Here is a 57,671-nt window from a genome sequence, read left to right as displayed (position 1 = left end):
GCCTTCACGCGACGTCGTTTCGTGAAGCCGGAAACAGCAAAACGGCTTGGCACTATCGGGTTTTATGCCTGCGTTTTCCTGGTGTTCATCTGGTCCTTCCTCCCTGTCGCCATGTTGATCTTGATGAGCCTGTCGCCAACCACAGATCTGATCCGCACACCGCCGTCCATGATACCTTCGTCGCTGACCCTTGATAACTACAAAGCGGTCCTGATGCCAAGCGGCGGAACAACAAGTGTTCAGGCCGCGCGCGTACCCTTATCACTGCTCAACAGTTTTGGCATTGGTGTGATCGTCTCGGCTATCAATGTCGCACTCGGGACGCTGGCGGGCTATGGCTTTGCGCGATACGCGTCGCACCGCTTCTTCTCCGTCAGTCTATGGGCACTCCTGATAACACGTATGGTTCCTGCACTGACGTTGGTGCTGCCATTCTTCGTTCTCTTCCGTGTGCTGGGTCTCATCGACACACATCTCGGACTGGTGATCGCCTATTCGACTATTCTGATGCCGCTTGCGGCGTGGATGATGAAAACCAGTTTCGAAAATGTACCCGTCAGCTTGGAGCGGGCGGCACAAATCGACGGATGCACGCCCTTTGCGATGTTTTACAAAGTGCTGATGCCAGTCGTGAAGCCCGGCATTATTGCGGCATTGATCTTCTGCTTTCTGGTGTCCTGGAATGAGTTTCTCTTCGCGATGATCCTGACATCCACGCCAAAAACGCAGACCATACCTGTGGTTATTGCCGGTTTTCTCAGCCAGGCGCGCTTCAATGAATATGGACCGCTCTTCGCGGCAAGCGTGCTGGCGATCATTCCTCCGGTGGCAATCGCCTTCTTCTTCCAGAAATACCTCGTTCAGGGTGCGCTTTCAGGCGCGGTCAAAGGCTGAAAGGAAACTCTCATGGCATCAATTCAGATCGCAGGCCTGAACAAGCAATATGGCGCATTGCACATTTTGAAGAACCTCGATCTTTCGATCAACGACAGCGAGTTCATCTCGTTTCTGGGGCCGTCGGGTTGTGGAAAGTCGACACTGCTATTCTGCATCGCCGGTTTGGAGGAAATAAGCGACGGATCGATCCGCTTCGACGATCAGGAAATGTCGGATCGCTTACCAAGAGACCGCAATATCGCACTCGTTTTCCAGGATTATGCGCTCTATCCGCATATGACTGTTCGCGACAATATTGCATTTCCGTTGCGCCGGCAGAAAGTCGATGAAGCGACCATCACGCGCCAGATTAGCTGGGCCAGCGAGGTTCTTGGCATCGAAGCTTTGCTCGAACGTCTTCCAGCCGCTCTTTCCGGCGGTCAAAGGCAGCGTGTCGCAGTGGGCCGTGCCATCGTGCGCAATCCCTCTGTTCTCCTGATGGATGAGCCTTTGTCCAATCTGGACGCGTCCTTGCGTGTGAGGATGCGGACAGAAATCCGGCGTCTGCAAAAGGAGCTTGGGATCACCGTCATCTTTGTGACACACGATCAGGAAGAAGCCATGGTGCTGTCTGACCGCATCGCGGTCATGAAGGACGGCGTGTTGCAACAGTTTGCGCCACCAATGGAGGTTTATTCCAGCCCGGCAAACCAGTTTGTAGCCGGTTTCATTGGCAGCCCGCAGATGAATTTTCTCCCTGCGGAGATGTGTGGCGGATCGCCGGGACAAATTGTCGGCGTGCGCCCTCATGACCTCAAGCCCGTTCAAAGGGCATCCGGCGGCCTCAATCTGGCTGGCGATCTGGTTCTCGTGGAACCAGCAGGCCCCTACCAATTTCTCGATGTAGCGATAGGGGATCAGGTGGTCCGCGCCACCTGTGCCGACGCAAGCGGCTTGTTCCCCGGATCGAGACTTATCCTCAACGCGAACGCGGAGGCAGTGCGTTACTTCTCAAGTGACAGCGGCGCTCGCATCAATCAGCAATTCAAGGAACCGGAAAGCAGAATTCATGTCATATGATCTGGTATTGAAGAACGGTCGGGTAATCGATCCCTCACAGACTATAGACCGTGTTACGGACGTTGCCTTCAAGGATGGTAAAGTGGCTGCGATCGGGGAGGGGCTGACCGGAACGCAAGTGCGTGACGTCAAGGGACTTATTGTTACGCCCGGACTGATCGATCTCCATACACACGTCTATTGGGGCGGAACATCGCTCGGTGTCGATCCTGATCTGTTCGCCCGTATGAGCGCGGTGTCAACCTGCGTCGATACCGGCAGTGCCGGGCCGGGTAATTTCCCGGGTTTCCGCAAACATGTCATCGAGCGCAGCACGGCGCGCATCCTGGTTTATCTCCATATTTCCTTTGCGGGCATTTATGGCTTCTCCAAGAACATCATGCTGGGGGAAAGCCATGACATCCGTCTTCTGGCCGCGCGCGAGGCTGTCGAGGTTATCAACGCAAACCGCGACGTCATCATCGGCGTGAAGGTCCGTATCGGACGTCACGCTTCCGGGCCCGCCGGTATTCAGCCGCTCGATGTGGCGCTTCAGGTCGCCGATGAAACAGGCCTTCCGCTGATGGCGCATATTGACGAGCCGCCGCCCTCTTATGAGGCTGTCGTTTCGCGCTTGCGCAAGGGCGATGTGCTCACGCATTGCTTCCGTCCTTTCCCGAACGCGCCCATTGACGGCAAGGGCAACATCAAGCCGGAAGTGTTGGCTGCGCGGGAAAGGGGCGTCATCTTCGATATCGGCCACGGCATGGGTTCCTTCTCATGGAAAACCGCGCGCGCCATGATGGGGCGTGGCTTCATGCCGGATACGATTTCGTCAGACGTGCACGCTTTGTGCATTACCGGACCGGCTTACGATCAGGTAACGACTCTGTCCAAGTTCCTGGCTCTCGGCATGCCGATCAACGATGTCATCGCCGCATCCACGATCAATCCGGCCTTTGCCGTTCAGCGACCGGAACTGGGCACGCTGAAACCCGGTGCCGTGGGCGATGCAAGTATTCTGGACCTGCGCGACGGATCATTCCCGCTTGAGGACGTGCGTGGAGAAGTGGTGACGGCGTCACAACGTCTGTTCGCTGCCGGTCTCGTTATCGGTGGTCGGGAAGTCGATCTGGACGACCAGTCTTTCGCGAATGCAGCAGAGTGAATGGGAGAAACGATTATGGATGGTGGTTATACATCTGCCAAAATTGGTAATTTCATCGCGGGTGGTTGGGAAACCGAACCCGATACAATGCCCGCGATCAATCCGGCTACGGGCAAGATCATTGCCCAATTGCCAAAATCGACGGCTTCAACTGTCGACAGGGCAGTAGCCGCAGCCAAGAACGCAGCTTCCTCATGGGCTGCAACGCCCACCTTCGAACGCGCTGCTCTTTGCGTGAAAATAGGATCGGCTATTGATGCGTCCCGCGAAAAGCTCGCCCGTATCTTGTCTGGAGAACAGGGCAAGCCGCTTGCCGAGGCTATGGGTGAAGTTGGCAAGGCCGCCGATGGCTTCCGTCTCGCTTCCGAGCTGGTCAAGCAGATGGGTGGAGAGACACTGCCGACCGAAGACCCGACAAAACTGGCTATGACAATCCGTCAGCCACGCGGCGTTTATGGTGTGATCACGCCGTGGAATTTTCCGGTCAATATTCCGGTTGAGTATCTAGCGCCGGGTATTGCCACAGGCAATTGCATTGTCTGGGTTCCAGCACCTTCGACGTCGCTGATTGCCTGCGCGCTCATGGACGTTGTCGAACAGGCGGGACTTCCCGATGGCGTCATCAATCTGGTGATCGGCGAAGGCGCTACGGTGGGCGATGCTGTCGTCGTGCACCCGGATGTTGCGGCAATCGGCTTTACCGGAAGTGCTGCAACAGGAAAACGCATTGCCGAGCGTGGCGCAGGCAAGCCCCTGCTGCTCGAACTTGGCGGCAACGGTCCGGTCATAGTCTTCGAGGATGCCGATATCGAGGCTGCCGCCGCTTCAGCCGCTGGCGGCGCATTCTTCAATGCAGGGCAGGTTTGTGCCGCAACCGGGCGCGTGCTGGTTCATGAAACAATAGCCGATGCGCTTTGCCAAAAGCTTGTCCAACATGCCGAACGTCATGTGCTGGGCGATCCTTTCCAGCAAGGAACCACGATGGGGCCGCTGAACAATGCCAAGGTCGCGGTCAAGGTGAAGGAGCATGTCGAGGACGCCATCGCGAACGGCGCGACGCTGCTTTGCGGCGGCAAGGATAGGCCCGATTTGGGCAGTGATCTCTTTTTCGAACCAACCGTACTTTCGGGTGTAACGCGTGAGATGCGGATCAACCGGGAGGAAACATTCGGACCTGTCGTGCCCGTGCTGACATTCCGGGATGACAGCGAGGCTTTGTCCCTTGCTCTCGACAGCGAATACGGCCTGTCAATCGGTGTTTTCACCAGGGATATGCAGCGGGGTCTGTCCGTCGCCAAGGCTATTCCGGCCGGCATTGTGAATATCAACTCCGGCAGTACCTATTGGGAAATCCATCTGCCTTTTGGCGGTGGTACGAACACCAAGAGCGGTATCGGGCGCCTTGGTGGGCTGCATACGATGGAGGCCATGACGGAACTCAAGATGATTACGATCACTCTGGATCGCAGGTAGGAGCGATAGGATGGAATCTGTATCGAGAAAGGACGAACGGCTGGTCAATTTCGCGCTGTCTTCGGACGAAGAGGCAAGAATGATTGCGGCGCTTGTTGATGAACTCATACCGGGCGATGCAATCTGGCCGTCGGCTTCTGCGGCAGGCGTCCACGGGATTATTGCTCTGCGGTTGTTTTCATCATGGGACACTACAGCTCTTGAAAAATTTGCCGATTTGATTGGCTGGCTCAATGGCAGCCTATCGAGCGACGAACCAATGCAGCGGACTGAAGCGGTTGCTGCGTTCGAAGTTCGTGATCCCGATCTTTTTGACAAAATTTACATCGCAACCGTGCTTGCCTATTACGAGACGCCGTTCGTCGTATCGGTTATCCAGCAAAGCGGTAGACCTTATTCCATCCGGCCTCATCTATCTGGCTATCCGATGGAGCCGTTTGACTTCAGCAAGGATATCCCCACTCACAATCGCGGTCATTATCTCGCGACGGACGCTGTCGTGCCCGTCGATATTTCCGAACTGGCGCTTGAAACGCAGAAAACTGAAAACTGGGGAGTTGCACGATGACCGCGGATCGGACTTGCGACGTTTTGATTATAGGTGCCGGTGCAACCGGTTCTCTCGCGGCACTGGTACTGGCACAGGCCGGACTTGATGTGGTTTGCCTTGAACAAGGCTCCTGGGTTGAGGCTAAAGATCACCCGCATCTTCATTCGGATTGGTCCTGGCAGCGGCGCACTAATTGGAGCCCGGATGTCAATAAGAGGTCCCATCCGGACGATTTTCCGGTCAACTCGGATTCCTCGCAAATACTGATGTGGAACGGAGTTGGTGGATCGACGAATGTGTATGGCGCCATCTGGCCACGATACCGTCCATCCGATTTTCGAAAAGGGACGGAACATGGGTTACAACCCGATTGGCCGATTTCCTATGAAGACCTGGCGCCCTTCTACGAAGCGGCCGATAAATTGGTTGGTGTCTCCGGGTTGGCGGGTGATCCGGCCATGCCTGAGCGGGAGCCCTGTCCAACCCGTCCCATGCCGGTGTCGAAAGTGGCCAAACGACTCTCTTCCGGTTTCGACAACCTCGATTGGCATTGGTGGCCCGTAGAAGCAGGAGCCATCACCGAGGATTATGACGGGCGTCCAGCCTGTAACAATTGTGGTGTCTGCAACGGGTGTCCGCGCGGCTCAATGAGCAAATATTCCATGTCGATCTGGCCCAAGGCACTTGATGCCGGCTGCGAGTTGCGTATCCACGCGCGCGTGCTGCGGATTGAAAAAGATAGCGATGGACGCGCGACCGGCGCGCTTTATGTCGACCGCAATTCCGGTTTGAAGCGATTCCAAAAGGCTCGCTTGGTTATCGTTGCCGCCAATGGAATCGGAACGCCGCGTCTTCTGCTTGCTTCCGACAATCTGGCGAACAGCAACGATCAGGTTGGCCGTTATCTCTTACACCATACGCTTGTCGCTTGTGAAATGTGGGTGAATGAGCCGGTTGATGGCCAGACTGGCTATGTCGCGTCGCTGATTTCACGCCAGTTTGCGGAAACCGATCCGTCACGTGGTTTCGTTAATGGCTTCAATTTCAACTGTATCACGTCTTCGCCATCCGCGGGAGAACTGGCTGCAGGCTGGTTTACTTCTGCGCGAGCTCCTTGGGGTAAAAACCATCACAGTTGGTTCCAGAAGCATTTTGGTCATTCGATCGGGGTTTTTGCCATCGGTGACGATCTGCCAAATCCCGAGAACCGGGTGACACTCGATCCTGAATTGACCGATTCCGATGGAGTGCCAGCCGCCCGCACCCATTATGCACCGGGCGAAAATGACAAGCGCATGATGAACTATATGCTTGATCGCCTGGAAGATCTGGCAAAGGCATGTGGTGCGTTTGAGTATCGCTTGCATGATTATCGTGACAAGAATGGCGTCTATCGGACACCTGCCTGGCATATGATCGGCACATGTCGCATGGGAAGCGATCCCGAAACGTCGGTTGTTAATAAATGGAACCAGACCTGGGAAGTCCCAAATCTGTTCATCGTTGACGGAAGCGTGCTGGCAACCGGTGGTGTCGTCAATCCCACGCCGACGATATCGGCCTTGGCGCTGCGGGCCGCTGAATATATCAGGGATAATTTCGCGACCCTTACCACGACGGAAAAAACATCCATCGCGGCATGAAACCCTTACCCTGCCGACAACGATCTGTCGGCAGGGTAGCAAACAGCCGATTTCTGCCAGAGGATTTGAGAATGCTACAGGTTCCGCCGGCTCAGCCGGGAATGAGAGAGGCGGATATCGATACGCCCGCGCTGATCATCGATCTCGACAAGATGGAAGACAATCTGGATCGTATGGCAACCTATTGCGCGTCGTCAGGTATTCGATTGAGGGCGCATGCAAAAACACACAAGTCACCGGTCATTGCGCACTGGCAAATGGCGCGCAGCGCTGTCGGTCAATGCGTTCAGAAAACCGGTGAAGCGGAAGTGCTCGCATGGGGCGGTGTTTCCGACATTCTGGTGTCGAACGAGGTCGTAAGCGAACGTAAGCTTGCGCGCCTGCTGGCTTTATCTGGCATGAGCGATGTTGCGGTTTGCGCCGACAATGGATCAGTCGTCAATTTGGTCGAGAAAGTTGCGGCTGACAGCGGCAAACGTTTCAGGGTTCTGGTTGAGATCAATGTCGGCGGAATGCGCTGCGGAATTGCTCCGGGCGAACCGGCGGCGGAGCTTGCCGCGGCAATCGCGAACAGCAAACATCTCATATTCGGTGGACTGCAGTCCTATCATGGCGCAGCTCAGCATTTGCGCAGCGAAGAAGAGCGCTTTGAGGCCATAAGACAGGCGGTTGAGAAGACCGAAGCGACGATCACGGCAATACGAAAGCGCGGACTTTCATGCGACATCGTCGGGGGTGGCGGTACCGGCACCTTCCGATATGAGGCGGCAAGCCAAGTCTATACAGAATTACAGGCTGGCTCCTATCTGTTCATGGATGCCGACTACAGCCGCAACGATCCCATGCCGCCTTTCAGCCAGTCGCTTTTTGTCTTGAGTACCGTCATGAGCGCTCCGCGTCCAGATCTGGCTGTGCTGGATTGCGGCCATAAGGGCATTGCGGTCGATAGCGGCCTGCCGCTGGTTTACGGTCACCGCAACGTCACCTATGCCGGTGCATCCGATGAACACGGTGCACTCATAGTTCATGCGGATGGAGAGCGACTGCAGATCGGCGAAAAGCTTCGTTTGGTGCCGGGACATTGCGATCCGACAGTGGATCGTTACGATTGGTATGTCGGTGTACGAAAAGGGCGCGTCGAATGCGTGTTCCCAGTCGCCGCGCGGGGAATGATGCAATGAATATTGAACGTAGCAGTCTGGCTAACCAAAACCGGCTCGCATCGATCGCGTTGCAGTGCACGCAATGTGCAGCAAGAGTGGCGGCCTCGCTCGTTTATCGCTGCGATAAGTGCGAAGGCATTCTAGAAGTTCAGCACCTCGACGAAAAAAGCGGTTATTGGGCAACAAGTGATTTCGTGGATGAGGAGGTAACGCTGGGTGAGGGAAACACGCCTCTGCGTCGTGTTCCGGAGACATTGCTGCACGAAGCCTTTTGTGGAAGGCTCTATATCAAGGATGAAACCGGCAATCCATCCGGCTCATTCAAAGATAGACTAGTCGCCGCAGCGATTAGCAAGGCGATGTCATTTGGTGCCCGCGGCATCGTTTGCGCCTCCAGCGGCAATGCGGGTGCAGCGGCGGCCCGTTATGCCGCGCACCTGGGATTGCCCGCAGTCATTGTCCGTCCTGAACTGACACCGGAGGGAAAACTCACGCAGATAATGGCCTATGGTGCTCGTCTGGAAAAAATTTCCGGACATTATGGCAATTCTTTCACCCACGCTTTGGATATCTGTCGCAAGACGGGCTTTGTCAATGTCACGACCACTTATCTCAATCCCTATGGTGTTGATGCACTGCGTCTGGTGGGGCAGGAGATATGTAACGCACTGGGTGACAATATACCGGATTGGGTCAGCGTACCAACCAGTTCCGGGCCGTTGGTGAAAGGAGTTTTTACCGGGTTTAAGGATGCAGCCGGACGCCTGCCCAGGCTTGTTGCTGCGCAGGCATTGGGCTGTGCGCCAATTGCGCGTGCCTTTGCAGCGGGTGAAATGAATGTCGAGCCTTGGGAACAACCGAAAACTGTCGCGTCGGGGATATCCGATCCATTGCAATTCTACCCTCAGGAAGGAAGTCATACGCTTTCGCTTGTTCGCGCGACTGGTGGGATGGCAATAGGTGTTGAGGACGAATTTATCCTTGAAGCGATGAAAGATCTCGCGCGAACAACCGGAATATTCTGCGAGCCAACTGGGGCAACTTCGCTTGCTGCGGTGCGCAGACTATTTGCCCAAGGGCATATCGCGCGCGATGCGGTTGTCGTTTGCATCGTAACCGGTCATGGCTTCAAGGACTTTGCAGCATGGAAATTTTGATAGAGTTTTCAAGGTAACATCAAGTCCAACGTGACATCACCCTGCCATGTAATCGCGTGAGAATTACGCGCAGCGCCGGCCCAGCTTCAACAGAGATGGACCGGCACCCGATGCTGCTTAGTAATCGGTGATCTTTTTCATGTAGCGGCGACCATCCAGCATGACCTGCTCACGCTTCGCCGCCAGTTTGTAGGCAAACTTCCAAAGCGCATCGAAGAAAATCAACGGCACGAAATATTCCTTGAAAGTGTCATCTATGTCAGCGAGATCGAGTTTCGCTGCATCCAGCACCAACATATTGTCCGGCTCGCCGAAACGGTACAGGAAATCCCGGCCACGCTCCGCCAGCGCACGCGTTTCATCGAGCCCAATCATGACGACGAAGCAGGCATTTTTATCGACGACTTCGAATGGGCCATGGAAGAACTCATTGGCATGGATAGCTTGCGAGTTGATCCACAGCATTTCCATGAGCACGCAGATGGAGAATGAATAGGCTGCGCCATAAACCGGACCGCTAGCCATGGTGTACACGACTTTTTCGCGGCCATAGCGCTCTGCATATCTGGTAAAGGTTTCATCAAAATGCTGCTGACCGCGTTCAATGGCCGGTTGCAGTGCCGGCAGGCTTTCCAGCAGCTTGGGCAGCAGGCTGGTCTTGTCCCGTAAATCGACAATGCCCGCCAGCAACATGTAAAGCACGCTGTAATTGCTGTCGGCGCCATCGATCGGAATGCCGGTGGTGTAGGATGCCTGGTATTGCAGCACGTGGTCGGCGGCGGCGGCGAGCGGCGATTGCGGATCCAGCGTCAGGGAGATCACGCTGGCGCCCCGGCGACGGGCATGTTCTGCCGCACGCACCGTTTCCTTGGTGGTGCCCGTCTGGGAGCACAGAATGACAATGGCGTCGCTGTTGAGGCGACGCGGGTCGCGTGTGACGAACTCGTCGCCATTATAGACATCAGAGGTCAGCAGTTCCGAATGGCGATCCAGAAAATACTTGCCCGGATGCATGATTGACAGCGATCCGCCGCAGGCAACCAGAAACACATGCGAAAAATCCCGCTGCGCAAGCGCATTCAAGGTTTCAGCAATATCGGTAGGAAGTTGTTTGGGCATTCTATTCCTCTTTTCAGCGTCTTGAAGAGCCTGGCTGCGCCGATCGGCGGCCGTTCCGGTCCAGTGCAACATTTCCCGGTACCAATCCCGCGATACGTTGACAGTTCTACTTTAGTGTGCGAACGTTCTCACATCTTGTCAATTGGGAAAATAAGAATGATCAAAATCGCGGCGATGGGCGATAATGTCGTCGATTGTTACATTTCGCGTCGGGAAATGTTTCCGGGCGGTAACTGTGTCAATGTCGCTATCCATATGAGCCGTTTTGGGGCCGAGGCGGCCTATATCGGCGTAGTTGCCGCAGATGCGGCCGGAAGGGTCATTCAGGCCGCACTGCGCGACGAGGACGTCGATACTTCGCATCTGCGCATGGAGGCCACAGGCAAGACGGCCTATTGCATCATTGGTCATCGCGGTAACAATGATCGCTATTTCATCCGCTTTGATCTCGGAGTGTCGATGTTTGAGCCGAGCGCCGCCGATATTCAGTTTGCGCGCCGGTTCGATGCCGTCCATATCGGTCAGTCGAGCGGCCTTGACGGCTGGCTGGATGCCATTGCGCCGCAACGTCTATCCTATGATTTCTCCACCCGTCGCGACGTGGAACACTATCGACGCATCGGCCCGAAATGCTTTCTGGCCGCTGTTTCGGGCGGTGAGCTTTCGCCGGACGAGGTTACGGCGACCATTGCCTGCCTGCGCGAGAGCGGCGCGGATTGGGTGCTGATCACCCGCGGCACCAAGGGCGCAGTTCTTGCCGGTGCGCAAGGGGTTTTCCATGCCGAAGCAACGCCGATTGTGGCGGTTGACACTTTAGGCGCTGGTGACAGTTTCATCGCCCGCACCCTTTATGGCCTGGTGAAAGGCGAGGCGCCCGCAACATTGCTACAGGCGGCGTCACGCGTTGCTGCGGCGACATGTGGCCAATATGGTGGTACAGGTCATGCCGCGCCGATTGATCTCGGCGAGCCTATAGCCGAGTTGCAGGATTGAGCTCGCTGCGCGTGTCTTTTAGAGGTTAAGACCGGCTAGATCAACCGGGATGGCGGGCGAGCGAACAGCGGGGCTGCCATTCGGCATGCAGCACGATATCCTGCTGCGCCCGATCGGCGCTATCGAGCCGCTCCAGGACCAGACGAGCCGCGGCTTCGCCAACCTCGAGCAGTGGCTGCCGGATTGCCGTCAGTTTAGGGGTAAAGAACGACATCCAGTCCAGATCGTCGAAGCAGACCACGGACAGTTGCTGCGGAATGGAAATATCGAGTTCGCTGATTGCCAGCATGGCGCCGGCTGACATCAATCCATCGGTGGTAAACAGCGCTGAAGGCGGGGTTTCCCGGGTCAGCAACGCGATGGCGTGCTGGCGGGCAATATCGATCGAATAGCTGCCCACCTGGGCAACGAGGCTCGGATCAAAGGCGATCCCGGCTTCCTCATGCGCTTCAATATAGCCGAGCAGACGCTGCCAGCTCGGATAAAGCGATGAAATATCGATTTTCTTGTGCTGGCGGTCGTGAAGAAATGCGTTGAGATTCTTGTAGCGGCCATGCTCGAGTTCCGCCAGTACGCCAATCCGACTATGGCCGTCGAGAATCATTTGGGTCACTGCGGCGTGGGCGGCCTGGCGGCCATTGACGGTCACCGAATCCGCCTTCAATCCCTTCACGCGGCGATCGATCTGAACCACCGGACAGCCGCTGGCAACGACATCGTGCAAGTGCTGCGCCTTGAGAATATCACAGGGCGCAATGATGATGCCGTCGGCCTGCTTTTCGCGCAGAAGATCCACTGCCTCCAGCTCACGATCAATCGATTCATCGCTGTTGGTGACGATCAGGCCAAAGCCGCGCGCACGAACCACATCGGAAATACCGCGCAGAATACTGGCGTAAAACGGGCTTTGCATGTCGCCCGCGACAACGCCTATGGTCTTGCTGCGCCCGGTGATAAGACTGCGTGCCAGCAGATTGGGGCGATAGCTCAGCATATCAGCGGATTTCTTCACCTTGTCGCGGATTTCTTCGCTGGTATAGCCATAGCCGCCCAATACACGTCCGGCGGTCGCGGTGCTGACGCCGGCCAGGCGCGCCACATCGGCAATGGTCGTCTTGTCGGCGCGTCGTTCACTCATGTCTGCGCGTTCCTTCCAAGCAGTTTCACGCTGCTCAATACCTGTACCGTTTCATAGGCGAAGATGGGCCTGATCTCAACTTTCAACTTGACGGATGCGATCAATCAATGGCTATATTGTGAGAACGTTCGCATATCATTATCAGCAACGCAAGTAGAAGACGAGCCTCGCACGGGGATAAAATTCCAATCAAAGGGGAGATAAATGACCAATCGTCGCAAAACCGCATCCCGGCGCATGATGGTAGCGCTGGCCGCGCTGGCCACGGCCGCCAGCGTCACCTCGCTGCATGCCGCACCGATCAAGGCACTACAGGACGCTGTGCCGGAGAATTACAGGAAGGGCGTCAAGATTGCTGCCTTCAATGACTGGCCACCGGACGAGTTTGTCGAAGACGGCGTCCTGAAAGGCTGGAGCATCGACATGGCCAAAGCCATGTCGGAACGCATTGGCGTGCCATTCGAATTTACCGCAACCAGTTTCGACGCCATCATTCCGGGCCTGGCCAGCAAGCGTTTTGACGCCGGATTTTCTTCCTTCGGTGTGACGCCGGAACGGCTTGATTCGCTTGATTTCATTCCTCAGCGCAAGGAAGGCACCGCCTATGCCTTCTTGAAAGGCAAGGACTTTTCCATCAAGTCGGAAAAAGATCTGTGCGGCCATAGCGTTGCAGTGATGACAGGTGCCTGGGACTACCAATATCTGAAGGAAAAGAGCGCGGAATTGTGCGAATCCGCCGGTGAGAAGCCGATTAACCTGCAGCAATTCACCACCCAGAACGCCGCCGAACTGGCTGTGTCCTCGGGGCGTGTTGAGATGGTGGCGGCCGGATCGGCAAAAATGCACTATATGGCCAAGATTACGGGGCGCTTCAGCGTATCTGAACTGGTCAGCAATCCGGTCTTCAACGGCATTGGCGTGCGCAAGGGTGATGCGCTTGGGCCAGTTTTCCGCGATGCCATCCAGTCCATGATCGATGACGGCTCCTACAAGGAAATCATGGCAAAGTGGGGCGTTGATGGCGCCGGCACCCTGGAAAAGGCGGTTCTGGTCACTAAGGACAATCCGGAGCCAAAATAGTCAGGGCCGATTGAAGGAGAACGCCCATCAGCGGGCGGCGGTGCGAATACAGCCGCGGTCCATGACGCAAGGGCCGGCCCGGAACACGGGCCGGCAGGTTTGGTGAGTTCGAATACGAATTTCGCTAAACATGATACGGTAGTCTGGAGTAAATCATGGCAAGAACAGCAAAGACGGTCGCGCACCGGCCGGATATACATAGTGTCAAACCGATACCCGTGCGCCATCCGTCTCGATGGATCACCGGCGCCGTGCTCATTCTGATCGCATTGAGTTTTGTCAATATGCTGGCGACCAATGAGAACCTGCAATGGAACATTGTTGTGCGCTACATGTTTCATCCCGACATTCTCGCTGGCTTGGCGCGTACGCTGTTCCTGACTTTTTCCGCAATGATCTTCGGTTTTGCAATCGGCATCATACTGGCCGTGATGCGCCTTTCGGCCAATCCGGTGCTGCAATGGGCAAGCTGGCTGTGGATATGGTTCTTTCGCGGCGTTCCGCCTTTGGTCCAGCTGATTTTCTGGTACAATCTGGCGCTTCTGGTTCCCAATCTGACCATTGGCATTCCGTTCGGGCCGACCTTGTGGTCCTGGGACATGAACACGCTGATCACGCCGATGAGTGCAGCACTGCTTGGCCTGTCCTTTACAGAAAGCGCCTATGCCGCCGAAACCATCCGCGCTGGCATCCAGGCGATCAATCCGGGCCAGACCGAGGCCGCCGCGACACTTGGCATGACGCGGTTTCAGATCATGAAGCGCATCGTGCTGCCGCAGGCAATCCGTATTATCATTCCGCCGATCGGCAATGACACCATTTCAATGCTGAAATTCACGTCGCTGGTCAGCGTGCTTGCCTTGCCCGATCTGCTCTATTCGGCGCAAATGATTTATTCGCGCACATATCAGACCATTCCGCTGCTGATCGTGGCTACGATCTGGTATCTCATCCTGTCAACCGGCCTGACCATCATCGAACACCATATCGAGAAACGCCTGAAATCCCGGCAGATCACCCGTCCCGCGTCATTCCTGTCCAGACTGCTGCCCTTCAAATTTGCGCTTGGATATCAAAAATGAATGAAACGTCCGCGAGCTTGCCACTGCTGCAGGTGGAAAGACTGACCAAATCTTTTGGCAATCACCGGGTGCTCGACGGCATCGACATGACGGTGGAAAAGGGGGACGTGACCTGCATTGTCGGCCCATCCGGCTCCGGCAAAAGCACATTGCTGCGCTGCCTGAACTATCTCGAAGTGCCGGATTCCGGTGCCGTGTTGCTGGAAGGCGAGCCGATCGGCATGCGTTGGCAGGGTGAGCGGCTTTATACGATGTCCTTCAACGAACTGGCACGCCAGCGCCAGAAAATGGGCATGGTGTTCCAGGGCTTCCATCTCTTCCCCCATAAGACCGTGGTGGAAAACATCATTGAGGCGCCCATGATCGTACGCAAGATAGGTCGCCAGTCGGCCACCACTGCGGCGATGAAGCTTCTGGAAAAAGTCGGCCTTACCGAGCGCGCCAATTATTATCCCGACCAGCTCTCCGGTGGGCAGCAGCAACGCGTGGCGATCGCCCGTTCATTGGCGATGCAGCCTCGGCTGATGCTTTTTGATGAACCCACATCAGCTCTTGATCCGGAACTGGTCGGGGAGGTTCTGGCGGTGATGCGCCAGTTGGCCAAAGATGGCGTGACCATGATTGTCGTCACGCATGAAATGAACTTCGCTCGCGAAGTCGCCGACCATCTGATTTTCATGGATGGCGGCGTGATTGTTGAATCCGGCCCGCCTAAAAAGGTGATGGGCAATCCACAACATCCGCGTACCAAAAGTTTTCTGACGCGCGTGGCCTGACAGGAACGAATGATGATAACTCTCAATGCACATCAAACCGATGCTGCGCTCGATTATCCGGGATTGATCGAAGCCTTGCGTCAAGCGCACGCGAGCGGCAAACGACCGCAATGCGACACTACCGTACTGCAGGACCGGCAAAGTGCTGACAACCAGTTCGTATCCCTGGTAGCGTGGCTCGAAGGCGAGGCCGTTGCCGTCAAGCTGGTCGGCGTTTTCCCTGCGAATGTCAAACTTCCCGTGGCCCAACCTTCGATCCAGGGCACGGTAACGCTGTTCAGCGGTCAGACCGGCGAAGCACTGATGGTCTGCGACGGCGCCATTGAGACCTTCAAGAAGACGGCGGCAGATTCGGCACTTGGCGCCAGCCTGCTGGCGCGCAAGGACGCCCGTGCCTTGCTGGTGGTTGGTGCCGGGGGGCTAGCGCCCCATGTGGTGCAGGCTCATTGCGCCAGCCGACCGTCGATCAATCAAGTCTTTATCTGGAACCGCAACTTCGACAGGGCGGAAAAACTTGCCAGCCGAATTGACATTGCTGGCGTCAACATCGTTGCCGTGGAGGATCTCGATAACACAGTCTCGAAGGCGGACGTGATATCGTGTGTCACCATGTCGACCAGTCCGCTGGTTAAGGGAAAACTCCTCAAAGAGGGCGCTCATGTTGATCTGATCGGTGCCTATATGCCAGACATGCGTGAAGCCGATGATGACGTGTTCCGTCGCGCCGGACGGGTATTTGTCGATACGCGCCATTGCTGTGATGGTTCGGGTGAACTCGGAATTCCGCTCGCTACAGGACTTATCAACCATGAGCAAATCGAAGCTGATCTGATTGAGCTATGTCAGGGAAAACATCCAGGCCGCAGCGACGACCGCCAGATCACCGTCTACAAAAATGTTGGCGGCGGGCATCTCGATCTGTTTACCGCGCAATACCTGTACAGCACTCTTTAAGAGGGATGCCACGTTCAACAAGCACGGTATTGAACACCGGATGGCTGCGAAGACCCGTTGTTGACTGGCAATCTGGTTTATGAATGTTCCCGTATATGTCTCGCGTAACAATGCGCGATAATCCCGACTTGCATAAGGTATATCGAATTTTTGTTCGATTAGCCGATGATTTAGCGCCTTTCCGGCATAATTCAGTTCTCTAACGTTAATGGGTGACGATTATGCCAGGCTGATGCCAGCTGAAAAGCGTGCCCCGCCCGGAGCAATATATCTTCTCCAAATGGGGGCCCGATCAGTTGAATGTTGATTGGCATGCCATCGCTATGAGAGCCGCCGGGCATTGATAATACTGGGTGGCCCGACATCGTAAAGGGACAGGTGAAACGGTGAATGCCTGAAATCAGATCGTCCGTAAAGTTCTGCACCATGGAAAGTGTGGGTGCAGAAAACGCCATTGCTGGTGAAATCACAAGATCGACTTTTGCAAAAACTGCGTCGAACTCACTTCGGAAGATGTCACGACGGCTGATGACTTTCTGATAGTCTGTACCTTTAAGCGCGCGGCCTCGTGCCACCAGTTCACGCAAGGACTGACCTATGGCATAGGGCGCTTCGTCGAACACTTTGCCATGCACAAGTGCATTCTGGACCGCGCAGATATCGAACCAATCCCAGATGATCTGCGACGTATCTGGCACCTTTATTTCGACCAGTTTGGCGCCGAGCTCGCGCAACACATCTGCGGCGGTCTGGAGCGCCTGGATATGCTCCGCATCCGTCCCCAAGGATGAGAATGTCATGTCAAAGCCGATGCGCAGACCTTTGATGGAATCGGTGATCCCAGCAAGGTAGTTTGGTACAGGCTGTCGTGAAGAAGTAAGATCGGCAGGATCGTGACCTGAAATAACACCGAGGATAGCAGCTGCATCAACTACATTACGCGTGATCGGTCCGGCATGATCGAGCGATCCGGCTAGTTCATATATGCCAGCACGGCTCACACGCCCCCAACTTGGTTTCAGGCCGGTCACTCCATTCATGGCGGATGGGATCCTGATCGATCCGCCGGTTTCTGTGCTCAACCCGGCGTAGAACAAGCCTGATGCTACCCCACCGCACTTCCGCTGGAGGAAGCACCGCACCAACGGTCAGAGTTCCATGGGTTGACCGGGGTGCCATAAGGTTCGCGATGCTCCGCATAAGCGCCTTCGGTAAGATTGGTTTTGCCAAGGATAACTGCCCCGGCATCAATCAAGCGCCTGGTGACTGTAGAATTCGCAACCGCTCTGGCGTTGCGTCGCAGTGGCAATCCCGCCGTCGTGGGCGTAACCCGAAGATCATAGAGATCCTTGAGCGCGATTGGTACGCCGTGCATTAGGCCTTTGCGTCGACCGTTAGCAATATCCCGGTCAGCAGCGGCAGCCTGTCGGAGTGCAAGTTCCGGGGTCTCGGTTATGAAGGCCTTGAGATGTGAAAGCGCCTCACAACGGGCGATTTGGTGCTGTGTCACCTCAATAGAGGATATTTCGCCACGAGCAATCAAGTCACTCGTTTCGATAAGCCCCATATAGTGCATGTCATCCCTCGTCATGACTTATCTTCAGCGCTTGAGCATATAGCCTGCGGCTTCTCGGTCCCAGGCAGTTGATGTGATACCAGTCTGCCTGAGTAACGCTTTGCGAATCTTGCCATTTTCGGTCAGCGGCAGTTGGCTTACGATATCGATGAAGCGTGGAACAGCGAAATAGGCAAGTCTGCTACTGCAGAAATCCATGATATCGACCGGATCGATCCGGTTCCCGGGTTCCGGCAGGATCGCCGCCATCACCTCATCTTCTCCAAAGTCAGAAGGAACTGCATAGACGGCGCAAGACGAAATCGCTGGGTGTGACAGAAGCACCTGCTCTACCTCCCATGACGAGATATTCTCGCCGCGACGACGAATTGCGTCTTTCATCCGATCGATAAAACGATAGTTGCCATCAGGATCGCGGGCAACGCGATCTCCGGTGTGGAACCAGAGGTTGCGCCATGCCTCCACGGTCTTATCCTGCATGCCGAAATAGCCCGTTGCAAAGGCGAAAGGCTCATCGGCCCGAAGAAGAAGCTCACCTGGTTCGCCTTCGGGGACATCCACGTCATCTTCATCAACAATGCGCGCGTCAAAGCCCGGGCAGAGATAGCCCATAGTACCTGGCTTTGCCGGGGGAATGTCGCTAGAGAAAACAAAATTGGTTTCGGTTGAGCCATAGGCGTCAAGGAGCGGTACGCCGAACCGTTCTAAAAACGGTTTGTGAAACCGCTCAGGCACGCCGCCGCCGAGAGCCGTGAGCATTGAATGTTGGATATCAGAATCTTCGGGCGGGCGTGAGAGAAGTATAGCGGCCATGGCACCAAGAAAATAACCGATTGTGGCCTTGTGATGCTCCACTGCTTTCCAGTAGCCGGAGGCGGAGAATTTCGGCTCCAGCACATAGGTCGAACCCGTGAGTAACGCCTGCCAGAAACAATTGAGCGCATTGGTATGGAAAAGTGGCAGTGTTGTCAGCAGCACGTCGTCTTCGCGTATTCCCAAGCCGCGTGCGGTCCCCACGCCCCACCAAAAGAACTGGGCCTGTGGGCAGCAAACTCCCTTGGCCGGGCCAGTGGTGCCGGACGTATAAAGAATGGCACAGGTGTCCCCCGGTTTTACCGCATGTGGAGAGATTGGATCAGGGAACTCAGGCAGGGTGCGCGCGGGCTTTTCCCCCACCAACTCTACTGCGCCGCCAATCGTCCAGATTGTCTCCACGCCATCTAAGGCCTCGGAAAGGTCATCGAATACTGTGGCGAAAGCGGCCTCGACGACAAGCAATCGCGCGCGACAGTTTACGAGGACATGCTGCAACTGGCTCCCACGCGAGGCTGTGTTGATTGGCACCATGATCGCTCCGATCCAGGCGCAGCCTAGAAAGACTGCCAGGAATTCAGATCGGTTGGAACAGAAAATTGCCACCCGGTCGCCTGCAACGATACCGGCGGATACCAGTAGTGCGCCAGCGCGTCCGGCGATATCGTGGGCGTAATTGTAGGTCCAGACTGTGTTGCCGAATACAGCAAGCCGCCTGTCGCGGTAGCGTTCCGCCTGGTGGATCAAGATTTGCGGCAGGGTGCGCTGCTTCGGTCCGAACCGCTCCACAATTCCGTCGATGAATGGCTGAACGGCGATATCGCGCGCTGAGGCGTCCATTGAATTTGATGACATTTAGAGCGAAACCACCGCAGCTTTGATACGGGTATGGTCGAGTACCGATTGCTCGCCCAAATCGTGTCCGACACCCGAATTCTTGGTGCCGCCAAAGGGCAGTGCCATATCGAGTATGTTATGGACATTGACCCAGATGTTGCCAGCTTTGAAACCGCGGATGAACCGGTGCACGCGACTGATGTCATGTGTCCAGATACTGGCACCGAGCCCATATTCGGAATCATTGGCCAGCCTGAGAGCCTCGGCTTCGTCGGTGAATCTTGACGCTACAAGAACCGGACCGAAAATTTCCTCTCGTACCACGCGCATATGCTGGTTTATGTTCACCAACACTGTCGGTTTAACATAGCTGCCCGCATGATCGACGGCTTCGCCACCGATCAGTACAGATGCGCCCTCGCGTTTGCCGGTTTCGATGTAGCTGAGCACGCGTTCCTGTTGCGCGCGATTGACCAGAGGCCCCATCTGGCTTTTTGGATCGAGACCAGGGCCAAGCCGGATAGAGCGAGCAATCTCCGCTACCCCTTCGAGCACCTTTTCGAAAACTGCTTCATGCACATAGAGCCTTGATCCGGCACAACAATTTTGACCATGATTGCCGAAGATTGCCCAGGCGGCACCGGGGATGGCTTTTTCCAGATCGGCATCAGCCATGATGACGACCGGTGATTTGCCACCAAGTTCCAGATTGTACTTTTTGAAGGTCGCTGCCGCGTGTGACGCAATCAGCTTGCCAGTCGCGGTCGAGCCGGTGAAGGAGATTTTATCGATACCCGGATGTCTCACAAGCGCGGCTCCCGTGTCGGCGCCGGAACCGGTGACCACATTGAGAACCCCTTCGGGGATGCCGGCCTCAAGCGCAAGATCGGCAAGGCGAAGCGCAGTCAGCGGTGTGGGCTCAGCAGGCTTGAGGACAATCGTGCAACCAGCGGCTAGGGCGGGAGCGATTTTCCACACCGCCTGACAGAGAGGAACATTCCAGGGCGTAATGCCCGCGACAGTCCCGATGGGCTCGCGCTGGGTAAAGGCGAAGAATTCGCCCTGCGGCATGTAGGGCGCTGAAATATCGACCGTGCGCCCCTCAATCTTGGTTGCCCAGCCCGACATGTAACGTAGGGTATGAGCAGAAAATTCGACGTCGAAGAGACGGGTGTTGGCGATCAACCGGCCGCTGTTAATGGTTTCCAGTTCTGAAAGTTCACGGCTGTTCTGTTCGATCAGATCGGCCAGCCTCGACATGGCAAGTGCTCGTTCATGAGGTCGCATGCGCGACCATGGACCATTTTCCAGCGCGTGGCGGGCGGCACCGACTGCCGCGTTTACGTCTTCGGCCGTAGCTTCTGGCACATATCCGACCGTGTCACCGGAACTTGGGTCGACCATTGGAAAGGTTTTCCCACCGGAGGCGGCAACAGTTCGCCCGCCGATGCGAAGACCATGTTCCTGACGCAGAAACGCGCGACTTTCGGCTCCGAGAAGATTTAAATCGTTACTAAGCGCATTCATTCGGAACCTCTGTTGTTACGGCATTGTTCGATTTCAGGCGGTGGCTTTGGCGTCGGCAGTCCGTTCAAGGAGGGCGAAAGCGGAATGGACGAATAGTCGAACACCCATGGCAAGTGCGTCCTCGTCGAAGTCGAAAGCGGCATCGTGATGCGGTGCGGTGATGCCTTTGGCAGTATTACCGGCGCCCAACAACACGAAGCAGGATGGCGCCTTATGTCCGAAGGCAGAAAAATCTTCTCCGGGCATGATTGGCGGCAGTTCGCTGACCTGCCTGGAGCCAAAAAGTGTGGTGGCGACAGCCGAGACAATAGATGCAGTTTGCGGGTCGTTGACCACACTGTCGTAGATCCGAGTATATTCGTAGTCACAAGCCGCGCCGTGTGTTGCACTGATGCCGGTGGCGATCTCGCCGATGCGGTGCTCGATCAGGTCGCGAATGCCGGGATCGAAGGTGTTGGTGCCGCCGCTGATCGTTGCAGTCGCTGGAATGACGCCGACAGATCGACCGGAATGGAATTCAGTAACACCCACTACCGCGGAATGTAGCGGATCAATCTCCCGAGCGACCAGGTACTGCAGGTTGGTGATGATTTGTGCTGCGATCGAGATAGGATCGACGGCGGCATGGGGAGCACCGATATGGCCACCCTTGCCTTTGACGGTGACCTTGAAGACGTCACAAGCAGCCATCACGTGCCGGGCGTTCACCTGCACTACGCCGATCTCGTAGGGTGACCAGAGATGCAGGCCGATCACCCTGTCCACGCCCTTCATCACCCCATTGGCTATCATCCCCGCAGCTCCGCCGGGCGGTGTTTCTTCACCATTTTCGAACAGGAAGCGGATTTCACCGCCTATCCTGTTACTGAGCTGCGACAGCACGGCGGCCGAGCCCAACAGAATAGCCGTGTGCCCGTCATGACCACAGGCATGCATGACACCGGGATTTCGGGATGCAAAGGACAGGCCTGTATCTTCAGTGATGGGCAATGCATCGAAATCGGCGCGTATCGCTATCGTCGGGCCGGGCAATTCGCCCACCAACCGTCCGACTACGCTCGTGCCTGATGGGCGAGAGATTTCGATGTTGCCGAAGGACCGCAACGTCTTGACGATGAATTCCCCGGTATCGTGCTCCTGAAAGGAGAGCTCTGGGTTGGCGTGTATGTGTCGTCGCCATGCAATCACCTTGTCCGTGACTTCTTTTACGAGCGCATCAAGCTGATCCTGCATTGCACTTCTCCCTGGGACCGGCAAACAAGCTTTGAAGACCAGTCTGTCTGCGGCCAAACTCATCCCGTTACCGGAACGCTTTGTCCCGGTTCAGATCGCTCAGCAATGTGCTCAAGTCTTTGTTCAGTCGAAGTCGGGCGATTCCAGTCGCATGCAAACAGCGCGCGGTTCGGTATAGGCATGGACCACTTCGGTGCCGAATTCACGGCCAAGTCCCGAGAGCTTGGTGCCGCCGAAAGGCATGGCCGTATCGAGAATGTTGTGCGTATTGATCCAGACCGTGCCCGCGTCGAGCTGGCTGGCCAACAGATGGGCCTTATTGATATCTTTGGTCCAGATACTGGCACCAAGTCCGAATTCGGTATCGTTGGCCAGCGCTTTGATCTGGCGTGGATCTTCTATGGGCATTGCCATCACAACGGGGCCGAACACTTCCTCACGGGCAATTCGCATGTCGCGGCGGCCTTTAGTCAATACGGTCGGCTGGTAAAAGTAGCCCGTTGTGTCGGCGCGGCTCGCACCGCACAAAGGTTCTGCGCCGTCTTCGATGCCACCCGCGACCAGTGATGAGACACGTTCCATCTGGCGGGCAGAGATCAACGGGCCAAGTTGAGTCGACGGATCAAAACCGCTGCCAAGTCGCAACTCCTTGGCGATCTGTGCCACCCCTTTAGTCACGTCATCAAAAATCGAGGCGTCGATAAAGAGCCGGGAACCGGCGGTACAAACCTGTCCCGAGTTGGGGAAAATCGCATTCGCCGCGCCGGGTATTGCTTTATCTAAATCCGCATCGGCCAATATGATTGTTGGAGACTTGCCGCCAAGTTCAAGCGTCACGCGTTTCATCTGGCGCGCTGAGGATTGAAGAATGCGTTGGCCCGTAGCCGTCGAGCCCGTAAATGCGATCTTGCGCACGAGTTCATGGTCCACGATAGCCTGACCCGCTTCATGCCCATAGCCGGTAACGATGTTGATCGCACCGTCGGGAATGCCCGCTTCGAGGATCAGTTCACCCAGTCGAAGCGTTGTCAGAGAGGCCTCTTCCGAGGGCTTCAATACAATTGTACAACCGAAGGCTATAGCTGGCGCGATCTTCTGAATTGCCTGACCAAGTGGGAAATTCCAGGGCGTGATGCCACCCACGACACCTACAGGCCGGCGTTCAGTGTAGGCGCGATAGGTGCCTCCATCGTCGAAAAAAGGCGAGAGCGTGATATATTCGCCGTTGATCTTCGAGGCCCATCCCGCGTAGTAGCGCAGTGCATCCACCGAGAATTTCAGGTCAATGTTCTTTGAAACCAGATAAGGCTTGCCGTTGTCCAGCGTTTCAAGGCGTGCCAATTCTTCTGCGTCACGGTCAACCAATAGCGCTAGCTTTTCAAGCAATCTGCCGCGATCCAGCGGGCGCATCTTTTGCCAGAGTGCGCTCTCGAAGGTACGGTGAGCGGCTTGCACGGCGTGGTCGACGTCGACCGCCGAGGCAGCCGCTATATCAGCGATCTTCTCTTCTGTTGCAGGATCATAAACAGGGATAGTGCGGCCATCGGCAGGGTTCTGCCATTTGCCAGCAATCAATAATGTACCTGCTGGAATACGCATGGCTGCTCCGCCAGCTCGTTCTATCAACGAAAGCATTTCAATTCACTCCCAGTTCGGATTGGCAATGACGCCTTCCGGTCATGTCAGTTCCCTTTTAGCGATCTTGATCGATCGTCTTTTCGTCGCTGATGACGAAATTGACCATTGGAAGCCCCTGAAGGTCCAATAGTATCGAGGCAGGAGATTGATCGCATAATGCTATCGCGGTCAGGTCTCGCCGGCTTTGTTTGTTCTGGATGTCTAGTGTTCCAACAGAGAAAGAAACCTCGTGAGGGCCGGGACAGACTGGCTGGAACCATAGACCAAAGCGAGATTGAGTCCCACATCCAATCCATCTACAGGTAGCAGCTGCACGCCGAGAGGCTTGCGCCATTTCTGGCATTCGTTGACGAGCGCATTTCCAAGGCCGGTTGTGACAAGCGCCAGCATTTCCGCCTCGTTCTCGGCTTCATGCACGACATCTACCGCGATGCCAGCCTGGAAAAGACCGCGGTGCATTTCGTCATAGTAGGCAGGACTTTCGCGACGATGAAACTGGATCATCCGTTGACCCGCCAGTTCAGACACATTTACCGATTTCCGGCCTGCAAATTCCGAGTTGACGGGCACTGCGAGCAACACCGAATGGCGCGTTATAGGTTTTATGGTCAGGAGGGGATCGGCAGGCGGATTATAGAGAAATCCCGCATCGATCCTGCCATCATATATGGCTTCGATTTGGTCGAGACTTGTCATCGCACTCAGCACCAGACTAACTCCCGGACTGGTGCTTCGGAACTCCATGATCGTTTCAGGAATGATGCCGCTCCATGCGGCGACTTCGATAAAGCCAAGCTTCAGCATGCCAGACTCGCCGCGAGCGACCGATTGTGCCTCACTGACAGCATGACTGAGGTCCACAAGGATTTCACGGCAATGATCCCGAAATGTGCGCCCCGCCGCCGAAAGTCTCACACCGCGCGGCAAACGATCAAATAACGTCACCCCGAGTTCTGCTTCGAGCAGCTGGACTTGGCGGCTGAGCGCGGGTTGGGCGATATGGATGCGTTCCGATGCGCGCCCGTAATGCTCGTCTTCCGCCACCGCTATGAAATATCGAATTTGTCTCAGATCCATGATGATTGATAACAATATGCGATTTGTTATGGCAAGCGATTATATTGGACCCTTCAAGCCTCACCCCACTATTCCTTGGAAAACTTTTCCTATGCGACAAACCAATAATGCCGCAGTGGCATGAGGACCTTTTCATGCATTCGCCTTTTCTCGCTTTCGAAACCCAAGCCAAAGCTCAACCCGACGCACCGATGTTGATCGCACCGGCAAGTGCCGGTCTCGCTTATGCGCCAGGCGGGTTTCGAAAGACATATGGCGAAGTATATGCTGAGGTTAGGGAGGTCATGGCACGCTTTACTGCGGCTGGATATGGCGCAGGTCACCGGGTTGCGCTGCTCCTTGAAAACCGACCGGAATTTTTCAGCCACTGGCTGGCACTCAATGGCATCGGTGTCTCAATTGTACCGATCAATCCGGACCTTCGCCCAGCAGAACTCGATTATCAACTCGAAATTGCCGATGCGGATCTGATCGTCACTTACTCCTTCCAAGCGCCGGCATTGTCAGGCTTCGAAAGCGAGTATATTCGCGTGGTTGAAGCAGGTGGTATCCTTCCTGTTGCGACTTCAGTCACCGGAAAGCTCAAGGGGAACGGAGACGACGAATGCGCACTGCTTTTTACATCCGGCAGCACCGGAAAGCCGAAGGGCTGTATTCTTTCCAACACCTATTTTATGACGCTCGCCGACTGGTATGTCACCCAGGGCGGTATCGGTGAAATCATATCAAACCGTGAAATAGCGCTTACGCCACTGCCAATGTTCCACATGAATGCACTCGGCTGCACGGCACTCGGCATGATCGTGTCAGGGGGCGCCATCGTGCCGCTGGATCGCTTTCACGCCAGCCGCTGGTGGCAGTCGGTCAGCGAATCGGGTGCAACTATCATTCATTGCCTTGGTGTTATTCCTGCGATTTTGCTCAGGCTTCCCGAAACATCCTTTGACCGCGACCACAGGGTCAAGTTTTCACTGGGGCCGGGCGTGGATGCTCAGCACAAAATCGAATTCGAGGAGCGCTATCGCATTCCGATCATCGAGGCGTGGGCGATGACCGAGACGGGCGGGCGGGCTTGTACCGGCACGGCGCGCGACGCTTATACACCTGGCTTGCGTTGCATCGGTCGCGCACGGGCAGGCATGGAGTACCGGATTGTTGATGATCTGGATTGCGATGTCGAGCGTGGCAAACCGGGCGAACTGATCGTGCGCGCGGCTGGTAACGATCCGCGCCAGGGCTTTTTCTCCGGCTATCTCAAGGACGAAAAGGCGACTGAGGAGGCTTGGGCCGGTGGCTGGTTTCACACAGGTGACGTCGTTTATGAGGATGACGAACACCTGCTTTATTTCTTCGATCGCAAGAAAAGTATTGTCCGTCGCAGCGGTGAAAACATTGCCGTTCTTGAAGTCGAAGCGGCACTGGGTGGCAATGCCGCTATCAAGGCAATAGCGGTGACGCCAGTTCCCGACGAACTACGAGGCGAAGAAGTGTTCGCCTTTTTCGTGCGGGCGGAAGGCGCCGACCGTGACGATCCCGTCATGCTGGCTGAGGCGGTTGTCCGGGATAGTGCCGAGCGGCTCGCCTATCACAAGTTGCCGGGTTATGTCGCCTTCATCAATTCGCTGCCGCTTAGTTCCACCCAAAAACTGCAGCGTGGCGAGATCAAAACCATGGCGGCCGAATTGGTGCGTCTGGGCGCGGCAATAGACCTACGAGATCTCAAGGCACGTATTCGGCACAAAATGGGGCAAGGCTGATGACAGGTCAACTTGCACGGAAGTCTTATGAAGGAATTGTCGCCGCGGTGCCGGTAACCGTGCCTTACGAGCGATTTTCCATCCAGAGCGCACATTGGTGGATCGGCCGCGCATTAAGGGCATTGGCCAAAAACGCAGGTATTAGTCACCGTGACTTTGATGGCTTCGCGATGGCAAGTTTTTCCACTGCACCCGACACGGCGATCGGGTTGACCCAACATTTTGGCTTGTCGCCCCGCTGGCTCGATCATGTGCCAATGGGAGGCGTTTCCGGCATTATCTCGCTTCGACGTGCAGCACGGGCTGTGCAGGCCGGAGATGCGGATATTGTCGCCTGTGTTGCTGGCGATACCAACCATGTCGATAGTTTTCGCAAGACACTCGCCAATTTCTCGCGCTTTGCGCAGGACGCGACATATCCCTATGGGGCGGGCGGGGCCAATGCCAGTTTTGCACTCATTGCGCGGCACTACATGAACCGTTTTGACGCTAAGCGGGAAGATTTCGGCAAGCTTTGTGTCGCCCAGCGGACCAATGCACTTCGCAATCCATTTGCGCTGATGAAAAAGCCACTGACCCTTGAGCAATATATGGCGGCGCGACCGGTTGCCGACCCGATTCACCTTTTCGATTGTGTAATGCCCTGCGCAGGCGCGGAAGCATTTTTGATAATGCGTGAGGAAACAGCGAAACCCCTTAACCTCCCATTTGTCCATATTCTTTCGACGATAGAGCGCCATCATGCTTATGCTGACGACGAGGTGCAATATCGCGGTGGCTGGGCGCGCGATATAGACGATCTCTACGCCATGGCTTCCGTTACTGCGAACGATATCGATGTGGTGCAAACCTACGACGATTACCCTGTCATCTCCATGATGCAGTTCGAGGATCTGGGATTCTGCAAGAAGGGCGAGGGACCCGATTTCGTCCGCAGCCATACATTCGAAATAGACGGCTCGTTCCCACATAACACCAGTGGCGGCCAACTCTCCGTCGGCCAGGCGGGTGCGGCGGGCGGTCATCTTGGCATTGTGGAGGCCATGCGACAGGTAATGGGGGCAGCGGGTGCGACGCAGGTCAAAAATGCCCGTATCAGTCTCGCCTCTGGCTTCGGAATGATCAATTACGACCGCGGGCTTTCATCTGGTGCGGTTATTTTCGCGGGAGGGAACGCATGACTGAACCACTTGCTCGACCAAAGCGAAAAAATCCGCTTGCCCGTACGCGCCAGCCACTTCTGCCGCCATCTGCTCGCAGCCGCACGGCGCATGGCCTTACGCGCGCCGCCGCCGAGGGCCGTTTTGCTCTTCAATGTTGCGAAGAGTGCAGACAGTTTACTTATCCGCCTCGAGATGCCTGCCCGAACTGCTTGTCGCACAAGCTTACATTCGTCGACGCGCCCAGTGGCGGAAAACTGGTTTCCGCTACGACAATCCGCATTACCAGCGACAGCTATTTTCGTGAGCGCACACCCTGGCGACAAGGCATTGTCACCTCGGATTGCGGTCCACAGATCATCGCGAACCTCCATGGCGAATGCGTAGAGGGAGAGCAGGTTCGGCTGTCGCTACGGCTCGACAAAGCGGGGCAGCCTGTAATCTTCGCATCCCCCCTGAAGGGAAAAGACAACATGCTTGACGATCCTGCGTGGCGTGAATTGACTGCTGATCCGAAATTCAGGCGTGTGCTGATCACTGATGGTCGCAACCCTGTTGGACAGGCGCTGGCGCAACCGCTGATCAGAGCGGGTGCCGCTCGCGTTTTCGTCGGCGTTTCGGAGCCGTGGAAACCGTTTCCCGGTGAGCATGAGCTGCGCGCAATCGAGGGCGTGGAGATTGTGCCGCTGGATGTGACAGCCGAGCAATCCATCAACGACCTAGCGGCCGATATCGGCGCGAAGATCGATATTCTAATCAATACAGCAGCCCATACGCGACCAACACAACTCTTTGATCCGAGTAGTGTGCGTAAGCTGATGGAGGGCGCGGAGGTGATGCTGGCGGGTTCGATGCGGCTGGCACAAGCATTCGGTCCGATCATGGTAAGCCGAGGCGCTGATGGCGCAAACTCGGCAACGGCTTGGGTGAATGTACTTTCTGTCTATGCATTTGCCAACCTGCCGACATATGGCGCATTGTCGGTGCTGAACGCTGCGTGCCTCTCACTTTCGCACTGGCTCAGGGCAGAGTTGAGACCAGGTGGCATCAAGCTGCTTAATGCTTTTGCGGGACCTTTGGATACGGAATGGTTTCAAACCGTGCCGCCGCCAAAGGTCGCTCCGATACAACTTGCCGAAGCCATCCTTGACGGTTTGCGACGAGGCCTTGAAGAAATATATGTCGGCGATATTGCGAAGGATGTTCGCGAGCGGCTTGCCGCCAATCCGAAAGCACTGGAACGGGAGATCTGTCTATGAGCAGTACCGCCCACACACCCGACTCCGTTCTCGCAGCACTGGCGCTTCAGATCGCCAGTGGTGAATTACAACTGGTGGACCTGACACACACGCTGAGCCCGGAATTCCCGACCATCATCATGCCGCCGGAGCTTGGCCAGTCCGCGCCTTTCCGAATTGAGCGCATATCCTGTTATGACGGCAGCGGTCCGGGCTGGTACTGGAACAATATTTCGTTCGGTGAACATACGGGCACGCATTTCGACGCTCCAATTCATTGGTTTACGGGCAAAGACTTGCCGTTAAACACTGTCGATACCCTGCCGACTGCTCATATGGTGGCGTCTGCCAACGTTATCGATTGTTCAAGGCAATCCGCACTCGATCCAGATTACCTTCTGACAGTTTCTGATATAGAATCCTGGGAGGCCATTCACGGTCGTATAGCACCGCGCAGTTGGGTGTTGCTGCGGACCGACTGGTCGAAAAAATCAGGCCGTGACTATGCCAATCTCGCCGATGATGGTGCCCATACGCCTGGTCCGGACGTTGAGGTTATGCGCTGGCTGGTTGAGGAACGAGACATTATCGGCTTCGGCACAGAGACCATTGGCACCGATGCGGGGCAGGCTGGATATTTCAGCCCGCCTTATCCTGCTCATCATTATCTTCATGGCGCGGGTCGCTATGGTTTGCAATGTCTTGCAAATCTCGACCAATTGCCGCCCAAAGGTTCCGTCATCATGGCCGCGCCTTTGAAGATCAAACATGGTTCGGGCAGCCCTCTTAGGGTGCTGGCGCTCATCGCTGGTTGAATTGGGCTATCCTAGGCAGAGAGCTGAAATCGACGCTTCCGGTATGGTCGCGAAGAACACTCCGGTTACCACGAGGGCGGTGCCGACCATCCGCCGGAGGTTTCGTTTGGCTGATAGGCCAAGGCTCGACATACTCGATATCCCAAAGCCCGAGATGACAACGCCAGGTAATGCGACAACGGCAAAACCGGACATGTAGAGTGCACCGGCAGCTATATCGCCGAAAAGAGCAGCGGTGAGTAGCGCATTGAGCACCATTGCACAGGGTGCAAGTCCCAGTGCAGCGCCAAGCTGGAAGGGCGAGCGCGGTTGCAGTTTCAACGCCGATTTTTGCAATATGGCGAATAAACTGAACCGGCCTTCGAGCTTTGAAGGTGACGGCAGGAAGCCGATGATTGAAAGCCCCGTCAGAATAATCATAAAAGCTGCGACATATCTGAGGAAATTCTGGAAGCCGGCCAGCAACATCAAGTTCTGGATGTAATAGCCGAGGCTGCCTGCGACCATTCCCGCCATGACGTAGACTGCAGCACGACCCAACTGCATCCTGACGAGGAAATTCAGTCGCTGACTAGTGGAGAACATGCCAGTGGGCTGAGAGGTGGTAACAAAAATGGAGGCGATACCGCCACAGAGGCCAGCGCAATGCAGACTGCTGGCCAGCCCTGTAAGCATCCCGGATGCAAGGATTAACTCAAGTGTCATTTTTAGCGTCCGCAGCAATGAAGAATTTAGGCAGCGGTCACCGAAAGCTGTATCGAGCGGATACATCAACGGAACAGCTGCCCTTGAGAACTTCAGGGGTTAACTTGCATCTTCGATGCGCGACGCGCCGATCTTCTGATATGCTTGCGGTCGTTTGTTACGTAGCCAAAGAGCCTGCAGAAAACCTGCGATGGCAACGACAACCAAACCCCATGGCAAAGCGTTGACCAATGGAGAATCTATCCCTGTCAGCGCTTCGTAGTTGGTGACTGCGAGCCACGTGGCTGCGGCAATCGCGATACCGCCGAGCGCGGGTGCTACTGTGGTTGTCAGCCCATAGGTGCCGCGCTTGGCAAAAAACACCGGAATGCCGAGCGCAGTCAGCGCCAGGAGGGTCATAAGACCGACTGAGCCCAGACCTACGAACATGGGCGAGATATTGAGAAGTGGATCGAGACCGGCGAGTGCCGCAGCCGCAGTAATAACTGAGAGAACCAGTGTCAGGAACAGTCCTGCAACATGGGGGGATTTATAAACCGGATGCGTTTTGGCCAATCGCTGCGGTAGTACGCCGTCGCGGGCGAGAGCGTAAATATAGCGGGCGCTGTTATTGAAGAGGCCCAGAACTGCGGCAAATGCGCTGGTGACCACGAGAACGCTGAAAGCATGCGCACTCCAGGCACCAAGGAAGTCGTTGGCTCGCGCAGTAACGAAATGGCCCGGATCGGCCTCCGCGACCTTTGCAACCTCGAGGCTGCCGATTGCGGTCGAGAGGCACCATGCGGTCAACGCGTAGAGCAAGCCAGCAATGATGACGGAGATGTAAGTTGCACGCGGAATCGTGACTTTGCGGTCGCTTGCTTCCTCCTGATAAATGGCTGTGCTTTCGAAACCGATCATGCTGTTGAAGGCATAAATCAGCGCGACACCGAGACCGGGGGCAAAGACGGACGACGGTGAAAAATCGCCGAGGTTGAATGCCGGTAACCCTTTCTGAAATATGATGGCGATATTGAGCAGCATGATCATCGCGATTTCGGCTAGGAGGGCGACCGACAGTACCGTCGCAACCAGCGTGATGCGGTGGTATGCGAGTATCGAAACGATGACGATGCTTATTGCGGCCCACAATAGCCAAGGGGTCTGAAGCCCCGTTATCAGCGCAAAGAGGTCGCCGCAAAAGAAAGAAAGTGCCGAAAGCGTCGACAGGCAGAGCGCAAGATAGGAAACGGCGGCGATATAGGCAGCGGGCAACCCTATGGTTCGCCCGACACTCGCCGAGATATAGGCATAGAAGGCACCGGCGTTCTTGATGAAGGGAATCTGCCGAACATAGCCCACCGCAAACAGAAGCATGGCGACCCCTCCAAGAAGCCATGCGCCGGGCACGCCTGAACCATTGCCAAAGGCGAGTGCTATCGGCATGAGCGCCACGACGACAGCCAGCGGCGCGCTGACGGCCAGCACCATGAAGACGATAGCCGACGTACCGAGTACGCCGCGTTGAAGTTGTTCGTCGGTAGCGTCGCTGATAGCGCTCGCTTCGACGGATAGTGAAGTCGAAGAAACAGGCACTATTGTCCCCTTTTATTGTTAATTCAGGTTACCTGCGTCGTATTGAAGCCGCTTTGTCTAATTTTTACCGCTACAGCAAGAGGTGTGGGTTTTTGAGCCGTGACCACCCGGCTGCGATGCTGGGATTTTCATCGCCGGACTGGTTTTGAAAAAATTGTTGGGTTTTAAGGTAAAGCCCGCATATTCCACTGGCATGATCGGGAAATCCTCGGGCTTGCAGACATGCGTATGGCCGAAGCTGTGCCAGAGCACGATATCCTCATTGACGATACTGCGTTTCTGTCTGACATAGACCGGAAGCCCGCATTCGCCGCCGTGCTGGTTTGGGTAGTCACCGCTGGCGAAGCGTTCCTCCGGTGCATATGGCGTCACCCAGACATGCTTGGAGGCGAAACCTGCACGCTTGTAAACAGAGCTCCCGGGGTCGGCGAGCAGTGTCGGCGATGGCATCACAACCAGCTTGTAGCCCGGCGCGTTACCGACGTCGTTGGACTTGTTGGGATTGATGACCTTCCAGTACCGGCCGGTAGATCCATCGGTTTCACGCGCGGCGTCGGCTTCATTCTCCAGCACCGTCGAGCTGACCTTGAAAACGTTGCCATGAGGATTTTCCGGCCCCATAGGCACACGGATATAATCGTGTTCTGTAACGCTGTTGCCGTTACCGTCGACGGTCATATGCAAGCGGGCGTTGAAGAAGTGCTGGTGCGAGGGACCACCAAGCGAAGGGACAATCATACCGCCCCACTGGTAAGGTTCCCCGTCTGACAGTGCTGCGGTTTGGACGATACCAGTCAGCTTGGCTTCGAGCTGAATCGTTCCATCTTGGTAGAGATACCAGTAGAAGCCGTAGTCGTAGTTGCCGACGGTGGCGAAGAAGCTAATGACAAGGCGGCGAGACCGGCGCGTCTCGCTGATGTTGGAGCGGAACTCATTGTGCTTCCACAGAATTCCGAAATCTTCCTCGTGCATGCATATTGCATTTTTCATCACAAAGGACTGGCCGAAATCGTCAGATGCGGGCACGTCGAAATAGTGAATGTGGCCGAGACAATCGCAGCCGAGTTCCAGCTGGTTGGCAAGCTTGCCAAGGCCGAATTCGCCAGCATCGAAGGCGCATTTTGCAAAATGCTGTGGCGAAGGGTCGGCGTAGGGCACGGCCATTTCGGTGATGCTCGCGCGATAAATAAGCGGTCGGGTGGCATCGCCATCCCGGAAGGCAAGCTGATACAACACCAGCCCCTCCCGAGGGGTGAACCCGACGCGAAACTCCCAATCCTGCCACGTCACTTTCCATCCATCGACAGTGAAGCTTGGGCCGTCCGGCTGAATGATTTCGAGCGGTTTGAGATCGGTACGTGCAGGAGCGAGGGAGGCGCTATCGTAGTTGTACTGTTGCTTGGGGATCGGTACGAGCCGTTCGTCATCCTCCACGGTGATAACCTTGCCTTCTATGAGGTCAACCACCGCAACGATGCCTTCAATCGGATGTGCATAAGCATTATCCTGCTCGTAAGCGCGATAGTAGGAGACAGCGCGCAATATGCGGCGGCCTTTATAGGGCTCGAAATCAAAATAACCGGGTGAGATCGGGTCTATTTGGATAAGTTCGATTTCGCTGTCGGTGAGCCCGCGGCGCTTCATGGCCGAACGCCATTCCGGTGCCGCTTTAACAATATCGGCGGCCCGGAAGAAATCCTCGACGATAATCGGCGGTTGGCCGTGCTCATGATCGGTTTCGAGATCTTTCCAGGACACTAACTCTTCGGTACGTAGGTCCACCAACGCCTCACCCGCGTGGCCTGTGGCGATGTCGAGCACCAGGATAAAGGCAACACGCGAAAAGTCATCGCTGCCGGTGAAAGTTTCGACTTCAGACTTTGGCGGTTCACGCAGCTCTACGAAGGGAAAGCGTGGCAACTGGCCAAGATCGCGTGCCGCGTGCAGAATCTTGCATGCGGCATCGATCTCGGTGATCGACAGCGGGTCAAGCGGGTGAGTTGCTTTGGCGGCGGAAGGTGTGGGATCGTGTTCTTGAAGCATGATGGCACTCTGCTGGTCTTCGATCAGCAAATGTCTCACGTTCAAACAACATCGGGGATGATGGAAGTGGCCAAATATTTTGCAATTTAGGCCACGACAGGTTGAGCTGCAGGCAGGTCCAAGATGAATTTCAGAATGCTGAAATTTTTCGAGCTGTCATAAGCGGTCCTTTTGTAATGTAGTCGCGTGGCGAGAGACCGGTCCATATCTTGAAAGCGCGGGAAAACACTGCAACGTCGGAGTAGCCCAGATAGGCCGCAAGTTCAGATAACTGCAATCGGCTATTGGCCAAGAGACTTTCCGCCTTCAGCAATCGCTGGGACTGCAGGATTTCTCTGAACGAGGTGCCTTCCTCGTCCAGTTTCCGTCGCAAGCTTCGGGTCGAAAGACTTAATTCCTTGGCGATAATATCGAGATCGACACAAGCTCGGCCCAGCCGTTTGACGACGCAGTTCGTCACCACGTCGCTGATCGTCTGACCGGCTTCCGGCGTTACAAACATCAGGTCGTGAAGGTGGCGTTCTACGACTGCCATTGCTTGGGTCTCAGCCATTCCACCTAATCGCAGCGGGCGGTCGAGATCCTCGTTGGCGATGATCATGCGATTGGAGCGCGCCTTGCCGCCAACAGGCGACCTAAAGAAATCGCGCAGTCGCGTACCCCGTGTGTCCATCGAGTGTTCGAATTCAATCTGTTGCGGGACCCAACGAGGCAGCCCGAGTTGGCGAATGAGTGCAGCAATCGCGCCGAGCGTAAATTCCGCATCCTGATGTCGGGGCCAGATCGATGGGTCCTCGATGGCATAAGCGTAGCTCGTCGTGTCGGCTTCTCGCGTAATCAATAGGCTTGTCCTGGTTTGCCAGGCTGTCTGAAAGCGTGCAAAGATATCAAGTGCCGACCGCACGCTTTGTGCGTTGCTCATGAGCGCATAAAAAGGCCCCAGTTGTTGCAGCCGAAAGCTTGAGCCGAGTTCGAGCCCGAAATAGGGATTGCCGGTATGGATTGCTGCATCTTCCATTAGTTCTATATAAAGACGCAACGAAACGCGGCTATATGGCGAGCGCAAGTCGGCTTTTGAAAACCCATGGCGCGAAAGGATATCGTCGAGCGGTGCACGCAGGCGCGCGAGTTCATTGACGATCGGCTCGAGGAAAAGAGCTCGGATGGTCGCTTGCCTGTTATCGGCAGCGTAAGCCAGCTGATCCAGCATGTCGGCCTCGGTGGTCCGGATGTCCCATTTGTCGGGCGATGCCCAGCGATATGCTTACCCCGTATCTTCGTACGTTACAGGTTCGCACTCGCTCATTATCCACGCTCCTTGGTCTTGATCAAGACCACTGCGTTCAATTCCCGACGCATATTTCAAAGCAATCTCTTCATAGCCGTTCGTTATCAATAGGCTCTACCTATTCTATTGGATGCCCAGGGGGATTTCAGTTTTGCATGTGATCAGGTAGGTGCGGGCTTTGCACAAAGCGATGCTTCGACCAAACATAAAAAAGGGGAGTTTAGGACCATGAAAAAACTAAGGACCGCCGTCACCACGATTATGCTGGCATCCGTTGCCAGCGGTGCGGAGGCACAGAATCTGGTGGGCTATATCTCGCCGATCACAGCACAACCGGGCCAGCAGATGATCAATGCTGCAATTGAGGAAGCTGCAAAGGAAAAAGGTTGGACCTATCGAGTACTCGATGCAGGTCTTTCCGCCGACCGCCAAGTCTCGCATGTGGATACACTTCTCACAATGGGCGCCAGAGCAATTGGTTCGTGGTCGCTTGACGCGAATGCTGTTGCGGGAGCCTATGACCGCGCCAAATCGCAGGGGGTGCCGGTGATTGGCCTGAACTCCGTTGGTGAAGGCGTCGCCAACACGGTGTGGTGGCAGACCAATGTCTGCGATGCCGGCGGCGCTTATGACCAGCAGGCCGCCTGGATCGCTAAGCGCAAACCCGGCGCCAAAGTGGTGGTGTTCGGAGGGCCGCCGGTTGAAGCCATCGTCAACAACGTCAAATGCTTCACCGCCGCCGCCAAAGCAGCTGGCCTTGATGTCATCGACCGAGTGGACAACACCAAGGATTCAACAGCAAATGCTGCGAGCCTGGCTTCCGACGAGTTGTTACGGTTCCCGGACACCGAGGTTTTCTGGGCCTACAACGATGCAAGTGCGCTCGGTATTTCCGCCTCTGCACTGGCAAGTGGCAAGTCGATATATGATGGCAAGAATGAAGACGGTATCATGGTTTTCGGTATCAATGGCGACCCGGATGCTATCACTGCAATCAAGGAAGGTCGACTGACAGGAACTTGGGACCCGGACTCCTACGCGACCGGTTTTGCTGTCGCCACTGCCATGGAACGCGCTATGGCTGATGCAAGTGTGCCGCAAAAGGAAATCATCGTGGCGGCAAAGCTGTTCACTTATGAGAACATAGACAGTTGGAAGAACGGTCCCGAGCGCGGTTATTCGCTTACCAGTTTTCCAATAGCCGAATAAATAACGGTTTGTGTTCGGTCAGGTCGCGGAAACTGGCTAACCGCACCTGACCGGACCGAACATTCTGTAGAATACACCGCTTGATGTGTAGAACCGCAGGCCGCTGCTACGCGCTCACTCGATCGTCGATTGACGTCGGCGACGGAGTATCTCCCGCAAACCACCAAGCCAAACGGCTAGTATGAGAATGGCACCGCTTACCATGCCCTGCCAGAAGGATGAGACGCCACTCAGTGTCAGGCCATTCTGTACCACGCCGAGGAAGAGGACGCCCACCATTGTGCCGAACACGCCGCCGTCTCCACCGGTGAAGGCCGTTCCTCCGATCAGGACGGCGGCAAGGACGGTCATCAGCAGCGTGGGGTCAACCTCTGCCGCTGCCGATGTCAGCCGTCCAACCTGAACAATACTTCCCAAGCCAGCCATCAAACCTGCAATGATGAAGACGATTAGCACAACGCGCTTGACGTCAATGCCGTTCAAGCGCGCCGCTTCGGCATTTGCTCCGATTGCATAAAGCGCGCGACCGAAGGCTGTGAACTTCAGAATGCCGCCAGCGATCAGTAGCAGAGCAAAATCAAAAATAAGGATGATCGGGAATGGGCCGATACTGCCATTGACGAAGGTGTTGAGCGGCTTAAATCCGGCGCTGGAAAATACGCTCACGCTCGTGCCTTCGTTGATGATCAGCGCGAAACTCTGGAACATTGAGAGTGTGCCGAGCGTGACAACAAAGAAGGATATCTTGAAATAGGCAACAAGCATGCCGTTGATCGCGCCGAGCAGGGCGCCAAAAGCCAATGCCATCAAGATCGCAATGGGAGCTGAAGTGCCTGCGAGTAATAGCAGGCCGAAGATCATCGCGGTCGCGGCTGCAGCACTCGCAACGGATAAGTCAACGCTGCCCGATATAACGACATAAGTGGCACCCAGCGCCAGCACGAAGATGACGCTGTTGGATTTAACGATGTTCATCAGGTTGGGCCAGGTGAGGAACACTGGCTGCGTGAGCGTCATGAAAATACTTACAATGACAAGGGCGACCAATGCGCCAGCATATCTGTTTTGGAAAATACGGACGATCAAGGATGGCGCGGGCGTATAGCGTCCGGTCGCAGACTGCTTTTCCAATTGGGTGAGTGTCATTGGTGTGCTCCGGAAAGTTGGGTCGGATATTCATGTCTGGCGATACCCGCGACTGCGACATGGGCGATGGCCTGTTCGGTGGCTTCGTCACGACCGAATTCCTGTTGCAGCTCGCCTTCGAAAAAGACCGCGATCCGGTCGCATATTCCGAGGAGTTCTGGTAGTTCAGAGGAGATCACGATCACCGCTGCACCGGCTTCGGCTGCGTCTTGCAGCATTCGATAAATCTCGCTCTTTGCGCCGACATCTATGCCTCGCGTCGGCTCGCTCAGCACAAGCACATCTGGTTTGCGAACGAAGGTGCGGCCGAGTATCACTTTCTGCTGATTGCCGCCGGAAAGGGTAGATATCGCGGTGGCAGGCGACGAAGTGGCCACACGGTATTTCCTGATAGCATTGCCGACGTCTTTGCGCTCCCTGCGGCTACTCAGCAAACCGAACGGACAGAGCCTATCCATCCAGGCAAGGGAGAAATTTTCGAGCACGCTGCGTACAAGCAGGAGCGCAGATGCTTTACGGTCATCCGGGACATAACCAATACCGGCGGCGATCGCCTTGCGTGGATCACCCAACCGAACCTTGCGTCCCGCGACCCGGACGGTGCCAGCGCTGGCGATAGCGCCGCCAAGAGCCATGCCGAATTCGGATTTTCCCGATCCAACAAGGCCTGCGATGCCCATAATCTCGCCACGGTTGACTGCAAGCGATGTTGGCTTCAGAACCCCTTTGGGCGTATGCAAGTCGTCGATTTGGAGAATAGTTTCACCAGTATCTATCAAGCGTTTGCCATAGAAATCCTTGATCTCTCTGCCAACCATCAATCGGACAAGGTCGGATTCCCGCGTATCGGGAAGTGGAACTGTTGCCACGAGCGTGCCGTCGCGCAAAACGGTTGCGACAGAAGACACTGCATATATTTCGGGCATGCGGTGGGTTATCATCAGAATAGCCATGCCGGCATCCCGCTCTTGCCGGACAAGATTGAGCAAGCGTTCCGTGGCGGCTTCCGATAGCGAGCTGGTTGCCTCGTCAAGAATAAACAGTCGGGCATTGGAGGAGAGGGCGCGGGCGATCTCAATCTCTTGACGGAGTTCGACGCTGAGTTCGGAAACGATAGCACGCGGCGAGATATGCACGCCGAGGCGAGCGAGGGCAGCAAGCGCGTCTGTTTCCAATTGCGGCCAGTCAATCAGGCCAAAACGGGTTCTTGGCAGTCGACCGAGAAAGATATTTTCGGCAACGGTGAGGGTTTGTGCGAGGGTCAGCTCCTGGCTGATCATTACAATGCCCTTGCGCAAAGCCTGAACGGGGCTCTCGATCCGGCATTCCTCACCTGCAACGATGATCTTGCCTTCATCAGGCTGAATAAGGCCAGCGATCACTTTGGAAAGTGTGGACTTACCGGAGCCATTCTCGCCAGTCAGGGCATGAACTTCGCCAGCTCGAACTGCCAGATCGACTTTGCTGAGTGCGCGAACTCCCGGGAAGGTCTTGGATATTCCCTCGAGCCGGACGATCACATTGCCATCCATACTCTTGTCCTCCGTTCGGCTGTTGGTGCAGTCAAATCCCTCATGCCGATTGCCTCCTGATGAGATCTGCTGCCTTTTCGCCAATCATGATCGTGGGAGCGTTCGTGTTGCCCGATATCAGCGTTGGCATGATCGAGGCGTCGACCACGCGAAGACGTTCGATACCATGGACTCTCAGTTCAGGATCCACCACAGCCATCGAATCCGTGCCCATTTTGCAGGTACCGACCTGGTGTGAGACGCAGCCGCCGTTTTTAGCGAGATAATCCTCAATCTCGTGGTCGGTTGCCGTCTCCGATCCCGGTAAATGCTCCTGGATGACAAAATCAGCAAGCGGTTTGCTGGCGGCCATGCGTCGCGCGAGCTTCAACCCTTCGATCGCAATGCGCCGATCACGTTCGTCGGAAAAGTAGTTGGGGGCGAGTTTTGGCTGATCATGGGGATCGGCGGAGCGGAGCGTGATCTCGCCACGGCTGGCCGGTCGTACCGGACAAAGGAAATTTGCAAAGCCGGAGAACTTGAACAGACCGTCTTCATAGTATCCACCGGAGAAAGTCTGAAACAGAAACTGCAAGTCGGGCGACACCGATTCCGGCAGCACTTTCGTAAACAATCCTGCTTGCCCGGCTGGAACCGAAAGCGGTCCCTTGCGTGTCAAAAGCCACTTGAGTCCGGCCTGCGCCTGCTTGAACCGGCTCATCATGATGTCGTTCATGGTGATCGGGCGATTGCACTTCCAAGTGATCTGCCCGCCATAGTGATCCTGAAGGTTTTTACCGACGCCGGGGAGGTGGTGAACCGATTGAATGCCGTGCTGCGCGAGTGCTTCGGCATCGCCGACGCCCGAAACCATCAATATTTGAGGCGACTTGATTGAGCCCGCAGCAAGGATCACCTCGCGGGCCGCCTTGACCTCGACAGTCGTGCCTTGATGACGCAAGCGGATACCACATGCCCGGCGACCGTCGAACAGGACATGTTCGGCTTGCGCTTCGGTTGCAACATGAAAATTGACGCGACCCATTGCCGGCTTGAGATAGGAGGTTGCGGCGGAGGCGCGGCGACCGTTCTTTACGGTTGCCTGAAAATAGCCGGCGCCTTCTTGTCGTGCGCCGTTAAAATCGTCATTTCGCGGTATGCCTTGTGCACTGGCCGATCCAATGAAAGCGTCGCAAAGCGGATTGCGCTCGGTGAGATTGGTGACGGTTAGGGGGCCGCCCGTGCCGTGAAATTGGTCGGAACCATTCTCCTGATCTTCTGCTTTGCGAAAATAGGGCAGCACGTCTTCATAGGACCATCCAGGATTCCCGAGTTGCCGCCAGTGATCATAATCCTCTGCCTGCCCACGAATGTAGATCAGACCGTTGATGGAGGATGAACCACCGAGAACACGACCGCGCGGCCAGTACACTTTTCGTCCGCCGAGCGCGGGATTTGGTTCTGTCTCGAACTTCCAGTTGACCTTGGGATCGACAATGGTCTTGCCGTAGCCAACTGGAATGTGAATCCAGAAGCTTGAATCTTTTCCGCCAGCTTCCAGCAGAAGCACGCTTGATTTGCCATCTTCGCTTAGCCGCGCAGCCAAAACGCACCCTGCCGAGCCAGCGCCGACAATAATGTAATCAAAGATTTTTCCGTTGAGCACGGATATTCTCCCAATAGTCCGACCTGAGCGTGTTCCCGCTTTAATTGAATTTTATTTTCGCGCTCGGTACCGGATGGATATAAGATATGTGATCAGTTCAGGTTCCAGACATGCGGATCATGTCGGCGGCCTTCTCCGCAATCATGATAGTTGGCGCGTTGGTGTTGCCAGAAATCAGCGTCGGCATGATGGAAGCATCCACTACCCGCAAACCTTCGATTCCATGCACTTTCAGTGAGGTGTCCACGACAGCCATCGAATCCTGTCCCATCTTGCATGTTCCAACCTGGTGTGCGATCGATAGGCCGGTCTGGCGCGCATAAGCCAGTATTTCGTCATCCGACTGGACTGCCTTGCCGGGTGCATATTCGGCTTCAATAACCGCGGCAATTGCGGCTTTCTCAGCCACTTTACGCGACAGCTTAATGGCTTCCACCAATACCTTGCGGTCGTTTTCCGACGAAAGATAGTTGGGTTGCATCAACGGCGTGTCTTTGGGTTTGGCCGAGCGAAGCTTCAAGGTGCCTCTGCTTTCCGGCCGCACCGGACAGACAGCATTGGCAAAGCCCGAGAACTTGTGCAGGCCGTCATCATACTCATCGTGGCTGAAAGTCTGGAACAGAAACTGAATGTCGGGCGTCTCCAGGCGCTGATCGGATTTCGCAAATGCGCCAACTTGTGCGGCCGAAATCGTCAATGGGCCGGTGCGGAAGAGCAGATATTGGAGTCCGACCTGTAACTGTTTCGCCGGACTCATCATGATATCGTTGACCGTTACGGGCAGGCGGCTCTTATAGGTAACAAGTGCACCGTAATGATCCTGCAGGTTTTCGCCCACTCCCGGAAGATCATGTACAACGTCAATACCGAGCTGTCTCAGCTGCGTGGCAGGCCCGATCCCTGAAAGAAGAAGCAATTTTGGTGAATTGATCGATCCAGCGCTTATGATGACCTCGCGCCGGGCACGAACAAAAACCTGCTTGCCGTCCCGCTCGAAGATAACGCCGACGGCTCGTTTGCCCTCGACTACGATCTTCTGAGTTTCCGCCTTGGTAATCACGCGCAAATTTTGACGTTTCATCGCCGGCTTGAGATAGGCAACAGATGCCGAACAACGACGCGCATTGCGGGTCGTTGTGTGGTAGTAGCCTACTCCTTCCTGAGTGGCGCCATTAAAATCGTCATTAGCCGGTATGCCAGCTTCGACTGCGCTCTTGATGAAAGCGTCGCAAAGAGGGTTGCGCTCCTTGAGGTTGGAAACGCGCAAAGGGCCGTCACTACCATGGTAGGCGTCGCCACCATTTTCATGGCTCTCCGCCTTTCGGAAATAGGGCAAGACATCATCGTAAGACCAACCGGCATTGCCTAGCTGTCGCCAGTGATCATAATCCTGTGCCTGGCCCCTGATATAGAGAAGCCCATTAATCGATGAGGAGCCGCCGAGCACCTTGCCACGCGGCCAGTACATCCGCCGATTGCCGATCTCTGCGCTTTCCTCGGTCTCAAAGCGCCAATTGAGGCGGGGATGGACAATCGTCTTGCCATAACCGATAGGGATATGAATCCAAGGATTCCAGTCCTTTCCACCGGCTTCCAAGATAGTTACTGCAGTCTGACCATCCTCGGTCAATCGACCAGCGAGGGTGCATCCCGCTGAACCTGCACCTACGATAACGATGTCGGTTTCGAGAGTTTCATTTACGTTAGTCATCTATTCGGTTTTCACTAGAGGAAAGCAGCACGCAAGCTACCACTGTTTGTTGGCGGAAACCGAAGGAACGGAGAACAGTTCGATTCTCCTCTCCCCCGAGCGATCATCTCCGTGACCTGATTGAACTCAGTCAACAGTAGCTTTTGATATAATTCCAATATAAATATTCAGGTCACCTAATGCCGAATTGTTATCAGTTCTTGGTGGCGTTTCAGAATTTTCGCAAACGATTAAGCGGCAGGCAATTCGTCGATCTTGACCGGCAATCAAGTGGGAGCTCTGGCAGGCAACGGCGAGCGCTTCTTTACATTTTTCGGTTGGGCTGGACTGTCTGCTTCCGGCCCCATTCCGGGCATTTCGAATGGCAATCATAACGGGGAGTTTTGAACAGTTGGCGTCGAAACGCTCACTATTCAAGTCCATCTAGTGCAGTGTGATCTGGTGACTAGTGGGCGGATTTGCGAATGCCCGCCTGTTCCAGTAATGGCAGCACAGTGTCGCGGAAATAGGGGAATTCTTCCGCGTAATCGACGAAGGAAAGCGTCGTGCCGGAAAACCCTGCCTTTTGCAGCGATATCAGTCCGTCTGCCACCTGTTGAGGTGTCCCAACCAGTGGGAAGCCGCCATGTCCAGCCGCCATCCGGTCTCGGATCAGTGCCAGGAGATCGTGGGGGAACGAATGGGCGTGGGCGAATTGCAGCTTCACAAGATTGTCTACAGCCACCCAATCGGCATTGTCTTTGCCGAAGTGCTGCAGATATTCAGTGGCCTCCTTCTCGGTCGGTCGGCATACGACGTGAGAGAATGTCAATACACCGATATCTCGCCCTATGTTGGCACCTTTCGCTTTCAGTTCGGCAATTTCGGACCCGGAGCGATCCAGATCGATGGCAGGAGTAAACAGAAAATCGGCATTCCGCAGGGCAAAATCGCGGCCCTGACCGGAGCCCGCAGCATTCAGTATCGGCACTTGACGTGACGGACGGGGCGCGCCCAGAATGTTTTTCAAATCGAAGAATTTGCCGATATAATCGAAAGCTTCAGTCTTTTGCCAAAGGACTTTTACGATATCGAACCATTCGTCAGCGTAAGCGTAGCGACTTTCGTGATCGGCCGGCAAATTGAGCCCTAGCGCTTCGTATTCTGGCTGGTTCCAGCCTGCAACGATATTGAGGCCAATGCGGCCGTCGCTGATCTGATCGATTGTAGCGATCTGCTTTGCCACAACGGCTGGATGATTGGCGGCCGTGTGAATGGTCGCGAAAATATTGATGTTTTTCGTGCTGGCAAGCAGGCCCGCTGCCCATGTCATCGTTTCCAGCACATCGCCATGGAAGTTTGTGTCGCCGCCGTAACCGATCCAGCGTGCAATCGGCAGCATGAAATCAATACCAGCATCGTCCAGAAGGCGGGCAAGCTTGAGATTGTTCTCCCAGGTATTTTTCCAGCGCTCCGGCACTTTTGTCACCGACATGCCACCAGAACAATTGGATGCGAACGTGCCAAGCAAAAACTGTTTGCCGGCGAACATAGTGTTCTCTGTCATGGCCATATTCCCCTACATTTGTTATAATTTATAATAGAAAATCTATTTGAAACTTCAAGCTTGTCAATTACCGATCATGCAATCACCATAACAAGCGAGGTATCGGAGCGTAGTTCATGAGCAAAAACAAAAAAGATGGCGAACGACCTGGGATCGATAAAAGCTGGCATCTTGCTTGCACGCCTCTGGAAGTTAATGTCGCCGAGGTGGAATTTGCCTTAATGCGTGCCTTCGAAGCGTTCGGACGATGGCAAGCTGAATGTTTGGGCTCTGTAATCGATTTGGCGGCAAGCGGCCCGGAAAATGCAATGCTCCACATCATCCGCATGAATGAACGACCTAAATCCGTTAAGGATTTGGCGCGACTTTCGAACCGGGAAGACATTCCTAACATCCAGTACAGCCTGCGCAAGTTGATCGCTGCCGGACTTGTAGAGAAGACTGGAAGCGGTCGTTCCGGTGTCAATTATACCATGACGGTAAAGGGCATAGAGGTGACCGACCGATATGCGGAAGTGCGTAGGTCACTTCTTTCGAACGCCATCAGCTCGATTCCCAATCTACACCATCGGCTCGAGGAAACGACCAGAACACTTGATCTTATGACCGGGATTTATGAGCACGCAGCACTGAGTGCGGCAACACATAGGCGTTTACCGAAAGTGGCAATTAGGTAGTAAACATGGGGCGCGTTCAACTGGTTGGTTCTTGGCGCAAGACATGAGGCCATGAACGTGGACGGTTTTGCGGCGTCTATTCTCGAGCCGCAATCCAAAGGAAATGTTCACACCGGGCACGGCGCGAGCCCGTAATATCGACCATACGAGCCGGGGCAAACTGAAACGGGCTGCTCGAAACCGTAACGGTTATCTCGTTAGATGGAAACTTGGCACACAGTATTACGCTGGTACTAGCCAGTTCCTGGTTCACCGGCCGATGGTTGGAATCCTTTCAAGACGAGCGGTCTGCGCTCCATCGACTGGTACGTTTCCTGACTGGCAATCAGAGCGTTTATCGTCCACATGGTAGCAAACCAGACTTTGAAAGCGGATAGCTCGGACGCCTTTTTGCGATTGCAAACAGAAGACGGCTCGTGCTCGCGGTCAAAAATTTGGTCCTTTAATGTAACACTAATGACCGATGGAAGCATACCAAGGTGCTCGTCGCGCGAAATGGCGATATTTAGCGGTGAGAGCTCCTCATACCGTGAGGCGAAGAACCGGAATGGCGGGCGATTATCCAGAATTTGAATTAGGGAAAGCACTTCACGCATTACGTGGATCTAAGGAATTGATATCGTGTTTTGAACAATTAATATTCTTTGATGATTTTAGAATGGGCGGCCTACGATGGAAAAAGATAAAGACCAAATTGGCTCGAATCGACTTGGTTCGGCTTACGCCAAACATCGCATTTTGTTGTCGGTAACACCTGCTTCGCAACCACAACTCGGCGAAACCGATCTCGATCCACGGGATTGGCTCGCTGCAATTGTTGACGGTTCAGACGACGCCATCGTTAGCAAGGATCTGAATGGCATTATTAGAAGCTGGAATAGAGGTGCCGAGCGCCTATTCGGTTATCATGCCGAGGAAGTCATCGGAAAGCCGGTCACGATCTTGATACCAGAAGATCGGCTTGACGAAGAACCAGCTATTTTAAGCGAAATTCGAAAGGGAAACCGAGTCGATCATTTCGAAACAGTTCGGAAGCGAAGAGATGGTACGCTAATCGATATTTCATTGACGATTTCACCTATTCGAAACACAAACGGCGTTATTATTGGTGCATCAAAAATTGCACGCGACATCAGCGAGCGCTTGGAGGCTCAAAGCCAACAAAAGCTCCATATGGGTGAAATGCGTCATCGCGTGAAAAATTTGTTCGCTCTGGCAAACGGAATCGTCTCATTGAGCGCAAGATCGGCTACGCAGGTTGATGAGTTTCGCGAGGTGGTTCAGGCGAGATTGGCCGCACTTGCGAGGGCGCATGAACTGACGATGCCGACATGGGATGATGCCGATGTTACGATCTCGTCGGTCCCGTTGCAGAACTTGTTACATACTATTCTAGAGCCTTATGGTGAAAACAATTTTCATATCACGGGCCATGATCCTGCCGTCACAGGAAAGTCGCTGACAAATCTCTCGCTGCTTTTGCATGAGCTGACAACGAATGCTGCCAAGCACGGTGCATTAGCGAGTTCTGAACGCGAGCTTTCCATAGATATTCAAGAGTCGTCTGACACTATTTTCATTTATTGGCTTGAAACAGGTAATGAGTATCATGATGACCAACCCAGCGAGGGGTTCGGTACAAGACTGGAAAGGGCACTGGTGTCGGCCTTGAACGCAGACTTTGATCGATTGTGGGTGAAGAATACCCTCAAAATATCAATTTCACTTCCAAAAGCGCTACCCGAATAGGGTGTGCTTCCATGGCCATCCTTGGCGGACAATCAATGCAAATCAACACGTAAGGCGCAACCGGCTTCAATTTCCATCGGTCCAGATGTGAATGGCTCGTAGTCTGTTTCATCGCTTGATTTATGGTTCAGCGATATCGGAAAAGCCCTGCATCAGGAACTGGCTCGCCCGATATGGCGGCTGTGATATTTTGGGCTGCAATCATTGCGAAGGTAATTCCGTTGCCGCCGAAGCCCAGAGCGGTAAAAATGCGCTCGTATCCGGAAACACGATCGATGATCGGTAAGCCGTCCTTGGTGACACCGAATGGTGCTGACCAGACATAATCGGGCTTATCAATCGTCACTCCGATGAGGTCTTCCAACTTACGAATGATGATTGCCGCTTTATCTGCGAGTTTCTTCGAATCCTCATTGCTATTTTGTGCCTGTTCGTCCTCGCCACCGGCGATAATACGTCCAAACTCATCGGTTCTGAGATAAAGATAGGGATCTGCAGCTTCCCAGACGAGCATATCTCGTAACCAAGGTGGCGCGTTTCGCAAGGGCTTTGAAGCCAACGCCCAGGTCGATGTGATACTGTGCGATTTCGCCTCCATTTGAGGCAGATATTCGTAGCCGGTGCAAAATACTGCATGTTCAGCAACCAGAACTTCGCCTCGACGAGTTGCCAAGGCTACGCCTGAAGGCAACTCTGCCATATCTGTAATCTCGACGGGCGAAACGATCTGGGCATTGCGGGTTAGAACCGTGTGCAACAACCCTGTAGTAAGTTGCGCGGGATTAGCTGATGCAGAAATGTTCGACAAAATTGCTGCGGGGCGGTTCAATCCAAAGCGCTCTAAGAGGACTTTGTGACTGAGATAACTGGTGCTGATGCCAATTTTGTTGCGCGCAGCGGCCTCGTTGGCAAGCGCTTTCGCTCCCATCTCATCGCCAGCAAGGTAAAGCGCTGACTTTGCACGCATTTGGCAATTGAGCTCGAGCACGCCCGACAAATCAATCAGATCACGAACAGCTTGCGCTGACCTTAACCAGGCAGCATTAGCTTCGCCCTCACCAATTTTCCGGCTTAGTCGGCTCAGGGGGACGTCGATCTCATGTTGGATCATTGCTGTCGACGCTGATGTCGAGCCGCGTGCCGGAGGCCGCCGATCAACAATCAAAACGCTTTTTCCCCTGCGCGTCAACGCTTCTGCCGTCAGTGCTCCGGAGATACCTGCTCCGACGACTATTACGTCAAAAGCCCAACGAGGAAGATGGGTTTCTGCTTGAACGGTGGAATTGGGTGTTTTTATCCAGAAGGGAATGCCTGTTCGAAGGTCGTCTTTTCGAGTTGCGGCATCATGATCGGGCATGAACGATCTCCTCCAAATCTATTCTACGATAAATTTGGCAAAGACCCTCTGATATTCAAGGAAGCCCGTAATTTTGTTTCGTCCGTAAGGCTGTACATACAGTCGTTATGCCGGACAGATATCAGACTCAATGAGGAACAATCACCCGGATGAAATGTTCGGTTTTCTTAGAGATGAGAAAGGATTGCTCAATGGACGTGCTGCAATTTGATGTCAAAACTACGTGGCCAACCTTAAATGATGCCGTTCTCCTGCCAATGTCAGGAGATCCTACAGAACTCCCACCTGCTGAGCCGGAAAAGCAACCAAAACCACCACCGGAATTAATACCCGATGGCGAACCAGCTAGTCCGGATGAACCCGAGCAGATACCTCCTCTTCCGGATCCGGGGCAACCTTCACCGGAACCAAACAGTCCTGGCCAGCCAATGATGTGGGCATTTAGAGACGGTCAGGATAGAGCTGACATCGGCGGAACATAGGCGAAACATAGGCGGGGTGCCGTAGCTTTTTAGTGCGATCAGTATTTCGCACCGTGCTGTTTTGCCCTTCTGGTCGCAGCGCGAAGCAATTCTTCTACATTCGTAGTGGTAGACTTATTGCCGTTTTCGTCCTCGATGGCTGCTCGGATGGCTTCGACTTCGCTTTCCGTAAGGTGTTCAATCCCGATAAGCCGTGAGCGCGCACCCTTTACAGATCTAAGTACCTCGTCCAGCTTTGCTTCCACAGCGGTGGAATCGCGATTTTGCGAGTTCTGGATCAGAAACACCATCAGGAAAGTAATGATCGTGGTGGCGGTGTTGATGACCAGTTGCCAGGTATCGGAAAAGCCAAAAAGCGGGCCAGAAACGGCCCAAACGACGATGAAGCCCAGGGCACAGCCGAAGGCATAGGATGTCCCTGCAATTTCAGCGATGGCTTGGGAAAGATGAGTGAAGAACTTTTCCATGATAATTCCTCTACAACTGAAGAACGTACCTTTGTCTGCCGCCCAACGCCGCTCGAGGCTCAGCGTTCAGATAGAACTTACTTGCTCACTCATCGGTTCCGTTTCTAACAATTTTCACTGACAATGCGGGCAATTCGACGAGTAATTCTGGGTTTAGGCAGAACGTCCTCTACGAAGAAGACGAGGACGGTGCCGGAACAATTGTGCTGTGAGATCGTTGGAAATATCAGGTTGATAGCAATGACTGCACAACGCAAAGCTTGCCATAGTGCTCGTCTTGATAAGATGTCTACGAACTCAAAAAAGTAAACCGAGCACCGGCTGAACGTCTCCGTGGTCTACAGTTATGTCATCTGTTGAACGATCATCATGGCGATCTTCTCCCAACAGAAGCGGGCACTGAAGGCGGTCAGCCGTGGATGCCCTAAAAGCGTTAACGGAAGGAAGAACCATCATGGCTAGCCAACCCGATAAGCACGCTCCTCTCACAGAAGATGAGTATATCAAGTTTCTGGCCGAGAATTCGGACCTGTCGCCTTTGCAGGCGCGCGATTTGATTGATCGCCTTGGTCACCGGGACCGACCGAAACTTCTTGCAGAGGCGAGGAAATTCAAGGCGGAAAGTTAAAGCGGCTGATAGAAATGTCAAAGCAGCATTTCTGACTAAATCATCGGGAACAACCAGTAGTTCGCGTGAGTTTATCCAATCAGGTTCAATTCGTCACAGGAGCGAGGCAGCTATGGCTCTGCGCGCAAACTGGAAAGGTCTGTTGAAAGTCGATCAGCTTTTGATGCCGGTCGGCCTTTATACGGCTGTATCGACATCAGAGCGGGTTTCTTTTCATCTCATCAATCGCAAGACGGGTAATCGTCTCAGTCGTGAATTTGTCGATAGCGATACGGGTAAACCTGTTCCCCGAGAGGAGCAGATGAAGGGATATGAAGTTTCGTCCGGCAAATATGTCATTTTCAATGATGAAGAAATCCAGTCTGCAATTCCTGAAAGCAATAAGACACTCAATATCACGCATTTCGTCAAATGCAGTGAAATCGACGATGTTTATCTTGATCGACCTTATTATCTGACGCCCACTGATGAGGACGAGGTGTTCTTGCTTCTCCGTGATGGAATGAAAGCTGCAAACGTGGCGGCAGTCGCTGAGGCGGTACTCTTTCGCCGTGCGCGTAAAATTCTCATTCGCGCGGAGGACGAGGGCATGATCGCATCGACGTTGAACTTTGATTACGAAGTTCGACCAATAAAAGAGGCTTTCGGAGATCTGGAAGCATTCAAGTTCGATCAGGAAATGCTCGATCTGGCCAAGCATATTATCGGCACCAAGATGGGTCGCTTCGATCCGTCAAGTTTTGACGACCGCTATGATGCAGCACTAGCCGACTTGATTAAGGCAAAGATTGAAGGAAAGCCGCTCAGAAAGCCTGAAGCTCCGAAGGCGGCCGACGTGATTGATTTGAAGGAAGCCCTACGCAAGAGTGCAGCCTTGAGTTCTCAACAAAAGCAACCGGCAAAATCGGGAACAACCAAAGCGAAACCCCGAAAGGCTGGATAATGGGACAGCCGCTCGAAACCTATCATAAGAAACGTGACTTCAGCCTGACGAAGGAGCCGCGCGGCAAAGCCAGGCGAATCAGGGGCGATTTATATGTGGTGCAAAAACACGATGCGCGTCGGCTGCATTATGATTTCAGGCTGGAAATGGACGGAGTGTTGAAAAGCTGGGCGGTCACACGAGGTCCAAGTCTGGTCCCGGGCGAGAAACGTTTGGCCGTCCATGTGGAAGATCACCCGCTTGAATATGCCGGTTTTGAAGGTACGATCCCGAAGGGGGAGTACGGTGGTGGGACGGTCATTGTCTGGGATAGCGGACAATGGACCTCGGTTGGCGATGCTCACAAAAATTATAAGAAGGGGCATCTCGAATTCGAACTGAGTGGCGATAAATTGAAGGGTCGCTGGCATCTGGTTCGAATGCATAGAAAACCGGGCGAAAAACGAGAAAACTGGCTACTCATAAAGGGCGAGGACGAGTTTTCACGAGAGGCTGACGACCCCGATATTCTTGAGGAGAAACCGCAATCGGTGAAAACCGGGCGAGTTATCGCCGATGTGGAACATGAAGCGCCGGGCTGGTCGTCCAAAACGGGACCGCTGAATAAAAACCGCGCAGCGAAGGAAGGCAATGCTGTGCCATTGTCGAGGCGCGCAAAGAAAGCTGCGATGCCGCCATTCATAGAACCTCAATTGGCGACATTGGTATCAGCCGCGCCCGGAGGAAGCCGCTGGATTCACGAAATCAAGTTTGATGGTTATCGCATTCAGGCGCATGTCGCTGATGATAAAGTCGTGCTCTATTCACGCAGCGGGCTAGATTGGACAAAGAAATTTGGCCGTTCGATAGTCAACGATCTTCTGGCTACGGGGGTCGAGAATGCCATATTTGATGGCGAGATTGTCGTGGAAAATAAGGCGGGGCTGTCGGACTTTTCGGCACTGCAAAGCGATCTGAGTGACGGACGTTCGGACCGGTTCGCCTTTTATATATTTGATCTGCTTTATCAGGATGGCCGCGATTTGCGGCAAGTGCCGCTCGTCGAACGCAAATGCCTACTGACAAAGCTCATTTCCCATACCTCGAGAACACTGCGCTATAGCGAAGCCTTTGATGCCGATGGTGACGCTGTATTGAAGAATGCTTGTGGGCTCGGACTGGAGGGCATCGTCTCGAAATTGAGCTATGCTCCTTCTATTTCCGGGCGCAGCAAGGGCTGGCGCAAATCGAAATGCATAGGACGGCAGGAGTTTGTAATTGCCGGATTTGTGCCTTCAACTTCAACGTCTCGCGCAATTGGTTCTCTGCTGTTGGGCGCTCAGGAGAAGAAAGGACTTGTTCCTGTTGGGCGTGTGGGAACTGGTTTTTCCGTCAAGCTGGCCAAATATCTTTACACGAAGCTCACGTCGATACGTCAGGAACAAAGCCCATTCGCAATAGAGCTGACCGGTGAAGAAAAACGCGGTGCGATATTCGTCAAGCCGCAATTGGTTGCAGAAGTCGAGTTCCGTACCTGGACTGCGGACAGAAGACTGCGCCATGCATCATTCCGCGGACTGCGTGACGACAAGACTGCCGAGGAGGTCACATTGGATAAAAGTGCAAGGCCATCTCAGCCGTATAGGACATCCCACGAAGAAGCTGATGTGAAGCTCACTCACCCGGATCGCGTGTACTGGCCAGAGGAGGGCATAACAAAACATGGGCTGGTAGATTACTACGCCGAAGTCTGGTCACGAATTGAACCATTTATTGTCAATCGGCCTTTGGCTCTGCTGCGCTGTCCAAACGGTATCGATGGCCAGCATTTCTTCCAGAAACATGCCTGGAAGGGTCTGAACGTACATATTGTTGAGGTGGATGACCCCTCGGAGAAGGATGAAGAGCCTTACATCGCAATCAAGGATTTTGACGGTTTGATCGGTTTGGTTCAGGCTGCCTCGCTAGAAATCCATCCTTGGGGTTCGAGCCTCAGGGACTGGGAATTGCCGGATATGCTAACCATGGACCTTGATCCAGGGGAGGGGGTTGCCTGGGAACGTGTCATCGACGGGGCCTTTGAAACCAAAGAGCGGCTTGAGAAGCACGGCCTGACAACATTTGTAAAAACATCCGGAGGAAAGGGACTGCACGTCGTCGTGCCATTGAAGCCGAAAGCCAATTGGGACAGCCTCAAAACCTTTACCAAGTCGATTGCCGATGAGATGGCGGCAGACAGTCCTGATCGCTATGTTTCGACCATTTCCAAAGCCAAACGCAAAGGCAAAATACTCATTGATTATTTGCGCAATCAACGAGGCATGACGGCTGTTGCACCTTACTCGCCACGTGCTCGCCCTGGAGCAGCCGTTTCCATGCCACTCGCCTGGAATGAACTGAATCCCGCTATCGGTCCAGCACATTTCACGATCATGAATACAGCAACGCGGCTAGCAGCTTCGAAGCTTGATCCTTGGTACGACTTTCGCAAAGCGGCGACGGCTTTACCAAAATAGTGCGAAAAGGTTGTATCCTGAGAAGCTAATGCTGCTTGTTCTCGTTGGTAAGGCTTTTGCGCAAAGCATCCATGATGTTGATGACATTGCCGCCGGTCGCCGGGGCGGTCGCTGCAGATTTGGGTTTTGTCGGCGTTTTAATTTTCTTTTTCTTGGCGGCGATCATTGACTGCAGGTTCTTCTGAACCGGATCCTTCAGCAAGCCCGGCTTCCAGTCCTCCGTTTTGCGCTTGATCAGTGTGCGAACCATGGAGAACAGCTTTTTGTCGGGCTTCTCCGCCTTGATGCCTGCGAAGTAATCGTCGGCTTTTCGAACTTCATCACCGAAATGCAATGTCCATAGCACAATACCTTGTCCGCGTGGCTCCAGAAGAACAGCTCGTTCACGCCGATACATGACTAGCCTTGCCAGACCATAGACGCCGCTCTTGTCCATTGCCTCCCGAATAACCGCAAAGGCTTCCTGCCCGACCTTGTCAGATGGTGAAAGATAATGGGGTTTATCGTACCAAATCCAACCGATGCTATCGCGCTCTAAGAATTTTTCGATATCGATAGTGCGAGTACTTTCGAGAGCCACGGCTTCGAGCTCGTCGTCCTCGAGGAGGACATAGTCTCCTTCGGCCTTCTCGAAACCCTTAATTTCGTCTTCGTCGCGCACGGGCTTATGTGTCACTGAATCGACATAGCGACTGATCACCCGGTTGCCCGTTTTTGCATTGAGTGTGTGGAAGCGCACTTTTTCGCTTTCAATGGTCGCAGGCATTATTTCCACCGCGCAGGTGACGAGCGATAACTTTAAATAACCTTTCCAGAATGCATGGGGCACCGGCTTATCCTCTTTTTAGTGAAGAATAACCAGCTGAAGGCTGGAAGGTTCCGGGTTTAAATGTTGATGCGGGAACCCACCGCTCATTTGGGGTGTTATCTCACAGATGAAATCACGACAGAAAAATCGGGGATCACTTTGGCGAAGAAATCAACGGTCCGTTCACGCCTGCTTCATACCAGTGACGCCGAACCTGGGCTGAAGCGTATTCGCTGTGGCGAAGGTTTTCGCTATGTCGATAGCCAAAAACGCGCTGTTAGCGCGGCGGATAAAGCGCGCATTGTAGCCCTTTCCATTCCACCCGCCTGGAAGAACATTTGGATATGTCAGAGCGAATATGGGCATATACAGGCAACAGGCCGCGATGCGCGTGACAGAAAGCAATTTATCTATCATCCCGACTGGATGAAACGACGTGGCGACAGCAAGTTTTCGGGCTTGCAATATTTTGGCAGCAATTTGAGCCACCTGCGCGAGAAGATTGATGCAGATATGCGTCGACGCTCTTTCTGTCGAGACCAAGCCAAATGGCGCTGCATTTGATCCATAATTGGGTCGAAAGATGTGTAAGGCCGCTTTTTGAGACCGCGTCTACCGAGTTGCGAGCTTGACTTGGCAATCGGGATGAACTGGTTCGCGTAAGCCGGTAAACGAAGCCGTCGCCCCCGAAATTGATTTGACAAACTTTGCCAATCTGCACATATACAGACCAAAGAAGGGAGATCCAAATGGCCACGATGAACGTATCACTCCCGCATCCAATGAAAGAATGGGTTGAAGCACAGGCTAAGACAGGACGCTATTCAAACGCGAGCGACTATGTGCGTGATTTAATCCGTAAAGATCAGATGCGCGGCGATAAAATTGCCGCTATGCAGCATTTCGTTGATGAGGGCTTGCAAAGCGGCGTGGGTACTCGATCGGGGGATGAACTCTTTGCTACAGCATTAGCGAGCGCTGAAAAATTTTCTAGTCGCAAATAATGGAACTTAAACTCTCTGTTCAAGCGGAAGATGATATCATTGCAATCGCCGAGCAGAGCATAGCAATGTTTGGGCCAACACAGGCAAGACGATATCATGTGGAGCTGTTTAAAACTCTGGATTTAATTGCGAGCACTCCACGAATCGCGCGAGAACGCGACGAAATCTCTCCACCTGTTCGGATCCACCCGTTTAAAGCTCATCTTATTATTTATCAGATCGAAAATGACGAAGCGGTTTTTATCATTCGAATACGTCATGCATTTGAAGATTGGATCAGCGATCCCTTCTAATCTTTGTTCCGCCCAAGAAAATTTAAAATAGGCATGAATTGTCACTCAAAGGGTGTTTTCACAGAGCTAGAACGTCCGGTGTGATTTATCCGGCAGGTAGACTCTGATAGGCCCTGACAGGTAGTCGTTTATATCCTTTCAAGCTGTGTTGCTGTGCTCGAAGGGGTGGAAAGGCATCAAGTAAGGAGGGCAGAACAATATAGAAGTAATGTGATGGCACACCGATCACATCATGTATTTGTCCCAGAAACCGGCTTGCGGTTCAATCTGTTCGACAACATCGATCCATAGGCCGACGGGTCTTCAAATACAAAACAGCGTTGGCCGAACGGTTCATCAGTGAGTGGGTAAGTAACGGATAGTCCCTTGCTGTGATGACTTCTCCGTCCTCTTTGGTGAATGACGACACCGGGTTTTCCAGAATGTCGAGAACCAGTTCTGACGGACGGCACAGTTTCGTGCCAAGTGGCGTTTCCACGATTGGACGATTGATCAGGATAGGATGCGTCATCATGAAGTCGACCAGCTCATCATCGGTCCAGTTTGGATCGGACAATCCCAACTCGGCATATGGGGTGCCTTTCTCGCGAAGGAGTTGGCGAGGCGTCATCTGCATTGCAGTGAGCAGTTCGACCAGTCGTTCTCGCGAAGGCGGATTTTGTACATATTCAATGACGACGGGCTCCTCGCCGCTGGCATGGATCAAGGCCAATGTGTTGCGAGACGTGCCGCAGTTCGGATTGTGATAGATCGTAACTGACATCAGAATTTTCCTGTTTCAGTGACTGGCTTTTGATTGGAACCGCGTTCGTACCAACCCTTTGAGCGGTTCACGATCCAGACGACCGAGAGCATGACGGGCACTTCAACAAGAACGCCAACCACTGTTGCGAGCGCCGCGCCAGATGAGAAGCCGAAAAGGCTGATTGCGGCTGCTACTGCCAGCTCGAAGAAGTTGGATGCGCCAATCAACGCCGAGGGACCGGCGACGCAATGTTGCTCGCCTGAAATGCGATTCAGCAGATAAGCCAGGCCAGAGTTGAAATAGACCTGAATGAGGATCGGGACGGCCAGCATCGCAATGATCATGGGCTGTGCGATGATCTGCTCTCCTTGAAACCCGAATAGCAGTACGAGTGTCGCCAAAAGCGCAATCAGAGACAGCGGTTGTAGTGTCTTCAGCATTGCATCGAAGGATTGTTGCCCTCCGCTCGCGAGAATGCTTCTGCGCAGGATTTGAGCGATAATCACCGGAATGACGATATAGAGGACAACCGACAAAACGAGCGTATCCCACGGGACAGTAATTGCCGACAGTCCGAGCAATAGTCCGACGATAGGGGCAAATGCCACAACCATGATCGCATCGTTCAGTGCGACCTGCGACAGCGTGAAATGCGGCTCGCCCTTGGTCAGGTTAGACCAGACAAACACCATTGCCGTGCAAGGGGCAGCCGCCAGAATAATCAGCCCAGCAATGTAGGAATCGATTTGGTCTGCAGGCAGATGAGGGCGAAACAGCCAGCCGATAAATAGCCAACCGAGAAGTGCCATAGAGAATGGTTTGACGGCCCAATTGATAAAGAGCGTGACGCCGATGCCACGCCAGTGCTCAGTGACCTGTCTCAATGCGCTGAAATCGATCTTCAGCAACATGGGGATGATCATGAGCCAAATGAGGATGGCGACCGGAATGTTGACCCTGGCGACTTCAGCAGATCCTATTGCATGGAATACTGTCGGAAAGAAGTGGCCCAGAGCTACGCCTGCGACGATGCAAAGAGCCACCCAGACAGTCAGATATCGTTCGAATGTGGACATCAGTTATTCTCCACATTCCAGGTTGCCTCGCTCAAAATTGAACGTGCGAAATTGTCCGTGCTCAAGGAGAGCACGCTATAGCCCCGATCTGTCATTATATCAGTCCGTTTGGTGGAAGGCCGAATTCATCGGCGTTATCTTATTGTGTGGCGGCTTTCGGTTCGCAACAGGGCGTCAGGCTTTGTACGAGAGGTGCGCAGAGTTCAGCACTGCCGCCGCAACAGTCCTTGATCATGAAAAGGGTCAATTCGCGAAAACGGTCGAGGTCGGCGCGATAGATGATCGAACGGCTCTGACGTTCACCTTTTACAAGTCCAGCGCGAGATAATGTCGCTAGATGCGCAGACATCGTATTCTGCGGCACATCCAGCATGCGCGCCAGTTCACCGGCAGGAATGCCCGCAGGTTCGTGTTGCACCAACAGACGGAAAGTATCCAGCCGGGTCGGTTGGGCCAGAGCGGCAAAAGCGGTTATTGCTTCTTCATTTTCCATATATCTAGAATAATAGATATAAATTGTCTGTCAATAGGCGAAGCTGTTTCGACACATTGTCGCCAGTTCGTAAAATCGTCCGGCTGTCTAGCTCCCAAGTCGCCCGGAGGCGTATTGCGCAAGAGCTGGGGAATTCACAATTGATAGTTGGT

50 protein-coding genes and 1 pseudogene (1 of these 51 only partly in view) are annotated in these 57,671 nt (G+C 54.4%); 26 read left to right on the top strand and 25 right to left on the bottom strand.

Translation table 11 applies throughout. The features are described 5' to 3' along the window. From QBD01_RS07675 to QBD01_RS07640, 8 genes are all read left to right on the top strand, one after another. Positions 1-894, top strand: the 3' portion of a protein-coding gene (locus QBD01_RS07675) for an ABC transporter permease subunit (protein ID WP_392391335.1). The gene continues 687 nt to the left of window position 1, outside the view; the window shows 894 of its 1,581 coding nt (coding positions 688-1,581); the start codon falls outside the window, past its left edge; its stop codon occupies positions 892-894. Positions 895-906: 12 nt separating this feature from the next. Further along, positions 907-1,956 carry an ABC transporter ATP-binding protein gene (locus tag QBD01_RS07670; protein WP_280992313.1) on the top strand — a complete coding sequence of 350 codons (1,050 nt, stop codon included), beginning with the start codon at positions 907-909 and terminating at the stop codon, positions 1,954-1,956. Beyond that, complete coding sequence (locus QBD01_RS07665; protein WP_280992312.1) at positions 1,946-3,103, top strand: amidohydrolase/deacetylase family metallohydrolase; 1,158 nt, start codon at positions 1,946-1,948, stop codon at positions 3,101-3,103. The genes QBD01_RS07670 and QBD01_RS07665 overlap by 11 nt, the downstream gene beginning before the upstream one ends. Next, the gene (locus QBD01_RS07660; RefSeq protein WP_280992311.1) at positions 3,104-4,576 is read left to right on the top strand and encodes an aldehyde dehydrogenase family protein; all 1,473 of its coding nucleotides are present in this window, start codon (positions 3,104-3,106) and stop codon (positions 4,574-4,576) included. A gap of 79 nt (positions 4,577-4,655) precedes the next feature. Further along, positions 4,656-5,144 carry a hypothetical protein gene (locus tag QBD01_RS07655; RefSeq protein WP_280992310.1) on the top strand — a complete coding sequence of 163 codons (489 nt, stop codon included), beginning with the start codon at positions 4,656-4,658 and terminating at the stop codon, positions 5,142-5,144. Then, positions 5,141-6,769 (top strand): GMC family oxidoreductase, encoded by a 1,629-nt coding sequence (locus tag QBD01_RS07650; RefSeq protein WP_280992309.1) that lies wholly within the window; start codon positions 5,141-5,143, stop codon positions 6,767-6,769. The genes QBD01_RS07655 and QBD01_RS07650 overlap by 4 nt, the downstream gene beginning before the upstream one ends. Positions 6,770-6,840: 71 nt before the next feature. After that, positions 6,841-7,950 carry a DSD1 family PLP-dependent enzyme gene (locus QBD01_RS07645; RefSeq protein WP_280992308.1) on the top strand — a complete coding sequence of 370 codons (1,110 nt, stop codon included), beginning with the start codon at positions 6,841-6,843 and terminating at the stop codon, positions 7,948-7,950. Next, on the top strand, positions 7,947-9,089 hold the full coding sequence (locus QBD01_RS07640; RefSeq protein WP_280992307.1) for a pyridoxal-phosphate dependent enzyme: 1,143 nt from the start codon (positions 7,947-7,949) through the stop codon (positions 9,087-9,089). Before QBD01_RS07645 ends, QBD01_RS07640 begins: the two co-directional genes overlap by 4 nt. A 117-nt stretch (positions 9,090-9,206) precedes the next feature. Here QBD01_RS07640 and QBD01_RS07635 read toward each other — a convergent pair whose 3' ends face one another. Then, positions 9,207-10,208 carry an SIS domain-containing protein gene (locus tag QBD01_RS07635; RefSeq protein WP_280992306.1) on the bottom strand — a complete coding sequence of 334 codons (1,002 nt, stop codon included), beginning with the start codon at positions 10,206-10,208 and terminating at the stop codon, positions 9,207-9,209. Here QBD01_RS07635 and QBD01_RS07630 point away from each other — a divergent pair. Next, a complete protein-coding gene (locus tag QBD01_RS07630) occupies positions 10,140-11,201 on the top strand; it encodes a PfkB family carbohydrate kinase (RefSeq protein WP_280992305.1) in 1,062 nt (353 codons plus the stop codon). The two genes, QBD01_RS07635 and QBD01_RS07630, sit on opposite strands and share 69 nt — an antisense overlap. Before the next feature lie 40 nt (positions 11,202-11,241). Here the strand turns inward: QBD01_RS07630 and QBD01_RS07625 are convergent, their stop codons facing one another. After that, positions 11,242-12,339, bottom strand: coding sequence for a LacI family DNA-binding transcriptional regulator (locus tag QBD01_RS07625; protein WP_280992304.1), 1,098 nt, complete (start codon positions 12,337-12,339; stop codon positions 11,242-11,244). Positions 12,340-12,543: 204 nt separating this feature from the next. On the opposite strand from QBD01_RS07625, the gene QBD01_RS07620 reads away from it, so the two are divergent. The 4 genes from QBD01_RS07620 to QBD01_RS07605 all read left to right on the top strand — a co-directional run bounded on the left by QBD01_RS07620 (position 12,544) and on the right by QBD01_RS07605 (position 16,231). Continuing rightward, complete coding sequence (locus tag QBD01_RS07620) at positions 12,544-13,419, top strand: ABC transporter substrate-binding protein (protein WP_280992303.1); 876 nt, start codon at positions 12,544-12,546, stop codon at positions 13,417-13,419. A 155-nt stretch (positions 13,420-13,574) separates the two neighbouring features. Further along, positions 13,575-14,501, top strand: a complete 927-nt coding sequence (locus tag QBD01_RS07615; protein ID WP_280992302.1) for an amino acid ABC transporter permease — start codon at positions 13,575-13,577, stop codon at positions 14,499-14,501. Further along, positions 14,498-15,277 carry an amino acid ABC transporter ATP-binding protein gene (locus tag QBD01_RS07610; RefSeq protein ID WP_280992301.1) on the top strand — a complete coding sequence of 260 codons (780 nt, stop codon included), beginning with the start codon at positions 14,498-14,500 and terminating at the stop codon, positions 15,275-15,277. The genes QBD01_RS07615 and QBD01_RS07610 overlap by 4 nt, the downstream gene beginning before the upstream one ends. A 9-nt stretch (positions 15,278-15,286) precedes the next feature. Beyond that, complete coding sequence (locus tag QBD01_RS07605; RefSeq protein ID WP_280992300.1) at positions 15,287-16,231, top strand: ornithine cyclodeaminase; 945 nt, start codon at positions 15,287-15,289, stop codon at positions 16,229-16,231. A 191-nt stretch (positions 16,232-16,422) separates the two neighbouring features. Here the strand turns inward: QBD01_RS07605 and QBD01_RS07600 are convergent, their stop codons facing one another. The 7 genes from QBD01_RS07600 to QBD01_RS07570 all read right to left on the bottom strand — a co-directional run bounded on the left by QBD01_RS07600 (position 16,423) and on the right by QBD01_RS07570 (position 24,947). Continuing rightward, the gene (locus QBD01_RS07600) at positions 16,423-17,373 is read right to left on the bottom strand and encodes an amidase (RefSeq protein WP_280992509.1); all 951 of its coding nucleotides are present in this window, start codon (positions 17,371-17,373) and stop codon (positions 16,423-16,425) included. Further along, a complete protein-coding gene (locus QBD01_RS07595; RefSeq protein WP_280992299.1) occupies positions 17,337-17,822 on the bottom strand; it encodes an amidase in 486 nt (161 codons plus the stop codon). The genes QBD01_RS07600 and QBD01_RS07595 overlap by 37 nt, the downstream gene beginning before the upstream one ends. Before the next feature lie 9 nt (positions 17,823-17,831). Next, complete coding sequence (locus QBD01_RS07590) at positions 17,832-19,460, bottom strand: ATP-dependent acyl-CoA ligase (protein ID WP_280992508.1); 1,629 nt, start codon at positions 19,458-19,460, stop codon at positions 17,832-17,834. 15 nt (positions 19,461-19,475) lie between these two features. Next, complete coding sequence (locus QBD01_RS07585) at positions 19,476-20,984, bottom strand: aldehyde dehydrogenase family protein (protein ID WP_280992298.1); 1,509 nt, start codon at positions 20,982-20,984, stop codon at positions 19,476-19,478. A 33-nt stretch (positions 20,985-21,017) separates the two neighbouring features. Next, entirely contained in the window at positions 21,018-22,217 is a 1,200-nt protein-coding gene (locus tag QBD01_RS07580) for an amidohydrolase (protein WP_280992297.1), read from the bottom strand. Between the two features lie 123 nt (positions 22,218-22,340). Next, positions 22,341-23,816 (bottom strand): aldehyde dehydrogenase family protein, encoded by a 1,476-nt coding sequence (locus tag QBD01_RS07575; protein WP_280992296.1) that lies wholly within the window; start codon positions 23,814-23,816, stop codon positions 22,341-22,343. 240 nt (positions 23,817-24,056) lie between these two features. Next, positions 24,057-24,947, bottom strand: a complete 891-nt coding sequence (locus QBD01_RS07570) for a LysR substrate-binding domain-containing protein (protein ID WP_280992295.1) — start codon at positions 24,945-24,947, stop codon at positions 24,057-24,059. Positions 24,948-25,039: 92 nt separating this feature from the next. On the opposite strand from QBD01_RS07570, the gene QBD01_RS07565 reads away from it, so the two are divergent. Genes QBD01_RS07565 through QBD01_RS07550 form a run of 4 tightly spaced genes read left to right on the top strand, consistent with a single transcriptional unit; the run spans position 25,040 to position 29,902 of the window. After that, on the top strand, positions 25,040-26,689 hold the full coding sequence (locus QBD01_RS07565; protein ID WP_392391333.1) for an AMP-binding protein: 1,650 nt from the start codon (positions 25,040-25,042) through the stop codon (positions 26,687-26,689). Further along, a complete protein-coding gene (locus tag QBD01_RS07560; protein ID WP_280992293.1) occupies positions 26,689-27,870 on the top strand; it encodes a thiolase family protein in 1,182 nt (393 codons plus the stop codon). The genes QBD01_RS07565 and QBD01_RS07560 overlap by 1 nt, the downstream gene beginning before the upstream one ends. Continuing rightward, a complete protein-coding gene (locus tag QBD01_RS07555) occupies positions 27,867-29,108 on the top strand; it encodes an SDR family oxidoreductase (protein ID WP_280992292.1) in 1,242 nt (413 codons plus the stop codon). The genes QBD01_RS07560 and QBD01_RS07555 overlap by 4 nt, the downstream gene beginning before the upstream one ends. Beyond that, positions 29,105-29,902: a cyclase family protein gene (locus QBD01_RS07550; RefSeq protein ID WP_280992291.1), complete on the top strand. Its 798-nt coding sequence runs from the start codon at positions 29,105-29,107 to the stop codon at positions 29,900-29,902. The genes QBD01_RS07555 and QBD01_RS07550 overlap by 4 nt, the downstream gene beginning before the upstream one ends. A gap of 6 nt (positions 29,903-29,908) precedes the next feature. Here the strand turns inward: QBD01_RS07550 and QBD01_RS07545 are convergent, their stop codons facing one another. From QBD01_RS07545 to QBD01_RS07530, 4 genes are all read right to left on the bottom strand, one after another. Beyond that, positions 29,909-30,673, bottom strand: a complete 765-nt coding sequence (locus QBD01_RS07545) for a sulfite exporter TauE/SafE family protein (protein WP_280992290.1) — start codon at positions 30,671-30,673, stop codon at positions 29,909-29,911. A gap of 33 nt (positions 30,674-30,706) precedes the next feature. Next, on the bottom strand, positions 30,707-32,182 hold the full coding sequence (locus QBD01_RS07540) for an APC family permease (RefSeq protein WP_280992289.1): 1,476 nt from the start codon (positions 32,180-32,182) through the stop codon (positions 30,707-30,709). Between the two features lie 57 nt (positions 32,183-32,239). Beyond that, entirely contained in the window at positions 32,240-34,225 is a 1,986-nt protein-coding gene (locus QBD01_RS07535; protein ID WP_280992507.1) for a primary-amine oxidase, read from the bottom strand. 130 nt (positions 34,226-34,355) lie between these two features. Next, complete coding sequence (locus QBD01_RS07530; RefSeq protein WP_280992288.1) at positions 34,356-35,435, bottom strand: AraC family transcriptional regulator ligand-binding domain-containing protein; 1,080 nt, start codon at positions 35,433-35,435, stop codon at positions 34,356-34,358. Positions 35,436-35,741: 306 nt separating this feature from the next. On the opposite strand from QBD01_RS07530, the gene QBD01_RS07525 reads away from it, so the two are divergent. After that, positions 35,742-36,722 (top strand): sugar ABC transporter substrate-binding protein, encoded by a 981-nt coding sequence (locus tag QBD01_RS07525; protein ID WP_280992287.1) that lies wholly within the window; start codon positions 35,742-35,744, stop codon positions 36,720-36,722. Between the two features lie 114 nt (positions 36,723-36,836). On the opposite strand, the gene QBD01_RS07520 is transcribed toward QBD01_RS07525, so the two are convergent. The 5 genes from QBD01_RS07520 to QBD01_RS07500 form a co-directional block, all read right to left on the bottom strand. Then, positions 36,837-37,868, bottom strand: coding sequence for an ABC transporter permease (locus QBD01_RS07520; protein WP_280992286.1), 1,032 nt, complete (start codon positions 37,866-37,868; stop codon positions 36,837-36,839). Then, positions 37,865-39,400, bottom strand: coding sequence for a sugar ABC transporter ATP-binding protein (locus tag QBD01_RS07515; protein ID WP_280992285.1), 1,536 nt, complete (start codon positions 39,398-39,400; stop codon positions 37,865-37,867). The genes QBD01_RS07520 and QBD01_RS07515 overlap by 4 nt, the downstream gene beginning before the upstream one ends. Positions 39,401-39,440: 40 nt before the next feature. Further along, positions 39,441-41,045 (bottom strand): choline dehydrogenase, encoded by a 1,605-nt coding sequence (locus QBD01_RS07510; RefSeq protein WP_280992284.1) that lies wholly within the window; start codon positions 41,043-41,045, stop codon positions 39,441-39,443. Positions 41,046-41,142: 97 nt separating this feature from the next. Then, on the bottom strand, positions 41,143-42,756 hold the full coding sequence (locus tag QBD01_RS07505) for a choline dehydrogenase (protein WP_280992283.1): 1,614 nt from the start codon (positions 42,754-42,756) through the stop codon (positions 41,143-41,145). 445 nt (positions 42,757-43,201) lie between these two features. Continuing rightward, positions 43,202-44,302 (bottom strand): LLM class flavin-dependent oxidoreductase, encoded by a 1,101-nt coding sequence (locus tag QBD01_RS07500; RefSeq protein WP_280992282.1) that lies wholly within the window; start codon positions 44,300-44,302, stop codon positions 43,202-43,204. A 116-nt stretch (positions 44,303-44,418) separates the two neighbouring features. On the opposite strand from QBD01_RS07500, the gene QBD01_RS07495 reads away from it, so the two are divergent. Next, a complete protein-coding gene (locus QBD01_RS07495) occupies positions 44,419-44,979 on the top strand; it encodes a winged helix DNA-binding protein (protein WP_280992281.1) in 561 nt (186 codons plus the stop codon). 233 nt (positions 44,980-45,212) lie between these two features. On the opposite strand, the gene QBD01_RS07490 is transcribed toward QBD01_RS07495, so the two are convergent. Continuing rightward, on the bottom strand, positions 45,213-45,575 hold the full coding sequence (locus QBD01_RS07490; RefSeq protein ID WP_280992280.1) for a hypothetical protein: 363 nt from the start codon (positions 45,573-45,575) through the stop codon (positions 45,213-45,215). 76 nt (positions 45,576-45,651) lie between these two features. Here QBD01_RS07490 and QBD01_RS07485 point away from each other — a divergent pair, with 76 nt between their 5' ends. Beyond that, the gene (locus QBD01_RS07485; RefSeq protein ID WP_280992279.1) at positions 45,652-46,728 is read left to right on the top strand and encodes a PAS domain S-box protein; all 1,077 of its coding nucleotides are present in this window, start codon (positions 45,652-45,654) and stop codon (positions 46,726-46,728) included. Positions 46,729-46,855: 127 nt separating this feature from the next. Here the strand turns inward: QBD01_RS07485 and QBD01_RS07480 are convergent, their stop codons facing one another. Next, on the bottom strand, positions 46,856-48,085 hold the full coding sequence (locus QBD01_RS07480; RefSeq protein ID WP_280992278.1) for an FAD-dependent oxidoreductase: 1,230 nt from the start codon (positions 48,083-48,085) through the stop codon (positions 46,856-46,858). A 520-nt stretch (positions 48,086-48,605) separates the two neighbouring features. Beyond that, positions 48,606-49,034: a low affinity iron permease family protein gene (locus QBD01_RS07475; protein ID WP_280992277.1), complete on the bottom strand. Its 429-nt coding sequence runs from the start codon at positions 49,032-49,034 to the stop codon at positions 48,606-48,608. A gap of 454 nt (positions 49,035-49,488) precedes the next feature. Between QBD01_RS07475 and QBD01_RS07470 the strand changes: the two genes are divergently transcribed. From QBD01_RS07470 to ligD, 3 genes are all read left to right on the top strand, one after another. Next, positions 49,489-49,662: a hypothetical protein gene (locus QBD01_RS07470; RefSeq protein WP_280992276.1), complete on the top strand. Its 174-nt coding sequence runs from the start codon at positions 49,489-49,491 to the stop codon at positions 49,660-49,662. 112 nt (positions 49,663-49,774) lie between these two features. Further along, entirely contained in the window at positions 49,775-50,605 is an 831-nt protein-coding gene (locus QBD01_RS07465; protein ID WP_280992275.1) for a Ku protein, read from the top strand. Beyond that, the gene (gene ligD, locus QBD01_RS07460; protein ID WP_280992274.1) at positions 50,605-53,100 is read left to right on the top strand and encodes a DNA ligase D; all 2,496 of its coding nucleotides are present in this window, start codon (positions 50,605-50,607) and stop codon (positions 53,098-53,100) included. The genes QBD01_RS07465 and ligD overlap by 1 nt, the downstream gene beginning before the upstream one ends. A 25-nt stretch (positions 53,101-53,125) precedes the next feature. Here the strand turns inward: ligD and QBD01_RS07455 are convergent, their stop codons facing one another. Further along, the gene (locus QBD01_RS07455) at positions 53,126-53,929 is read right to left on the bottom strand and encodes a Ku protein (protein WP_280992273.1); all 804 of its coding nucleotides are present in this window, start codon (positions 53,927-53,929) and stop codon (positions 53,126-53,128) included. A gap of 60 nt (positions 53,930-53,989) precedes the next feature. Between QBD01_RS07455 and QBD01_RS07450 the strand changes: the two genes are divergently transcribed. The 3 genes from QBD01_RS07450 to QBD01_RS07440 all read left to right on the top strand — a co-directional run bounded on the left by QBD01_RS07450 (position 53,990) and on the right by QBD01_RS07440 (position 55,205). Further along, on the top strand, positions 53,990-54,472 hold the full coding sequence (locus tag QBD01_RS07450) for a hypothetical protein (protein ID WP_280992272.1): 483 nt from the start codon (positions 53,990-53,992) through the stop codon (positions 54,470-54,472). Between the two features lie 185 nt (positions 54,473-54,657). Then, the gene (locus QBD01_RS07445) at positions 54,658-54,912 is read left to right on the top strand and encodes a type II toxin-antitoxin system ParD family antitoxin (RefSeq protein ID WP_280992271.1); all 255 of its coding nucleotides are present in this window, start codon (positions 54,658-54,660) and stop codon (positions 54,910-54,912) included. Beyond that, a complete protein-coding gene (locus tag QBD01_RS07440; protein WP_280992270.1) occupies positions 54,912-55,205 on the top strand; it encodes a type II toxin-antitoxin system RelE/ParE family toxin in 294 nt (97 codons plus the stop codon). The genes QBD01_RS07445 and QBD01_RS07440 overlap by 1 nt, the downstream gene beginning before the upstream one ends. 367 nt (positions 55,206-55,572) lie before the next feature. On the opposite strand, the pseudogene arsC reads toward QBD01_RS07440, so the two are convergent. The 3 genes and pseudogenes from arsC to QBD01_RS07425 form a co-directional block, all read right to left on the bottom strand. Continuing rightward, positions 55,573-55,968: pseudogene (arsC, locus tag QBD01_RS07435) on the bottom strand (arsenate reductase (glutaredoxin)); the annotation flags it as partial. Beyond that, entirely contained in the window at positions 55,968-57,026 is a 1,059-nt protein-coding gene (arsB, locus tag QBD01_RS07430; RefSeq protein ID WP_280992269.1) for an ACR3 family arsenite efflux transporter, read from the bottom strand. The gene arsB and the pseudogene arsC, both read right to left, overlap by 1 nt. A 139-nt stretch (positions 57,027-57,165) precedes the next feature. Then, entirely contained in the window at positions 57,166-57,519 is a 354-nt protein-coding gene (locus tag QBD01_RS07425; RefSeq protein ID WP_280992268.1) for a metalloregulator ArsR/SmtB family transcription factor, read from the bottom strand. Between the last annotated feature and the right edge of the window lie 152 nt (positions 57,520-57,671).

Source organism: Ochrobactrum sp. 19YEA23 (assembly GCF_029909865.1).
GTDB lineage: Bacteria > Pseudomonadota > Alphaproteobacteria > Rhizobiales > Rhizobiaceae > Brucella > Brucella gambitense.
Note: the sequence above shows the minus strand (reverse complement) of the source record. Positions and strands in the feature narration are given on the sequence as shown.

Coding starts and splice junctions, on each gene's coding strand:
- QBD01_RS07475 (WP_280992277.1), bottom strand. CDS start 49,034: ATGGAAAAGTTCTTCACTCATCTTTCCCAAGCCATCGCTGAAATTGCA.
- QBD01_RS07645 (WP_280992308.1), top strand. CDS start 6,841: ATGCTACAGGTTCCGCCGGCTCAGCCGGGAATGAGAGAGGCGGATATC.
- QBD01_RS07595 (WP_280992299.1), bottom strand. CDS start 17,822: ATGACGAGGGATGACATGCACTATATGGGGCTTATCGAAACGAGTGAC.
- QBD01_RS07555 (WP_280992292.1), top strand. CDS start 27,867: ATGACTGAACCACTTGCTCGACCAAAGCGAAAAAATCCGCTTGCCCGT.
- QBD01_RS07605 (WP_280992300.1), top strand. CDS start 15,287: ATGATGATAACTCTCAATGCACATCAAACCGATGCTGCGCTCGATTAT.
- QBD01_RS07495 (WP_280992281.1), top strand. CDS start 44,419: ATGAGCAAAAACAAAAAAGATGGCGAACGACCTGGGATCGATAAAAGC.
- QBD01_RS07660 (WP_280992311.1), top strand. CDS start 3,104: ATGGGAGAAACGATTATGGATGGTGGTTATACATCTGCCAAAATTGGT.
- QBD01_RS07670 (WP_280992313.1), top strand. CDS start 907: ATGGCATCAATTCAGATCGCAGGCCTGAACAAGCAATATGGCGCATTG.
- QBD01_RS07590 (WP_280992508.1), bottom strand. CDS start 19,460: ATGGACGCCTCAGCGCGCGATATCGCCGTTCAGCCATTCATCGACGGA.
- QBD01_RS07665 (WP_280992312.1), top strand. CDS start 1,946: ATGTCATATGATCTGGTATTGAAGAACGGTCGGGTAATCGATCCCTCA.
- QBD01_RS07450 (WP_280992272.1), top strand. CDS start 53,990: ATGTTGATGCGGGAACCCACCGCTCATTTGGGGTGTTATCTCACAGAT.
- QBD01_RS07480 (WP_280992278.1), bottom strand. CDS start 48,085: ATGCCCGATCATGATGCCGCAACTCGAAAAGACGACCTTCGAACAGGC.
- QBD01_RS07580 (WP_280992297.1), bottom strand. CDS start 22,217: ATGCAGGATCAGCTTGATGCGCTCGTAAAAGAAGTCACGGACAAGGTG.
- QBD01_RS07650 (WP_280992309.1), top strand. CDS start 5,141: ATGACCGCGGATCGGACTTGCGACGTTTTGATTATAGGTGCCGGTGCA.
- QBD01_RS07615 (WP_280992302.1), top strand. CDS start 13,575: ATGGCAAGAACAGCAAAGACGGTCGCGCACCGGCCGGATATACATAGT.
- QBD01_RS07625 (WP_280992304.1), bottom strand. CDS start 12,339: ATGAGTGAACGACGCGCCGACAAGACGACCATTGCCGATGTGGCGCGC.
- QBD01_RS07525 (WP_280992287.1), top strand. CDS start 35,742: ATGAAAAAACTAAGGACCGCCGTCACCACGATTATGCTGGCATCCGTT.
- QBD01_RS07485 (WP_280992279.1), top strand. CDS start 45,652: ATGGAAAAAGATAAAGACCAAATTGGCTCGAATCGACTTGGTTCGGCT.
- QBD01_RS07635 (WP_280992306.1), bottom strand. CDS start 10,208: ATGCCCAAACAACTTCCTACCGATATTGCTGAAACCTTGAATGCGCTT.
- ligD (WP_280992274.1), top strand. CDS start 50,605: ATGGGACAGCCGCTCGAAACCTATCATAAGAAACGTGACTTCAGCCTG.
- QBD01_RS07585 (WP_280992298.1), bottom strand. CDS start 20,984: ATGAATGCGCTTAGTAACGATTTAAATCTTCTCGGAGCCGAAAGTCGC.
- QBD01_RS07500 (WP_280992282.1), bottom strand. CDS start 44,302: ATGACAGAGAACACTATGTTCGCCGGCAAACAGTTTTTGCTTGGCACG.
- QBD01_RS07550 (WP_280992291.1), top strand. CDS start 29,105: ATGAGCAGTACCGCCCACACACCCGACTCCGTTCTCGCAGCACTGGCG.
- QBD01_RS07465 (WP_280992275.1), top strand. CDS start 49,775: ATGGCTCTGCGCGCAAACTGGAAAGGTCTGTTGAAAGTCGATCAGCTT.
- QBD01_RS07535 (WP_280992507.1), bottom strand. CDS start 34,225: ATGCTTCAAGAACACGATCCCACACCTTCCGCCGCCAAAGCAACTCAC.
- QBD01_RS07520 (WP_280992286.1), bottom strand. CDS start 37,868: ATGACACTCACCCAATTGGAAAAGCAGTCTGCGACCGGACGCTATACG.
- QBD01_RS07445 (WP_280992271.1), top strand. CDS start 54,658: ATGGCCACGATGAACGTATCACTCCCGCATCCAATGAAAGAATGGGTT.
- QBD01_RS07630 (WP_280992305.1), top strand. CDS start 10,140: ATGCGAAAAATCCCGCTGCGCAAGCGCATTCAAGGTTTCAGCAATATC.
- QBD01_RS07610 (WP_280992301.1), top strand. CDS start 14,498: ATGAATGAAACGTCCGCGAGCTTGCCACTGCTGCAGGTGGAAAGACTG.
- QBD01_RS07545 (WP_280992290.1), bottom strand. CDS start 30,673: ATGTATCCGCTCGATACAGCTTTCGGTGACCGCTGCCTAAATTCTTCA.
- QBD01_RS07515 (WP_280992285.1), bottom strand. CDS start 39,400: ATGGATGGCAATGTGATCGTCCGGCTCGAGGGAATATCCAAGACCTTC.
- QBD01_RS07490 (WP_280992280.1), bottom strand. CDS start 45,575: ATGCGTGAAGTGCTTTCCCTAATTCAAATTCTGGATAATCGCCCGCCA.
- QBD01_RS07425 (WP_280992268.1), bottom strand. CDS start 57,519: ATGGAAAATGAAGAAGCAATAACCGCTTTTGCCGCTCTGGCCCAACCG.
- QBD01_RS07530 (WP_280992288.1), bottom strand. CDS start 35,435: ATGCTGGATCAGCTGGCTTACGCTGCCGATAACAGGCAAGCGACCATC.
- QBD01_RS07655 (WP_280992310.1), top strand. CDS start 4,656: ATGATTGCGGCGCTTGTTGATGAACTCATACCGGGCGATGCAATCTGG.
- QBD01_RS07575 (WP_280992296.1), bottom strand. CDS start 23,816: ATGCGTATTCCAGCAGGTACATTATTGATTGCTGGCAAATGGCAGAAC.
- QBD01_RS07505 (WP_280992283.1), bottom strand. CDS start 42,756: ATGACTAACGTAAATGAAACTCTCGAAACCGACATCGTTATCGTAGGT.
- QBD01_RS07565 (WP_392391333.1), top strand. CDS start 25,040: ATGCCGCAGTGGCATGAGGACCTTTTCATGCATTCGCCTTTTCTCGCT.
- QBD01_RS07440 (WP_280992270.1), top strand. CDS start 54,912: ATGGAACTTAAACTCTCTGTTCAAGCGGAAGATGATATCATTGCAATC.
- QBD01_RS07560 (WP_280992293.1), top strand. CDS start 26,689: ATGACAGGTCAACTTGCACGGAAGTCTTATGAAGGAATTGTCGCCGCG.
- QBD01_RS07620 (WP_280992303.1), top strand. CDS start 12,544: ATGACCAATCGTCGCAAAACCGCATCCCGGCGCATGATGGTAGCGCTG.
- QBD01_RS07470 (WP_280992276.1), top strand. CDS start 49,489: ATGGCTAGCCAACCCGATAAGCACGCTCCTCTCACAGAAGATGAGTAT.
- QBD01_RS07640 (WP_280992307.1), top strand. CDS start 7,947: ATGAATATTGAACGTAGCAGTCTGGCTAACCAAAACCGGCTCGCATCG.
- arsB (WP_280992269.1), bottom strand. CDS start 57,026: ATGTCCACATTCGAACGATATCTGACTGTCTGGGTGGCTCTTTGCATC.